The organism is Nocardia jejuensis NBRC 103114 (assembly GCF_001613145.1).
GTDB classification, from domain to species: domain Bacteria; phylum Actinomycetota; class Actinomycetes; order Mycobacteriales; family Mycobacteriaceae; genus Nocardia; species Nocardia jejuensis.
The window spans coordinates 1-55711 of the sequence record NZ_BDBU01000056.1 but is presented as its reverse complement, the minus strand read 5'-3'; the positions used below and the strand labels follow the sequence as shown (position 1 = coordinate 55711).

General features: G+C 68.3%; 56 protein-coding genes (1 of these 56 cut by a window edge). 27 read left to right on the top strand and 29 right to left on the bottom strand.

Annotated elements, in window-relative coordinates:
• Nucleotides 1–50: the 5' portion of an HAD family hydrolase gene (locus tag NJ1_RS34035; RefSeq protein WP_067703199.1), read on the bottom strand. Its footprint begins 889 nt before the window's first position; the window shows 50 of its 939 coding nt (coding positions 1–50); it begins with the start codon at nt 48–50; its stop codon lies off the left edge, out of view.
• A 180-nt stretch (nt 51–230) separates the two neighbouring features.
• On the opposite strand from NJ1_RS34035, the gene NJ1_RS34030 reads away from it, so the two are divergent.
• The 5 genes from NJ1_RS34030 to NJ1_RS34010 all read left to right on the top strand — a co-directional run bounded on the left by NJ1_RS34030 (nt 231) and on the right by NJ1_RS34010 (nt 5731).
• Nucleotides 231–491 (top strand): glutaredoxin family protein, encoded by a 261-nt coding sequence (locus tag NJ1_RS34030; protein WP_067703196.1) that lies wholly within the window; start codon nt 231–233, stop codon nt 489–491.
• A 273-nt stretch (nt 492–764) separates the two neighbouring features.
• Nucleotides 765–1637: a redox-sensing transcriptional repressor Rex gene (locus NJ1_RS34025; RefSeq protein WP_067703158.1), complete on the top strand. Its 873-nt coding sequence runs from the start codon at nt 765–767 to the stop codon at nt 1635–1637.
• Entirely contained in the window at nt 1634–3022 is a 1389-nt protein-coding gene (locus tag NJ1_RS34020; protein ID WP_067703155.1) for a glutamyl-tRNA reductase, read from the top strand. The genes NJ1_RS34025 and NJ1_RS34020 overlap by 4 nt, the downstream gene beginning before the upstream one ends.
• Before the next feature lie 29 nt (nt 3023–3051).
• Nucleotides 3052–4095 (top strand): hydroxymethylbilane synthase, encoded by a 1044-nt coding sequence (gene hemC / locus NJ1_RS34015; protein WP_422615803.1) that lies wholly within the window; start codon nt 3052–3054, stop codon nt 4093–4095.
• A gap of 73 nt (nt 4096–4168) precedes the next feature.
• Nucleotides 4169–5731, top strand: coding sequence for a bifunctional uroporphyrinogen-III C-methyltransferase/uroporphyrinogen-III synthase (locus tag NJ1_RS34010; RefSeq protein ID WP_067703150.1), 1563 nt, complete (start codon nt 4169–4171; stop codon nt 5729–5731).
• Between the two features lie 197 nt (nt 5732–5928).
• On the opposite strand, the gene NJ1_RS34005 is transcribed toward NJ1_RS34010, so the two are convergent.
• Nucleotides 5929–6240 (bottom strand): hypothetical protein, encoded by a 312-nt coding sequence (locus tag NJ1_RS34005; RefSeq protein ID WP_067703193.1) that lies wholly within the window; start codon nt 6238–6240, stop codon nt 5929–5931.
• A gap of 308 nt (nt 6241–6548) precedes the next feature.
• Here NJ1_RS34005 and hemB point away from each other — a divergent pair, with 308 nt between their 5' ends.
• From hemB to NJ1_RS33985, 4 genes are all read left to right on the top strand, one after another.
• Complete coding sequence (gene hemB, locus NJ1_RS34000; protein WP_067703148.1) at nt 6549–7526, top strand: porphobilinogen synthase; 978 nt, start codon at nt 6549–6551, stop codon at nt 7524–7526.
• A 52-nt stretch (nt 7527–7578) separates the two neighbouring features.
• Complete coding sequence (locus tag NJ1_RS33995; RefSeq protein WP_084479134.1) at nt 7579–8106, top strand: hypothetical protein; 528 nt, start codon at nt 7579–7581, stop codon at nt 8104–8106.
• A 271-nt stretch (nt 8107–8377) separates the two neighbouring features.
• Nucleotides 8378–8971 carry a transport-regulating membrane protein Mce1N gene (mce1N, locus tag NJ1_RS33990; protein ID WP_245717701.1) on the top strand — a complete coding sequence of 198 codons (594 nt, stop codon included), beginning with the start codon at nt 8378–8380 and terminating at the stop codon, nt 8969–8971.
• The gene (locus NJ1_RS33985; protein WP_067703147.1) at nt 8968–9207 is read left to right on the top strand and encodes a hypothetical protein; all 240 of its coding nucleotides are present in this window, start codon (nt 8968–8970) and stop codon (nt 9205–9207) included. Before mce1N ends, NJ1_RS33985 begins: the two co-directional genes overlap by 4 nt.
• Before the next feature lie 473 nt (nt 9208–9680).
• Here the strand turns inward: NJ1_RS33985 and NJ1_RS40910 are convergent, their stop codons facing one another.
• Nucleotides 9681–10127: a hypothetical protein gene (locus NJ1_RS40910; protein WP_157574482.1), complete on the bottom strand. Its 447-nt coding sequence runs from the start codon at nt 10125–10127 to the stop codon at nt 9681–9683.
• Between the two features lie 521 nt (nt 10128–10648).
• Here NJ1_RS40910 and hemL point away from each other — a divergent pair.
• From hemL to ccsB, 6 genes are all read left to right on the top strand, one after another.
• Nucleotides 10649–11986 carry a glutamate-1-semialdehyde 2,1-aminomutase gene (hemL, locus tag NJ1_RS33975; RefSeq protein ID WP_067703142.1) on the top strand — a complete coding sequence of 446 codons (1338 nt, stop codon included), beginning with the start codon at nt 10649–10651 and terminating at the stop codon, nt 11984–11986.
• Between the two features lie 1451 nt (nt 11987–13437).
• The gene (locus tag NJ1_RS33970; protein ID WP_067703187.1) at nt 13438–14043 is read left to right on the top strand and encodes a histidine phosphatase family protein; all 606 of its coding nucleotides are present in this window, start codon (nt 13438–13440) and stop codon (nt 14041–14043) included.
• 88 nt (nt 14044–14131) lie between these two features.
• Nucleotides 14132–14788, top strand: a complete 657-nt coding sequence (locus NJ1_RS33965; RefSeq protein WP_067703139.1) for a TlpA disulfide reductase family protein — start codon at nt 14132–14134, stop codon at nt 14786–14788.
• Nucleotides 14789–14793: 5 nt separating this feature from the next.
• Complete coding sequence (locus NJ1_RS33960) at nt 14794–15615, top strand: cytochrome c biogenesis CcdA family protein (protein WP_084479142.1); 822 nt, start codon at nt 14794–14796, stop codon at nt 15613–15615.
• Nucleotides 15615–17300 carry a cytochrome c biogenesis protein ResB gene (resB, locus tag NJ1_RS33955; RefSeq protein ID WP_067703129.1) on the top strand — a complete coding sequence of 562 codons (1686 nt, stop codon included), beginning with the start codon at nt 15615–15617 and terminating at the stop codon, nt 17298–17300. Before NJ1_RS33960 ends, resB begins: the two co-directional genes overlap by 1 nt.
• A 2-nt stretch (nt 17301–17302) precedes the next feature.
• Complete coding sequence (gene ccsB, locus NJ1_RS33950) at nt 17303–18268, top strand: c-type cytochrome biogenesis protein CcsB (protein ID WP_067703125.1); 966 nt, start codon at nt 17303–17305, stop codon at nt 18266–18268.
• Between the two features lie 145 nt (nt 18269–18413).
• On the opposite strand, the gene NJ1_RS33945 is transcribed toward ccsB, so the two are convergent.
• The 3 genes from NJ1_RS33945 to NJ1_RS33940 all read right to left on the bottom strand — a co-directional run bounded on the left by NJ1_RS33945 (nt 18414) and on the right by NJ1_RS33940 (nt 19428).
• Complete coding sequence (locus NJ1_RS33945) at nt 18414–18761, bottom strand: DoxX family protein (protein ID WP_067703124.1); 348 nt, start codon at nt 18759–18761, stop codon at nt 18414–18416.
• 173 nt (nt 18762–18934) lie between these two features.
• Entirely contained in the window at nt 18935–19123 is a 189-nt protein-coding gene (locus NJ1_RS38535) for a hypothetical protein (protein ID WP_084479141.1), read from the bottom strand.
• Nucleotides 19124–19194: 71 nt separating this feature from the next.
• Nucleotides 19195–19428, bottom strand: coding sequence for a BldC family transcriptional regulator (locus NJ1_RS33940; RefSeq protein ID WP_422615802.1), 234 nt, complete (start codon nt 19426–19428; stop codon nt 19195–19197).
• A gap of 225 nt (nt 19429–19653) precedes the next feature.
• On the opposite strand from NJ1_RS33940, the gene NJ1_RS33935 reads away from it, so the two are divergent.
• Both NJ1_RS33935 and cds1 read left to right on the top strand, forming a co-directional pair.
• On the top strand, nt 19654–19980 hold the full coding sequence (locus NJ1_RS33935) for a DUF4229 domain-containing protein (protein ID WP_067703122.1): 327 nt from the start codon (nt 19654–19656) through the stop codon (nt 19978–19980).
• Nucleotides 19977–21062, top strand: a complete 1086-nt coding sequence (gene cds1, locus NJ1_RS33930; RefSeq protein ID WP_067703119.1) for an L-cysteine desulfhydrase Cds1 — start codon at nt 19977–19979, stop codon at nt 21060–21062. The genes NJ1_RS33935 and cds1 overlap by 4 nt, the downstream gene beginning before the upstream one ends.
• Nucleotides 21063–21130: 68 nt before the next feature.
• On the opposite strand, the gene NJ1_RS33925 is transcribed toward cds1, so the two are convergent.
• Nucleotides 21131–21985: a helix-turn-helix domain-containing protein gene (locus NJ1_RS33925; protein ID WP_067703117.1), complete on the bottom strand. Its 855-nt coding sequence runs from the start codon at nt 21983–21985 to the stop codon at nt 21131–21133.
• Between the two features lie 219 nt (nt 21986–22204).
• On the opposite strand from NJ1_RS33925, the gene NJ1_RS33920 reads away from it, so the two are divergent.
• The 3 genes from NJ1_RS33920 (at nt 22205) to NJ1_RS33910 (ending at nt 23479) form a co-directional block, all read left to right on the top strand.
• Entirely contained in the window at nt 22205–22426 is a 222-nt protein-coding gene (locus tag NJ1_RS33920) for an HTH domain-containing protein (protein WP_067703115.1), read from the top strand.
• Nucleotides 22426–23013 carry a Clp protease N-terminal domain-containing protein gene (locus tag NJ1_RS33915; RefSeq protein WP_067703113.1) on the top strand — a complete coding sequence of 196 codons (588 nt, stop codon included), beginning with the start codon at nt 22426–22428 and terminating at the stop codon, nt 23011–23013. The genes NJ1_RS33920 and NJ1_RS33915 overlap by 1 nt, the downstream gene beginning before the upstream one ends.
• A 79-nt stretch (nt 23014–23092) precedes the next feature.
• Nucleotides 23093–23479: a phage holin family protein gene (locus tag NJ1_RS33910; protein WP_067703183.1), complete on the top strand. Its 387-nt coding sequence runs from the start codon at nt 23093–23095 to the stop codon at nt 23477–23479.
• A gap of 80 nt (nt 23480–23559) precedes the next feature.
• Here NJ1_RS33910 and NJ1_RS33905 read toward each other — a convergent pair whose 3' ends face one another.
• Both NJ1_RS33905 and NJ1_RS33900 read right to left on the bottom strand, forming a co-directional pair.
• Nucleotides 23560–24429: a 1,4-dihydroxy-2-naphthoate polyprenyltransferase gene (locus tag NJ1_RS33905; protein WP_067703110.1), complete on the bottom strand. Its 870-nt coding sequence runs from the start codon at nt 24427–24429 to the stop codon at nt 23560–23562.
• Between the two features lie 39 nt (nt 24430–24468).
• The gene (locus NJ1_RS33900) at nt 24469–24924 is read right to left on the bottom strand and encodes an SRPBCC family protein (protein WP_067703180.1); all 456 of its coding nucleotides are present in this window, start codon (nt 24922–24924) and stop codon (nt 24469–24471) included.
• Nucleotides 24925–25136: 212 nt separating this feature from the next.
• Here NJ1_RS33900 and NJ1_RS33895 point away from each other — a divergent pair, with 212 nt between their 5' ends.
• Complete coding sequence (locus tag NJ1_RS33895; protein ID WP_245717700.1) at nt 25137–29141, top strand: AfsR/SARP family transcriptional regulator; 4005 nt, start codon at nt 25137–25139, stop codon at nt 29139–29141.
• A gap of 196 nt (nt 29142–29337) precedes the next feature.
• Here the strand turns inward: NJ1_RS33895 and NJ1_RS33890 are convergent, their stop codons facing one another.
• From NJ1_RS33890 to NJ1_RS33880, 3 genes are all read right to left on the bottom strand, one after another.
• Complete coding sequence (locus tag NJ1_RS33890; RefSeq protein ID WP_067703105.1) at nt 29338–30177, bottom strand: ABC transporter permease; 840 nt, start codon at nt 30175–30177, stop codon at nt 29338–29340.
• On the bottom strand, nt 30174–31181 hold the full coding sequence (locus NJ1_RS33885) for an ATP-binding cassette domain-containing protein (RefSeq protein ID WP_067703102.1): 1008 nt from the start codon (nt 31179–31181) through the stop codon (nt 30174–30176). The genes NJ1_RS33890 and NJ1_RS33885 overlap by 4 nt, the downstream gene beginning before the upstream one ends.
• 88 nt (nt 31182–31269) lie before the next feature.
• On the bottom strand, nt 31270–32025 hold the full coding sequence (locus NJ1_RS33880; protein ID WP_067703100.1) for a TetR/AcrR family transcriptional regulator: 756 nt from the start codon (nt 32023–32025) through the stop codon (nt 31270–31272).
• Between the two features lie 97 nt (nt 32026–32122).
• On the opposite strand from NJ1_RS33880, the gene NJ1_RS33875 reads away from it, so the two are divergent.
• Nucleotides 32123–33196: an alpha/beta hydrolase gene (locus tag NJ1_RS33875; protein ID WP_067703097.1), complete on the top strand. Its 1074-nt coding sequence runs from the start codon at nt 32123–32125 to the stop codon at nt 33194–33196.
• 12 nt (nt 33197–33208) lie between these two features.
• Here NJ1_RS33875 and menE read toward each other — a convergent pair whose 3' ends face one another.
• From menE to NJ1_RS33845, 6 genes are all read right to left on the bottom strand, one after another.
• Complete coding sequence (gene menE, locus NJ1_RS33870) at nt 33209–34345, bottom strand: o-succinylbenzoate--CoA ligase (RefSeq protein WP_067703094.1); 1137 nt, start codon at nt 34343–34345, stop codon at nt 33209–33211.
• Between the two features lie 105 nt (nt 34346–34450).
• Nucleotides 34451–34804, bottom strand: a complete 354-nt coding sequence (locus tag NJ1_RS33865) for a DUF3349 domain-containing protein (RefSeq protein WP_067703092.1) — start codon at nt 34802–34804, stop codon at nt 34451–34453.
• Between the two features lie 43 nt (nt 34805–34847).
• Nucleotides 34848–35117 carry a hypothetical protein gene (locus NJ1_RS33860; protein WP_067703089.1) on the bottom strand — a complete coding sequence of 90 codons (270 nt, stop codon included), beginning with the start codon at nt 35115–35117 and terminating at the stop codon, nt 34848–34850.
• 9 nt (nt 35118–35126) lie between these two features.
• Complete coding sequence (locus tag NJ1_RS33855; RefSeq protein ID WP_084479133.1) at nt 35127–36425, bottom strand: inorganic phosphate transporter; 1299 nt, start codon at nt 36423–36425, stop codon at nt 35127–35129.
• Nucleotides 36426–36543: 118 nt separating this feature from the next.
• A complete protein-coding gene (locus NJ1_RS33850) occupies nt 36544–36933 on the bottom strand; it encodes a VOC family protein (protein ID WP_067703086.1) in 390 nt (129 codons plus the stop codon).
• 189 nt (nt 36934–37122) lie between these two features.
• A complete protein-coding gene (locus tag NJ1_RS33845; protein ID WP_067703177.1) occupies nt 37123–38016 on the bottom strand; it encodes a 1,4-dihydroxy-2-naphthoyl-CoA synthase in 894 nt (297 codons plus the stop codon).
• A 297-nt stretch (nt 38017–38313) separates the two neighbouring features.
• Between NJ1_RS33845 and NJ1_RS33840 the strand changes: the two genes are divergently transcribed.
• A complete protein-coding gene (locus tag NJ1_RS33840; protein WP_067703083.1) occupies nt 38314–38760 on the top strand; it encodes a DUF6918 family protein in 447 nt (148 codons plus the stop codon).
• 100 nt (nt 38761–38860) lie between these two features.
• Here NJ1_RS33840 and NJ1_RS33835 read toward each other — a convergent pair whose 3' ends face one another.
• On the bottom strand, nt 38861–39688 hold the full coding sequence (locus NJ1_RS33835; RefSeq protein ID WP_067703080.1) for a siderophore-interacting protein: 828 nt from the start codon (nt 39686–39688) through the stop codon (nt 38861–38863).
• Between the two features lie 113 nt (nt 39689–39801).
• On the opposite strand from NJ1_RS33835, the gene menD reads away from it, so the two are divergent.
• Nucleotides 39802–41433 (top strand): 2-succinyl-5-enolpyruvyl-6-hydroxy-3-cyclohexene-1-carboxylic-acid synthase, encoded by a 1632-nt coding sequence (menD, locus tag NJ1_RS33830; protein ID WP_067703077.1) that lies wholly within the window; start codon nt 39802–39804, stop codon nt 41431–41433.
• Nucleotides 41434–41609: 176 nt separating this feature from the next.
• On the opposite strand, the gene NJ1_RS33825 is transcribed toward menD, so the two are convergent.
• Both NJ1_RS33825 and NJ1_RS33820 read right to left on the bottom strand, forming a co-directional pair.
• On the bottom strand, nt 41610–41852 hold the full coding sequence (locus NJ1_RS33825; protein WP_245717699.1) for an Rv3202a family protein: 243 nt from the start codon (nt 41850–41852) through the stop codon (nt 41610–41612).
• A gap of 133 nt (nt 41853–41985) precedes the next feature.
• Entirely contained in the window at nt 41986–42219 is a 234-nt protein-coding gene (locus NJ1_RS33820) for a DUF8836 family protein (RefSeq protein WP_067703073.1), read from the bottom strand.
• A gap of 188 nt (nt 42220–42407) precedes the next feature.
• Between NJ1_RS33820 and NJ1_RS33815 the strand changes: the two genes are divergently transcribed.
• Nucleotides 42408–43010, top strand: coding sequence for a TIGR03086 family metal-binding protein (locus NJ1_RS33815; protein ID WP_067703071.1), 603 nt, complete (start codon nt 42408–42410; stop codon nt 43008–43010).
• A gap of 88 nt (nt 43011–43098) precedes the next feature.
• Here the strand turns inward: NJ1_RS33815 and NJ1_RS33810 are convergent, their stop codons facing one another.
• The gene (locus tag NJ1_RS33810) at nt 43099–43719 is read right to left on the bottom strand and encodes a TetR/AcrR family transcriptional regulator (protein WP_067703064.1); all 621 of its coding nucleotides are present in this window, start codon (nt 43717–43719) and stop codon (nt 43099–43101) included.
• Between the two features lie 83 nt (nt 43720–43802).
• Between NJ1_RS33810 and NJ1_RS33805 the strand changes: the two genes are divergently transcribed.
• A complete protein-coding gene (locus NJ1_RS33805; protein ID WP_067703057.1) occupies nt 43803–44837 on the top strand; it encodes an aldo/keto reductase in 1035 nt (344 codons plus the stop codon).
• Nucleotides 44838–44879: 42 nt separating this feature from the next.
• On the opposite strand, the gene NJ1_RS33800 is transcribed toward NJ1_RS33805, so the two are convergent.
• The 4 genes from NJ1_RS33800 to NJ1_RS33785 all read right to left on the bottom strand — a co-directional run bounded on the left by NJ1_RS33800 (nt 44880) and on the right by NJ1_RS33785 (nt 52248).
• On the bottom strand, nt 44880–45908 hold the full coding sequence (locus NJ1_RS33800; RefSeq protein WP_067703055.1) for an alpha/beta hydrolase: 1029 nt from the start codon (nt 45906–45908) through the stop codon (nt 44880–44882).
• A gap of 173 nt (nt 45909–46081) precedes the next feature.
• Entirely contained in the window at nt 46082–50698 is a 4617-nt protein-coding gene (locus NJ1_RS39520; RefSeq protein WP_157574480.1) for a bifunctional nitrate reductase/sulfite reductase flavoprotein subunit alpha, read from the bottom strand.
• Between the two features lie 341 nt (nt 50699–51039).
• On the bottom strand, nt 51040–51753 hold the full coding sequence (locus NJ1_RS33790; protein WP_084479138.1) for a demethylmenaquinone methyltransferase: 714 nt from the start codon (nt 51751–51753) through the stop codon (nt 51040–51042).
• Between the two features lie 9 nt (nt 51754–51762).
• Nucleotides 51763–52248, bottom strand: coding sequence for a DUF3592 domain-containing protein (locus tag NJ1_RS33785; protein WP_245717697.1), 486 nt, complete (start codon nt 52246–52248; stop codon nt 51763–51765).
• Between the two features lie 39 nt (nt 52249–52287).
• Between NJ1_RS33785 and NJ1_RS33780 the strand changes: the two genes are divergently transcribed.
• The gene (locus NJ1_RS33780) at nt 52288–52791 is read left to right on the top strand and encodes a DUF2505 domain-containing protein (protein ID WP_067703049.1); all 504 of its coding nucleotides are present in this window, start codon (nt 52288–52290) and stop codon (nt 52789–52791) included.
• Between the two features lie 107 nt (nt 52792–52898).
• Here the strand turns inward: NJ1_RS33780 and NJ1_RS33775 are convergent, their stop codons facing one another.
• The 3 genes from NJ1_RS33775 to NJ1_RS33765 form a co-directional block, all read right to left on the bottom strand.
• A complete protein-coding gene (locus NJ1_RS33775) occupies nt 52899–53333 on the bottom strand; it encodes a VOC family protein (RefSeq protein WP_067703047.1) in 435 nt (144 codons plus the stop codon).
• A 74-nt stretch (nt 53334–53407) separates the two neighbouring features.
• The gene (locus NJ1_RS33770; protein ID WP_067703046.1) at nt 53408–53827 is read right to left on the bottom strand and encodes a helix-turn-helix transcriptional regulator; all 420 of its coding nucleotides are present in this window, start codon (nt 53825–53827) and stop codon (nt 53408–53410) included.
• Nucleotides 53824–55098 (bottom strand): geranylgeranyl reductase family protein, encoded by a 1275-nt coding sequence (locus NJ1_RS33765; RefSeq protein WP_067703044.1) that lies wholly within the window; start codon nt 55096–55098, stop codon nt 53824–53826. Before NJ1_RS33765 ends, NJ1_RS33770 begins: the two co-directional genes overlap by 4 nt.
• Between the last annotated feature and the right edge of the window lie 613 nt (nt 55099–55711).

Genomic DNA, 55711 nt, shown 5'->3' with positions numbered 1-55711 from the left:
TCGGTCGGACCGAAGGGACTGCGCGTGATCCGGGTGAACTGGTCCTGCAGACCCTCAGCCCAGCGAGCCGGGAATTCACCGAATCGGCTCGCGATCAATCCCGTCTTCGCCTCTTTCGAACGTTCCGGCACCGGTACCTCCGCCTGTTAGCGCGAACAAGTCCACAGTAACGCCCGCCGGTGACCGGGACGTAGACGCTGAACGACATAACGGAGAGTTGAATGGTGATCATGAGTGATCGAACCCATACGGTGACCCTGCTGACCCGCAATGGCTGCGGACTCTGCGCGACCGCGCTCGAGCAATTACGACCGATCTGCGCGGATTTCGGGATCGAGCCCTCGACCACCGATGTGGACGAGGCCGCGGCGACCGATCCGGGCCTGCGCGCGGAATACGGCGACCGGCTTCCGGTGGTCCTGCTGGACGGCCGTGAGCACAGCTATTTCGACGTCGACGAGGCGCGTTTACGGGCAGACCTGGCCCGTTGATTACGGCGCGTTGCGTAGCGGGTTCCGGCCGATGAGGGTTGAATGTTCGGCGGGGCCGGAGCCCACCACAAAGTGACTGAATTCACCGACTTTGTGCATGGGTTCACAAGCGGTTACGGTGGTGGCACGCAACGCGCCTTCTCGGGCAGCGGAAGCGACCCCCTGAAGCCTGCTCGACCTCGCCTGTAGGACCGCCTGCGACGGTCTCCCGGCGGCGAGTCGAGAAAAAGAACCCGGACACTCACCCCCGGCCGGACGAGGAGCGCAAGCGACGTGACAGAGCAGCACGAGGCGCCGCACAGTGGCGTCTCCGGCAGGGCTCTGCAGAAGGACATCCCGCAGGCGACCGTGGCCCGACTGGCCACCTACCTCCGGGTCCTCGCCGTACTCGCCGACGATGGTGTTGCCATCGTATCGAGTGAAGAACTGGCTGTCGCGGCGGGTGTCGGTTCCGCCAAGTTGCGCAAGGATCTGTCCTTCCTCGGACCCAACGGGGTGCGCGGCGTCGGCTACGACGTGGTCAAGCTCCGGGACCGCATCGAGGATGTGCTCGGCCTGTCCGAGGGACATCGGGTGGTGCTGGTCGGCGCGGGCAATCTGGGCCGCGCCCTGGTCGGCTACGGCGGTTTCCGGCGGCGCGGGTTCGCCATGGTCGGCATGTTCGACAACGATCCGGCGCTCGTGGGCACCGTGATCGTGGCGGGTGCGAACCGTCTGGTGATCCGGGACGTGGCCGAATTGACCGAGGCGGTGGCGGCATTGGAGCCGACCATCGCGGTCATCACCACGCCCGACTCGGCCGCGCAGAGCGTGTGCGACCTGCTGGTCGCCGCCGGTGTGCAGTGCGTGCTCAGTTTCTCGCCCGTCGCGCTCGAGGCGCCGCCGCACGTCGAGGTGCGGCGCGTGGACCTCGCGGTGGAAATGCAGTTGCTCTCGTTCGAACGGGCTCGCAGCGCCGAACAGGCCGCGATGGAGCCGGTGGCCGCGGTCGCGGCCGGCGAGACGATGACGGTGGTGTCGACGCCGATCCGGCGGGTCGCCCCCATGAAGACTTCGCATGCGGCGGTGCAACCCCCGTCGCGTACAGCGGGGCGCCCTTCGGGCGGCGTAGAGACAACCAGCAAGGGAGCGGTGGTCCAGCCATGAGTGTGCTTCTCGTCGGGATCTCGCATCGGAGTGCACCGGTGCCGGTGCTCGAGAAGATCGCGATCACCGAGCACGACCGGCCCAAGCTGACCGAACTCATGCTGGCTTCGGCGCACGTGTCCGAAGCGATGATCGTCTCGACCTGCAATCGCGTGGAGATCTACGCCGTGGTGGACGCCTTCCACCCCGCCCTCGGCGAGATCAGCGAACTGCTGACCAAGCATTCGGGGCTGCCGCTGCCCGAACTCACCAAGCACGCCTACGTGCGCTACGCCGAGGCCGCCGCCGAGCATCTGTTCGCGGTCGCGTCCGGTTTGGACTCGATGGTGATCGGCGAGCAGCAGGTGCTGAGTCAGATCCGCGCCGCCTACGCGGCCGCCGACGGTCAGCAGGCCGCCGGGCGGACCCTGCACGAGCTGGCCCAGCATTCGCTGCGGGTCGGCAAGCGGGTGCACTCGGAGACCGGGATCGACCGCGCGGGCGCGTCGGTGGTGTCGGTGGCGCTGGATCGGGCGCGGCAGGTGCTGGGTCCGCTGCAGGGCCGCACCGCGCTGGTGCTCGGCGCGGGCGCCATGGGCGGGCTCGCGGTGGCGCAGCTGGCCCGGGCCGGAGTCTCGCGCATCCTGCTGGTGAACCGGACCCTGGAGCGCGCGCAGCGCCTGGCCGACACCGCGACCACCATGCACGGCGTGGAGGCCGAGGCGGTCGAGATCTCGCAGCTCGTGGAGGCCATGGCCACCGCGGAGATCGTGGTGACCTGTACCGGCGCGGTCGGCACCGTGGTGAGCATCGCCGATGTGCACCGTGCGCTGAACGCCGACCGCGTATCCGATCAGCTGGTCATCTGCGATCTGGGCCTGCCCCGCGATGTGGACCACGCGGTCGCCGGGCTGCCCGGCGTGACCGTCATCGACATGGAGACGCTGCAGCGCGATCCGTCGGCAGGCGCGGCCGCCGACGACACCGCCGCCGCGCGCACCATCGTGGCCGACGAACTCACCAAATACCTTGCCGGACAGCGCATGGCCGAGGTCACCCCGACCGTCGCCGCGCTGCGCCAGATGGCCGCCGACGTGGTCGAGGGCGAGCTACTACGCCTGGATTCGCGACTACCCGGGCTGGACACCGGTCAGCGCGAGGAGGTCGCCCGCACCGTGCGCCGCGTCGTGGACAAGCTGCTGCACGCGCCGACCGTGCGGGTCAAGCAGCTGGCGTCCACGCCCGGCGGTGACAGCTACGCCGAGGCGCTCCGCGAGCTGTTCGAACTCAAACCTGGTGCGGCACAAGCGGTTGCCGCAACGATGGAGATCGCCGCGCGCAGTGGCGAGATGGCCGACGATTTCACCGCCGCCCACCCGGGGGACGAACAGGGGCTGACCGCATGAGCGGAGCGATGGTGCAGGAAACCGAGACAGTGTCTTCAGAGCGGTCCTCGACAGAGCGGGACGACGTGCGCGGAACCGCCGCGGCGCCGTGGCGGATCGGCACCCGTGGCAGCCTGCTGGCTCTCACCCAGGCCGGGCACGTGCGCGACGAACTGATCGCGGCCGGGCAGCAGGCGGAACTGGTGATCGTGAAGACCGCCGGCGACAAGTCCTCCGAGCCGGTGCAGAAGATCGGCGTCGGCGTGTTCACGGCCGCGCTGCGCGACGAATTGGCCGCGGAGACAGTCGATATCGCCGTGCACTCGTACAAGGATCTGCCGACCGCGCGGGACCCGCGATTCGAGATCGCCGCCATCCCGCCGCGACAGGATCCGCGCGACGCGCTGGTGGCCCGCGACGGCCTGGTGCTGGGCGAACTGCCGCCGGGCTCCGTCATCGGCACCTCCGCGCCGCGGCGTTCCTCGCAGCTGCGGGCGCTGGGCCTGGGTGTCACGATCGTGCCGTTGCGCGGCAATCTCGACACCCGGCTCTCGAAGGTCGCCACCGGTGAACTCGACGCCGTCGTGGTGGCCCGGGCCGGACTGGCCCGCATCGATCGCCTCGACGCGGTCACCGAGGCCCTGGAACCGGTGCAGATGCTGCCCGCCCCCGCGCAGGGTGCGCTGGCGGTCGAATGCCGCAGCGCCGATACCGAACTCGTGACCATCCTGTCCGCGCTCGACGACGCCGGCACCCGTGCCGCGATCACCGCCGAGCGCGCCATGCTCGCCGAACTGGAGGCCGGTTGCACGGCCCCGATCGGGGCGCTGGCGGAGGTCGTCGAATCACTCGACGACGACGGGCGGGTGTTCGAGGAGTTGTCGTTGCGCGGGTGCGCGGCGGCGATCGACGGCTCGGATGTCATCCGGGCATCGGTGGTGGGCCCGGTCGCGGATGCCGCGGACCTCGGGCGCGCACTGGCGCGTGAGCTCTTGGAGCTGGGGGCGCGCGAATTGCTCAGTGTCACAGAGGAAGACACCGCAGAGCACACAAACGACAGCAACAATCCCAGCCCAATGGAGACCAACCAATGAGCGAGCGAAGCGAGCGAACATTCAGCACAGCGCCCATGGGCATGGTTGGGACGAGCGTCAGCGAGGAGCAGCCGTGAGTCGAGTGACGAAAAAGCAGCCGGGTCGGATCCTTTTCGTGGGTTCCGGTCCCGGAGATCCGGCGTTGCTCACGGTCCGGGCCCGCGAGGTCCTCGGCCGGGCGACGCTCACCTTCACCGATCCCGATGTCGACAAGGGCGTGCTCGCCCTGATCGGCTCCGCGGTGCCCGAGGCCGTCGAAGGGGAGAACCCCGTCGACGTGCGTCCGGCCCTGGGTGATCCGGCCGAGGTGGCCAAGACCCTGATCGCGGAGGCCCGCAACGGGTCCGACGTGGTGCGACTGGTGTCCGGCGACCCGATGACCACCGATTCGGTCATTCAGGAAGTCAACGCGGTCACCCGCTCGCACATGATGTTCGAGGTGCTGCCGGGCCTGTCCGCCGGAACCACGGTCCCCGCCTACGCGGGCATCGAGGTCGGCTCCAGCTACACCGTGGTGGACGTGCGCGGCGAGGTGGACTGGGCGGCCGTCGCGGGCGCACCGGGTCCGCTGGTGCTGCACGCCACCTCGGGACATCTGGCCGAGACCGCCAGCGCGCTGGTGGAGCACGGTCTGGCGCCGCAGACGCCGGTCGCGGTGACCGTGCGCGGCACCACGCGTCAGCAGCGCACCATCGACGCCACGCTGGCGACGCTGAACAATGCCGCGTCCGAACTGGTCGGGCCGCTCGTGGTCACGGTCGGCAAGGAAGTGGACAAGCGCTCGAAGACCTCCTGGTGGGAGTCGCGCGCGCTGTACGGCTGGACCGTCCTGGTGCCGCGCACCAAGGAGCAGGCGGGCGAGATGAGCGAGAAGCTCGTCAACCACGGCGCCATCCCCATGGAGGTGCCGACCATCGCCGTCGAGCCGCCGCGCAGCCCCGCGCAGATGGAGCGTGCGGTCAAGGGTCTGGTCGACGGCCGTTACCAGTGGGTGGTCTTCACCTCCACCAACGCGGTGCGCGCGGTGTGGGAGAAGTTCGCCGAATTCGGTTTGGACGCACGGGCTTTCTCCGGTGTGAAGATCGCCTGCGTGGGCGAGTCCACCGCGGAGAAGGTGCGTTCCTTCGGCATCAACCCCGAACTGGTGCCCAGCGGGGAGCAGTCCTCGGAGGGTCTGCTGGCCGACTTCCCGCCGTACGACGACGTGTTCGACCCGGTGAACCGGGTGCTGCTGCCGCGTGCCGACATCGCCACCGAGACCCTCGCCGAGGGCCTGCGCGATCGCGGCTGGGAGATCGACGACGTCACCGCGTACCGCACCGTGCGCGCTTCTCCGCCGCCGGCCGAGACCCGCGAGATGATCAAGACCGGCGGTTTCGACGCGGTGCTGTTCACCTCGTCCTCCACCGTCCGGAACCTGGTCGGTATCGCCGGTAAGCCGCACGCGCGCACCATCGTGGCCTGCATCGGTCCGAAGACCGCCGAGACCGCGATCGAGTTCGGCCTGCGCGTGGATGTGCAGCCCGAGACCGCTCAGGTCGGCCCGCTCGTCGAGGCGCTCGCCGAGCACGCCGCCCACCTGCGCGCCGAGGGCCTGCTGCCCCCGCCGCGCAAGAAGAGCCGTCGCAGCCGCTAGGTTCACCCGACGTGAGCCGCTGAGGCCCATGTCGTGAGCCGAGGCACATCGTCGCCACTCGCGCCCCGCACACGAAAAGTGCGGGGCGCGAGGCGTTTCCGCCCCCAGTGGCCCCTCCGCGCCGTGAGGCGGACGAACCGGCGCGCGCCCGTCCGGAGTGGGCCCTCCCGCCATCCCTCACGGGAGGACCCGCAGACTCAGCGCTGAGCCTGCATCATCCGGCGGACCATGCGGCAGGTCGCATCCGAGGGCCGGTGCACGCCGACGACATCGGAGATCTCACGAATCCGGTCGTTGGTGGTGTGCTCCGGGCCGAAAGCGCCCGAATCGAGCAGTGCGATGGCTAGTCGCATGGCCTTGAGCCGCCGATTGTGCGAGATGTACCAGGACCGCGGCCGCCCCGCCGGCAGCGGTTGCTTGGACAGCGGCGCCCAGGCGTGATCGATGACTTCGCCCTTCCTGGGCACACCGGCAGCCTTGTCGGCCAGGTTGGTTACAGCAGTGAGCACGACCAATTCCTCCCGTCGCGATCAGGTGCGGGCCGATCGAACACCCTCGATCGAGCGCCCCGCACCTTCGAACACATCTTCGATTCTACCCGCGACCACCGACAAAAACTCGTGCCAGCAAGGGCTTTCGCACGGCCTCGCGCCGACCGCCCGGAACCGATTCCGAACCCGGCCGCGCGAATGCGACCGCGACCTTCGGTCGATGTAACCGCGACCTTCGGTCGATGTAACCGCGACCTTCGGTCGGTGTGACCGCGACCTCCACAGGCGCTCGCGACCGGCCGAACGCACGGGCATATCATGCGAACATGACCGGAATGGACCGCCCACGGCGGTTGCGCCGCACCCCCGCCATGCGTCGGCTGGTGGCCGAAACCACGCTGGCGCCACGGCAATTGATCCTCCCCATGTTCGTCGCGGACGGACTGGACGAACCGCGCGAGATCTCCTCCATGCCAGGCGTTCACCAGCATTCGATGGATTCGCTGCGCAAGGCCGCCGTGGAGGCCGTCGCGGCAGGCGTCGGCGGTCTCATGCTGTTCGGCGTGCCGCGCGCGCAGGACAAGGATCCCGAGGGCAGCCAGGCCAGCGATCCGAACGGGATTCTCAATCGCGGGCTGCGCGCACTGGTCGAGGAGGTCGGCGATTCGACCGTCGTGATGGCCGATACCTGCCTGGACGAATTCACCAGCCACGGTCACTGCGGCGTGCTGGACCGGGACGGCGCCGTGGACAACGACGCGACCCTGCGGCGCTACGTCGAGATGGCCCTGGCGCAGGCCGATACCGGTGCGGATCTGCTCGGCACCAGCGGCATGATGGACGGCCAGGTCGGCGCGATCCGGGCCGGACTGGACGCGGCGGGCCGGACCGATACCGGAATCCTCGCCTATGCGGCGAAGTACGCGTCGGCGTTCTACGGGCCGTTCCGCGAGGCGGTGGGTTCCTCGCTGGAGGGCGATCGCCGCACCTACCAGCAGGATCCGGCCAATCGCCGCGAGGCGATCCGCGAGCTGGAGCTGGATCTGGCCGAGGGCGCGGACATCGTCATGGTGAAACCCGCCATGGCGTACCTGGACATTCTTCGCGAGGTCGCGGATCGATCGACGGTGCCGGTAGCGGCGTATCAGATCTCCGGCGAGTACGCGATGATCACCGCCGCCGCCCGGAACGGCTGGATCGACCGCCGCGGCGCGATCCTGGAATCGCTGCTGGGCATCCGGCGCGCCGGTGCGGACATGGTGCTGACCTACTGGGCCACCGAAGCCGCGCACTGGCTCTCGTGAGCGACGCGATTTTCGGGCAGTATCTCGGTGTGCGCAGACGTCCGGTAGCCGAGTGATCCCCGTCGTGAATCCGATGGTTCCCCCGCCGATTCCGCCGCGACCGGCGCCCGAGGACGTGCGCACCGCCGCGCAACTCTGGTTTGCCGCACTGGTTGTCGGCATCGTGCAGTTGGGCGCGACGCTGGTGGCGCAGCTCGGGCAGCGGCACGAGTTGGCGCAGCAGCTGTTCGACGATCTGCACGAGAAGCAGCCGCAGGTGACGATGGCGCAGGCCCAGACCTGGACGACGATCGTGTTCGCGCTGGTCGCGGTGTTCTGGCTGGTGCTGACCGGCGCGGGGGTGGCGGTGGTGTACCAGCTGTTCCGCGGAAAGAGCTGGGCGCGATCGCTGCTCACCGGATTCGCGGTGTTCCTGATGCTCGGCGCGGCCGGGGCGATGTTCGGCGCCGGCACCGACGCCGGGACCGCCGCGTTGATCGCCGGCGGTGCCGGGATCGTGCAGGCCGTACTCGCCGGTGGGGCCGTATTCCTTTGCTACAGAAAGGAATCCGAGGCCTACTTCCGGCCCGGTCCGCAATGAGTACTGCGAAGTTTGTTAACGGCGTACTACCGGGTATGGTGAGGGTCACAGAGAGTTCGGGAACCGGAAGTCGCTCGTCATGCGTTGAGTCATGGTGCGTTGCGCTCCGGGGGAGCGGAGGCATTGATGCGAGTGGTTATCCAGCAACCGCACAGCCTTCGGCGAGATTGTCTGGTGCTGAGTCTGCTGGTCGTTTTCGGACTGCTCACCCTCGCCGTGCTGTTGATTCCAGGACTCGTCGGCTGAACCACATCACCCGGACGCGCGACCTATGAGCTCGCCCGACAGCGTGGGTTCGCCGGACAGCGCCGATTCGCCCGAGCGCGCGAATTCACCCGACGGTGCGAATTCGCCCGACAGCGTGAGCGACGCATCGAGTTCCGAGGCCGTGCTCTTCTCCGAACCCGGCGCGCATTGGCGCACGGTGGCCTACGGGCCGATCCTGTGCGCGATCCTGCTCGGCGTCGAATTCCTGCGTGGCGGCGCGGTGCACTGGTTCGGGCTGCTGTTCTGCGCGCTGATGCTCGCGGGCTTCGTCTGGCTGCAGGTGGTGGCCGGAAAGCGCCACATCAGTGTCGAACTCACCGCCGACACGCTGCGCGAAGGCACCGAGGTGCTTCCGTTGCGCGACATCGCCGAGGTCTTGCCCGCCGATGACGAGGAATCCTGGGACTATGAGGACTGGGAGTCGGCGCGGGCGCTGGGTGAACTCACCGGGGTACCGCGACGGCGCAAGGGCATCGGCCTGAAATTGAAGGCCGGTGGGCTCGTACAGGCATGGGCGCGAGATCATTTCACACTGCGTGAGGAATTGACCGCCGCCGTCGCGCGGCTGAACGGTGATCAGGAGAAGGAGGCGCGGTGACGCGTTGGCTCGCCGTGCTCGCCGAATTCGTGCTCGTGCCGGTCATCGTGGGCGGCGCGGTGTGGTGCTGGCACAACGGACTTCATCCCGGGTGGTATCGACCGGCGGGGGAGACCCCGGGGTTCGACGGGGTGCGGTACTCCGGGCCGTGGTTGTCGCTGGCCGCGGTGCTGGTGACCATCGCGGGCCTCGTGCTCATCGACGTGGTGGCGCGCACGGTGCGTTTCGCACGCTGAGATTCGCCGCGGGGTGACACGGCGAATGCTTCGGCGGTGGCCTCGGCGACTGCTCGCGTGCGGTGTCGACACACCGTGACCAGGGGTGCGAAGTTTCCGTTCGCCGATTGGTTCGCGGATTGCTGGGAATGATGAAGACATGAAGGTCTACTCGGCACTGTCCTGGCTCGACCTACTACCGCCGCAGCTGAACTGCCTGTTCTCGACCGGGTGGGCAGCGTTCTGCCTGGGCGTTCCCCTGGCTTGATCGGCTGCGGAAAACCGGGTCGCACGGTCTGTCCGGTCGTTGCGTAGCCGCTGTCATGCGGCGCGTCGCGTCGGCGGTCGGCCGGTCGTGCGGCGCACTCCGTCGGCCGCTGTTTTCGCTGTCGTGCGGAGTGCACCTGCTGTGAACGCGGTTGTCGCACGCATCGTGGAACAGATGCGTGCGACAACGGTCAATCCCGGCTTGGGAATCAGCTCACGAAATCAGCTCAGCCCCAGTTCTGGTAAACATCCAGCACTCGCCCGTTGCGGGTGCCCGGAGCGTTGAAGTACAGGCTCACCGAGCCGTCGGGATGCTCGGCCGCCTCCGACATCACCTGTCGCAGCGACGCGTGCACCCCACCCCGCTCGTCCTTGTAGATCTCGGTGTCCGGTCGTAATCCCGCACCCATGCGGCTCAGCGGAACCACCATGCTCACCAGCGCGGGAACCGGTCCGGCCGCGATAGCGGCGGTCTCGTCGTGCGACAGCGCCACCCCGACCCGTCCCTGATCCAGCTGCACCACCGGCGCTCCCGCCGCCGCGCTCCCCGCCCCCACGCTCGACGCAGCCCCCACCACCGCGACCACCGCCAGCAATCCAACCCCGAACCGTGCGACCCGCATCCCGTCCCGCCCTTCCTCGGTTACCGCCTTCTGCGCCTGGAGATTACGCACCGGCAACCCTCCAGCGACCGATCTCCCCCAATCCACCCCCGGCGTGTTGCCCCTCACCGCCCCAACCTTTTCGAGCAAGCCGCGTCCTCGCGGCGAGCAACTCCGAGCAGCAACTCCGAGCAGCAACTCCGAGCAGCAACTCCGAGCAGCAACTCCGAGCAGCGACTCCGAGCAGCGACTCCGAGCAGCGACTCCGAGCAGCGACTCCGAGCAGCGACTCCGAGCAGCGACTCCGAGCAGCGACTCCGAGCAGCGACTCCGAGCAGCGACTCCGAGCAGCGACTCCGAGCAGCGACTCCGAGCAGCGACTCCGAGCAGCGACTCCGAGCAGCGACTCCGGGCAGCGACTCCGGGCAGCGACTCCGGGCAGCGACTCCGGGCGATGCGTGGATGTGGGTGGATCGGGTAGGGGGTGCGGGGAGGGGGCGGGGGTGCGAGGATGAGCGGTTGGGGTGTGGGGTGGCGCACTCCACTACACCCTGTCGTCGACGAGGGTGGGGGCGGCTGAGAGACTGGGTGCCGTGAGTTCTTCTCCGCGTGTGAGCCAGGCATCGGTGCCGGTCTCGGCCCAACTCTTCGAACGCGCCGCGGCGGTCATTCCGGGCGGCGTGAATTCGCCCGTGCGGGCGTTCAACTCGGTGGGCGGGACGCCGCGGTTCATCGCCTCGGCCAGCGGTTACACGCTGACGGACGCCGATGGCAACGATTACGTCGACCTCGTGTGTTCGTGGGGCCCGATGATTCTCGGCCACGCGCATCCGGCGGTCGTGGAGGCCGTGCAGCGCGCCGCCGTCGGCGGTCTGTCCTTCGGTGCGCCGACCGAGGCGGAGATCGACCTCGCCGAGGCCATCGCGGCACGGGTGGAACCGGTGCAGCGGGTACGACTGGTGAACTCGGGCACCGAGGCCACCATGAGCGCGGTCCGGCTGGCGCGCGGCTTCACCGGTCGCTCCAAGATCATCAAGTTCAGCGGCTGCTACCACGGTCACGTGGACGCGCTGCTCGCCGACGCGGGCTCCGGCGTCGCGACCCTCGGTCTCCCGACCTCGCCCGGCGTCACGGGCGCGCAGGCCGCCGACACCATCGTGCTGCCGTACAACGACCTCGACGCGGTGGCCGCCGCGTTCGCAGCCAATCCCGGTGCGATCGCGTGCGTCATCACCGAGGCCGCCGCGGGCAATATGGGCGCCGTCGCTCCCGGCCCCGATTTCAACGCGGGCCTGCGCAGGCTCACCACCGAACACGGCGCGCTGCTCATCATGGACGAGGTCATGACCGGCTTCCGGGTGAGCGCGGCCGGTTGGTACGGCATCGAGGGCGTCGCGGGCGACCTCTACACCTTCGGCAAGGTCATGAGCGGCGGCCTGCCCGCCGCCGCGTTCGGTGGTCGCGCCGACATCATGAATCATCTGGCGCCGATCGGGCCGGTCTATCAGGCGGGCACGCTCTCGGGTAATCCGGTCGCGGTCGCCGCCGGTCTGGCCACGCTTCGGCATGCCGACGCGCAGGTGTACGCGGCCCTGGATCGCAATTCCGCACAGCTGGGCAAGCTGTTCACCGAGGCGCTCACCGCCGAGGGGCTCGCGCATCAGGTGCAATTCGCAGGCAATATGGTGAGCGTGTTCTTCGCCGAGAACCCGGTCACCGACTACGCCGCCGCCAAGGCGAGCGAAACGTGGCGCTTCCCAGCCTTTTTCCACGCGCTCCTGGATGGTGGTGTGTACGCGCCCCCGAGCGCGTTCGAGGCATGGTTCGTCTCGGCAGCTCTCGACGAGAACGCATTCGATCGCATCGCCGCCGCCCTCCCAGCCGCCGCGCGCGCCGCGGCTGCCGCCACCCCCGAAGGATCCGCCGCGTGAGTTCCACCCGACCCGAGTCCGGACTGCCCACCCCATCCCCCCACGAGGCCCCCGTCACCACCGAGGACGCCATCCGCCTCCTGGACGCCATCCGTCAAGCCGAGGTCGAACTGGCCGAAACCGGCGACAATATCGCCGTAGCCCCGGCCGAACCCGCTGCCCCGGCCGAACCCGCCGCTCGGGCTGACACTGCTACTCAGGCTGAATCCGCTCCTGAGTCCGAGTCTGCAACCAGCGTCGAGTCCGTGACCAGCGCCGAGTCTGTGGCCGACACCGAGTCTGCAACCAGCGTCGAGTCCATGACCAGCGCCGAGTCCGTGACCAACGCCGAGTCTGCGGCCAGCGTCGAGTCCGTGACCAACACCGAGTCCGCGGCCAGCGCCGAGCCCGCAGCAAAGCGATCCGCGAAGAAGGCTGCGGCCTCGAAGCGACCGGCCGCGAAGGTCGCTGTCCCGCAGGCCGTCTCGAAGTCCGCTGATGCGTCCGCCGCTGCGGGTGTGGTCGACCCCGCCCCTGCTGCCGGTGTGGTCGAGTCCGCCGCAGCCGCCAATGCGGCCGAGTCCGGAACCGCCCCCGGTGTGGCCGAATCGGCTGCCGCCGGTATCGCTGAGTCCGCCGCCGCTGGTGCGGCCGAGTCCGATGCTGTTACCGCGCAAACGGTCCAGCCGCCCGCTGGCGATGCGGATCCGGCCCGCCCGGTCGACGCTCAGGGTTCGGCCCCCGCTGTTTCCGATGAAGCCGCGCTCGAGGTCGACGATATCGAAATTGGTTCTGTCGCAGTAGATTCCGTTGCCGTAGCGAGTGCCCCCGTCGCCTTCGAGGCGACCGATCGGACGGTCGGTGAAACCATGGACGAGGCGAACGCGAAGAGCGCTGCGGACCAGACCGTGGCGGCTGTCGAGATCGGGTCGGCTGCGCCGGATCCGGTCACGGCTGCCACCGAGATCGTGACCGCCGCCGCGGCGGACATCGACCCGCGGATCGATGATCCGATCACCGATGAGTTCGAGATCATCGTGACCGAGGTGCGCGACGACGCGGTCGAGACCGCCGCTGCCTCGCGGATCGACGAGCCGACGACCGACGAATTCGAGGCCATAAAGGTCGAGCCGACGGCCGTCGCCACGGCGGCCGACGCGCGCGGCGCAACCGAACCCGCCGCGAACGGCTCGATCGAACCCGCGTCGACCGCCGCCGAATCTGTTCCGGCCGGTGCCGAACAGGGTGCGGACGACGCCACCGAATCCGGTGCGAACGGCGCCGAACCGGATGCGAACGACGCCACCGAGACCGGTGCGAACGCTGACGTGAACGATCCCGCAGCGGGTGCGGTCGCGGCCGCCGCCGAGTCCGACCCCGCCGTGTCCGACAGCTCCGAGTCCTCCCTCGCCGCAAGCGGTTTCGTGCTCCCCGGCGATGTCGCCGGCGATGTCGAGACCATCGTGCACGTCATGCGGCACGGCGAGGTGCACAACCCCAAGGGCATCCTGTACGGCCGCCTGCCCGGCTTCCACCTGTCGGTGACCGGTCGCTCGCAGGCGCAGGTCGTCGGCCGTTCGCTGGCGGATCACGACATCGCGCTGGTGGTGGCCTCGCCGCTGCAGCGCGCGCAGGAGACCGCCGAGCCGATCGCCGGACCGCACGGGCTGATCATCCGCACCGACGACAACCTCATCGAGGCGGGCAACACCTTCGAGGGCCTGCGGGTGTCCGTCGGTGACGGCGCGCTGCGCAAGCCCCGGCACTGGTTGAAGCTGCGCGATCCCTTCACCCCGTCCTGGGGTGAGCCGTACCTGCAGATCGCGCACCGCATGCTGGCCGCGGTCAACAAGGCGCGCGTCGAGGCGGCGGGTCGCGAAGCCGTCCTGGTCTCGCACCAACTGCCGGTCTGGACGCTGCGCCGCTTCCTGCAGGGCCAGCGACTCTGGCACGATCCGCGCAGCCGCCAGTGCTCGCTCGCATCCCTGACTTCCCTTGTGTACCAGGGCGATACCCTGATCGACATCGTGTATTCCGAGCCGGCGGGCGCGACCGATCCCACGGTGCACGGGGCATGAGCGGGTTCAGGCCCGGGGGCGGCGGCTCGCGTACGCAAGCCGCCCGCGCCACCATGCGGTGTCGCTCGTCACGCGGGGGCGACGCGGCATGAGCGCGTCCGCTGTGTCCTTGCGCAGGAACGGGTTCGGCGCGCGGAACCCGTTCCGGCGGATCGCGTCGATCCTGTCGGCGAGCCTCTGCCTGGTGGCGGTGCTGGCCGGCTGCTCGACCGCGGGCAAGGACGCGGTGGCGCAGGGCGGGACCTTCGATTTCGTCTCGCCCGGCGGTAAGACCGATATCTTCTACAACCCGCCGTCCTCGCGCGGCACCATCGGCAAGCTGTCCGGCCCGGATCTGCTGACGGACGGCAAGAGCACCGCTGTCTCCGATTTCGAGGGCAAGGTCGTCGTCCTCAATCTCTGGGGCCAGTGGTGTGGTCCGTGTCGCGCGGAAGCGCCTGCGCTGGAACAGGTTTACGAGTCCACCCGGGATCTGGGGGTGGCGTTCCTCGGTGTCAACGTGCGGGACAACCAGAAGGACAAGGCGCAGGATTTCGTGACCGACAACAAGGTCGGTTACCCCTCGATCTACGACCCGTCGATGCGCAGTCTGCTCGCGCTCGGCGGGAAATTCCCGACCAGCGTCATCCCCACCACCATCGTGCTGGATCGCCGGCATCGGGTGGCCGCGGTGTTCCTGCGGTCCCTGCTCGCCGATGATCTGCGCCCGGTGGTCGAGGCGATCGCGAAGGAAGAGCAGCAGTGAACGACGTGACTGTGCTTGCGAGCGTGGGGGAGTCGTTCCAGCAGACCGCCGCTACCGGCCCGCTGCTGCTCGCGCTCGGCGCGTGCCTGCTGGCGGGTCTGGTGTCGTTCGCGTCGCCGTGTGTGGTGCCGCTGGTGCCGGGTTATCTGTCGTATCTGGCCGGTGTGGTGGGGGCGCAAGCCCCGCCCGTGACGGTCGAATCGGCGAAGAGTCCGGTGGCGATGGCCGAACGGCGAACCGCGCGTTTGCGTGTCGCGGGTGCGGCCGGATTGTTCGTGGCCGGTTTCACCGTGGTGTTCGTGCTCGCGTCCGCGACGGTGTTCGGCGCGATCCAGGCGCTGAACGTGAATCGTGAACTGCTGCAACGGGTCGGCGGTGTGGTGACCATCGTGATGGGCCTCGCGTTCATCGGCCTGATCCCCGCGCTGCAGCGCGACACCCGCATGGAACCGCGCCGTCTGAGCGGACTCGTCGGCGCACCCCTGCTCGGCGCGGTGTTCGCGCTCGGCTGGACGCCGTGTCTGGGCCCGACGCTCTCGGGCGTGATGGCGGTGTCCGCGGGCACCGAGGGCACCACCGCGGTGCGCGGCGTGGCCTTGATCGTGGCGTACTGCCTCGGTCTGGGACTGCCGTTCGTGATCCTGGCGTTCGGGTCGGCGACCGCACTGCGCGGTGTCGGCTGGCTGCGCCGCAATTCCCGCACCATTCAGGTGATCGGCGGCATCCTGCTCGTGGCCGTCGGCATCGCCCTGGTGACCGGAGCGTGGGACCAGTTCGTTTCCTGGGTCCGCGACGCCTTCGTCTCGAATGTGACCCTGCCGATCTGATGACCGTGACCACGCAATCACCCGCCCCCGCTCCCGCCCTGCCGCCGCGTCAGTCGCCGCCGCGGCGCGCTCTCGCCGTGCTGCGCAACACCTGGCGCGGGCTGACCAGCATGCGCACCGCGCTGATGCTGCTGTTCCTGCTGGCTCTGGCCGCCATCCCCGGCGCGCTGCTGCCGCAGCGCAGTCTGAATCAGGGCAAGGTCGACCAGTACATCGCGGATCGGCCGACGCTGGGTCCGTGGATGGACCGCTTCGAACTGTTCGACGTGTTCTCCAGTTTCTGGTTCACCGCCGTATATGTCCTGCTTTTCGTGTCGCTGGTCGGTTGCATCATGCCGCGCGTGCTCGACCACTATCGGGCATTACGGACACCGCCGGTGAAGGCTCCGCGCAACCTTTCGCGGCTGCCGCACCACTTCTCGGGCTTCGATTCGGCAACCCCCGACGAGGTGATCGCGCACGCCCGCAAGGAGCTTCGCGGCTGGCGCACCGTGGTGCAGCCGGGCGCCCGCGAGGATGAGATCACGCTGTCCGCGGAGAAGGGCTACACCCGCGAGGCCGGCAATCTGGTCTTCCATCTGGCATTGGTCGGGCTGCTCGCGGCGATCGCGATCGGCAAGCTTTTCGGGTACGAGGGCAATGTGGTCGTGCTCGCCGACAACGGGCCCGGCTTCTGCACCACCTCCCCGGCGGCGTTCGACTCGTTCCGCGCGGGCAATGTCAACGACGGCACCGGACTGACGCCACTGTGCGTGCGGGTCAAGGACTTCAAGGCCGATTACCTGCCCACCGGTCAGGCCGAGATGTTCACCTCGAACATCGAGTACCAGTCGGGCGCCGACCTGGATTCGGGGACCTGGCGGGATTCGCGGCTGCAGGTGAACCACCCGCTGCGGGTCGCCGGTGATCGAATCTATCTGCAGGGCCACGGTTTCGCGCCCAAGTTCACGGTGACCTTCCCGAACGGGCAGACCCGCACCGAGGCCATCCAGTGGAAGCCGGACGACGCGACCACCTTCCTGTCCTCGGGCGTGCTGCGCATCGATCCGCCGGGCGGCATGTATCCGAGCGAGGACGAGCGGCGCAAGCATCAGGTCGCGATCCAGGGCCTCTTCGCGCCGACCGCGCTGCTGCACGGTTCGCTGCTGACCTCCCGGTATCCGGCCATGACCGATCCGATGGTCGCGGTGGACGTCTACCGCGGCGACACCGGCCTGGACACCGGTCGCGCGCAATCGCTGTTCTCGCTGGATCCGGAGATGATCAAGCAGGGCCGGTTGAGCAAGGAGCAGCGGGTCAACCTGAAGCCGGGCGAGTCCGCGACCCTGTCGGACGGCACCAAGGTGACCTTCGACGGCGCGGAGGAGTTCGTGAACCTGCAGGTCTCGCACGATCCGGCACAGCAGTGGGTGCTGGTGTTCGCGGTGACCATGATGGCGGGCCTGTTGGTCTCGCTGTTGGTGAAGCGGCGGCGCGTCTGGCTGCGGGTGTATCCGCAGACTCCGGACACCGGATCCGGCGACCAACGACGTACTGTAGTAGAAATGGCCGGACTGGCCCGCACCGATCAGGCCGGTTGGGGCGGCGAGTTCGACCGATTGCGGGAACGACTGCTGGACAACGACGCCGACGGGCCTGCGGCACCGCCCTCGGCCGGCGCGCGCACCACGAGCACGGGAGAGTGACCATGCCGATCGACGAAACCCTTGTCGGGTACAGCAACCTCGCGTTCAAGTCGGCGTGGGTGGTCTACGTGCTGGTGCTCGCGATGCTGATCGTGCAGTACTCCTCGGCGCAGTCCAAGAAGACCGCGGAGCGTGAACTGGTCGCGGTCGGCGGCGGCGATCGCCCGGCCGGTCCCGGCAAGATCGAGACCAAGGCGCCGCGTCCGATCGCGGAGCGCTTCGGCAATATGGCGTTCTCGGTGCTTTTCGTCGGCATCGCGCTGCATCTGGCGTCGATCTTCTTGCGCGGCTTCGGTGTTCACCGATTCCCGCTCGGCAATATGTACGAGTTCATCACCATGGCGACCGCCGCGGCGATGGTGACCGGCCTGGTGTTCATGTACGACCGCCGCTACCGCTCGATGTGGGTCTTCCTGATCGCGCCGGTGCTGGTGCTCATGTACCTGGCCGGGCAGGTCCTGTACGCCGAGGCGGCCCCGGTCGTCCCCGCCCTGAAGTCCTACTGGCTCCCCATCCACGTCACCGTGGTCAGTGTCGGCAGCGGCATCTTCCTGCTCTCGGGAGTGGCGAGCCTGCTGTTCCTGCTGCGCCTGCGCCAGCCCGAAGGTCAGGAGTCCTCGAACCTGCTCGGCGCGCTGGCCCGTCGCCTTCCCGACGCCCGCACCCTGGACCGCCTGGCCTACAAGACGACCATCGTCGCCTTCCCGATCTTCGGCACCGGCGTCATCCTCGGCGCCATCTGGGCCGAATCCGCGTGGGGTCGCTTCTGGGGCTGGGACCCGAAGGAAACCATGTCCTTCATCGCCTGGGTCCTCTACGCCGCCTACCTGCACGCCCGGGCGACATCCGGCTGGCGCGACACCAAGGCCGCCTGGATCAACGTGGCCGGCTTCGTGGCCATGCTCTTCAACCTCTTCATCATCAATATCGTCGTCTCCGGCCTCCACTCCTACGCCGGCCTCAACTAGCGGCCGGGCCGTTCGTTTCGGCCCGAATCGATAGCCCGAAAATAACCAGACCGGATGGTTTTAATAGCCGTGAGGTCTGAGTCGACGCCGCGAGAGGAGCCGCAAGGTAAAGGCTTGCGGCTCCTCGTGGGTGGTTTCGGGTGAATTACTTGGCCAATTGCAGGGCCAGGGTGGCGGCTGCGGGGGCCAGATACAGGATCGGGAAGACGGCGGTCCCGTACGAGTGGGCCCGGATGGCCGTGGCCGAGGCCAGCGCGAAGTAGAGGATCAATCCGACCGCGGCCGCGATACCGATGGCCGGAACGGCGATGCCGACGATCAGTCCCAGTGCGCCGGCCGATTTGGCCAGGGCGAGCCAGTTCCACCAGCCCTGCGGGACCCCGTACTGGTTCAGCGGGTCGACCACGAACTGCTTCTGGGCGAAGAGCGAATAGCCCGAGAAGCCGATCCAGGCGGCGCTGACAACGGCGAGGATCAGGTAGGCGGTGTTCATGTCGTATCTCGTTTCCGTAGCTGTGTGCGTTGTTGCCTGATCGACGACACAGCCACCGCAGATGTGACATCCGCAGGTCAGAGGTCCGGAAACGAAAATCCCCCGAACCCGGGCAGGCCGGATTCGGGGGACAGTCACATATTTGCTTTTAGCGTCGGCAAACTTTGATCGAGCTAGCTGGAATCGCCGTCGCGAGGCTCTCTGGAGAGTCTGCTCAGGAAATCCGGGTCGTCGTCGGGGCCCAATATGCGGTTTCGCCGGGTGGGTGCTGGGCCGGTGCCGGCAGGTCGCTGGGGTCCGAAGGCCTTCCAGCACAGCATCGCGACCGCTACGACCGCGATGAGCGCCAACAGGTACGTCACGTAGCTCACCTCCTGGGAACGAGGGTAATCCGTGTGCGTACCCGTAGCACCATGGATACGGGAAATAGGAGTTACAGGCGGGTCGCCTCGGTGGTGAGGGACCTGAGCAATTGCATGACTTCGGATTCGCGGAACCGGCGGTGACCGCCGGGAGTCCGCAGTGAGCCGAGTCGTCCTGCGTGTGCCCATCGGGTCACGGTTTTCGGATCAACATGGAACAGGGCTGCCACCTGGCCGGGGGTGAGCAGGGTGTCGGGGCCGGTGACGGAACCCATTACGCGGCTCGCCGCGGTGAACGCAGTCATTCGCAAACCTTTCCGTTTCGACAGATCCCTCATCAGTAGCGACATCGTTGCACTGGAACCCCCGAGTGTTCGAACAGTCTCATTTTGGTAAAGAGGAAGTAATAGACAAAACGGATATCCGTTATGTGTTTACGGTCACGTTCGTCGGCGCTGTAGCGAACTTTCAGCGACATTCGGACAGGGGGTCCGGAGGGCCTGGAAACGCCGTCACCTACTCTGGTTCGCGTGAGTGACGCAACCCCGACCGGCGGTGCGGGCCCGGCTGTTTCCGCCAAGGGCAGCCTGGCACGCAATCTGGCCCTGTACACCCTGGCCCGACTCGGCCTGGTCATCGCAATCACCGCGATCATCATGGGCGCCGCGGCCGTGGTGAAGGTGGCCGTGCCGCTCATCGTCGCGTTGCTCTTCGCCCTGCTCATCGCCATGCCGCTGTCGCTGGTGCTGTTCAAGAAGCTGCGGACGCAGGTGAACAAGGACATCGCCGCGGTCGACGCCAAGCGCCGCTCGGACCGCGACCAGCTGATGAAGCGGCTGCAGGGCGGCGACGCGTGAAGCGCTGTGTGCGCTCCGCACCACGCGAGTGGGTCGACAATGCCGTGCGGCTGATCGATGCCGACACCCAGCGCAGCGCGGACACCCATCTGCTGCGCTTCCCGCTGCCCGCGGAGTGGAGTGTGCAGCTGTATCTGAAGGATGAATCCACCCACATCACCGGCAGTCTCAAGCATCGTCTGGCCAGGTCGCTGTTCCTGTACGCGATCTGCAACGGCTGGGTCCGCGAGGGCACCACGGTGGTCGAGGCGTCCTCGGGCTCGACCGCGGTCAGCGAGGCGTACTTCGCGAAGTTGCTGGGCCTGGATTTCGTCGCCGTGATGCCCGCCAAGACCTCACCGGAGAAGATCGCGCTGATCGAGGCTCAGGGCGGTCGATGTCATCTGGTCCAGAACCCGTCCGAGATGTACACCGAGGCGGCCCGGCTGGCGGCCGAGTCGGGTGGGCACTACATGGACCAGTTCACCAACGCCGAACGCGCGACCGACTGGCGTGGCAACAACAACATCGCCGAATCCATCTTCGAGCAGCTGAGGCTCGAGTCGCACCCGATTCCGGAGTGGATCGTGGTGGGCGCGGGCACGGGCGGCACGAGTGCGACGATCGGCCGGTACATCCGGTATCGACGGCACGAGACCAGGCTGGCCGTGGTGGACCCGGAGAATTCGGCCTTCTACGGCGGCTACGAGCTGGCCGATGTCGGCTACCGGACGGGATTGCCCTCGCGCATCGAGGGCATCGGCCGTCCGCGCGTGGAACCCTCGTTCATCGGTCAGGTCGTGGACGCCATGATCGAGGTGCCGGACGCGGCCTCGGTGGCCGCGGCCCGTCATGCGAGCCTGGCGCTCGGCAAGCGGGTGGGCGGATCCACGGGCACCAACCTGTGGGGTGCTTTTGCCCTGATCGCGGACATGCTCGCGGAGGGGCGCACGGGCAGTGTGGTCACCCTGCTGTGCGACGGCGGAGACCGTTATGCCGGAACCTATTTCAACGACGAGTGGGTTGCCGGTCAGGGGCTGAGCTTGGACGAGCCCACCGCGGTCATCGAGGAATTCATCGCTACCGGTACTTGGTCCGGCTAGTTTTCCCCAGGCACGACGGGTCGGGTGAGAACCGTTGTTCACCCATCGTCTAGTTTGCTGTCCGTTTGCTAAATCGGCGGTGTCGGTGTCGACTTCTGTTCCGAAGCAAGCACTTCCGTGCTCGGGGTCCGGTTGGACACGCTCGAAAAAGTGTTAATGGGCCTTGACGAAATCGGTCTCTCGCGGGCAACTGGACGAGTGACCGCCGTTGGTTGATCGACGCTCGTGCCGAGCGCGAGCATCCACGACCGCAGGCTCGAGGAGGTGCGCCACATGGTGATCCGCAACTCCGTGATGGCCAGGGTCTTCGGGTCGCGCACCAGCTTCGTGCGGTCCGGGCGCTCGTCGGTCACCGAGTCCCCGCGCCACAGCAGCCCGAATTCCGGGTTCGCCCGGCAGTTCTCGACGATTTCCCGCACGCGTTCGTCGAAGCCGTAGCGCGCGACGAGCAATCGGAAGAAGGTGATGGACTGCCGTGTCTCGCCCTGCCAGTCGACCAGCACGGTCCGCGACACCGGGTTGAGCATCAGCCACTCGATGTAGTTGCAGCCCGGGTCCAGCTGTGGGAACGCCTCCCGGTGTGCGGCATTGACCGCGATGATGTCCATGGTTCCGGACACGAAGGCCGCGATCTTGGGGTTGAGCAGCTCGAGATACTCGAGGTCGGCGGGGGCGGGATGATCCGCCTCGATGCGCGGGAGCGGTCCCTCGGCGAGGATGAGCGCGTACTCGAACTCCGCCGCCTGCAATGCGAGTGCGGTGCTGAGGGATTCGATGACCCGGCGCGAGGGGTTCGCCCCGCTCTCGATCTTCGTCAGGTAGGCGACGGAGAGATTGGCGAGCCAGGCCAGTTGGGGCCGAGTCAGGTTGGCGGTGGTGCGGCGTTCGCGGATGTATTCGCCGAACGTGGGGACTCCACTCATCTGTGCTGGGTGACCTTACTTCTCTCGCCGGGGCATGCGGTATCCCGGATTGCCTCAATAGTTTGAAACAACAACAAATCAGGCGTCCAGTTGGGGCGGGTGCGCGCAATTGCGTACCGATCGGTATGCCGTTTGGTGGAATTTCACCCGCGGCGAACCGGGGCCGGGGCGTGTCAATTTTTGTTGACGAGCGTCGAATGTCAACGTAAATTGACGCTCATGAGTGAAGCAACGACTCTGGCGGCCGCCGCCGGCAGCCCCGACCCCCGGGTCGGGCTCCGCGCGGTGCTCGCACTGCGCCGGTTGCTCGAGCGACTCGAGGCGATCCAGGTCGCCAATGCCCGCAAACAGGGCTGGTCCTGGCAGGCCATCGCGGAATCGCTCGAGGTCAGCAGGCAGGCGGTCCACCAGAAGTACAACCGGAAGGGCGGTATCCGCTGATGATGGAGCGATTCGACAAAGCGGCCAAGGTCGCCGTCGTGATGACCCAGGAGGAGGCGCGCGAACTCCGCGCCCCCGCCATCGACGTCGAACACGTGCTGCTGGGGCTGCTCGGCTGCCCCGACGCCGGACTGGTCCGGGTACTCGCCGACCACGGACTGACCGCGAACCGAGTCCGGGACGCCCTGAGCGACAACCGAATCGGCGACCCCCTCGGCGAAGAGGACGCTGCCGCACTGCGTTCCATCGGCATCGACCTCGAGGCCGTGCGCGAGAGTCTGGAGGCCACCTTCGGGCAGGATGCGCTCGAACGCGCGCTGCCCGCCGATGAACCCCGGCGGGGACGGTTCCGGAGCACGAAAGGCATGAATTTCGGGCACATTCCGTTCACCCGAGACGCGAAGAAGGTGCTCGAACTGTCCCTGCGCGAGGCGATCACCCGCGGTGACAAACGGATCGAGGCCGGGCACGTGCTCCTCGGTGTTCTGCGCGCACCGAACCAGGTCACGCGCGGCCTGATCGGGGACGACGCGGCGGAGCGGGAACTGCGTGACGCCGTCGGGAAATACCTCGATCGCGCGGCCTGACGGCCGGGCCGGGGGAGGGGCGCGGTGGCCGAGCGCGTGATGGACGCCCTCGAGGGTGATCTGGATCTACGATCTAGCCATGACGCTCCTGCTACGTCTTCTGATCAACGGTGTGGCCATCTGGCTCGCGTCCGTGTGGGTCGGTGGAATCAGCATCCACGGTCCCGACGAACCCGCCACCACCACCGACAAGCTCATCGTGATCGCGGTGATCACCGTGATCTTCACGATCGTGAACGCGCTGGTGAAGCCCCTGGTGAAGCTGTTGTCGCTGCCACTGGTGGTGCTGACGCTGGGTCTGTTCCTGCTGGTGATCAACGCGCTCATGCTGTGGCTGACCTCGAAGATCACCGAGCACACCGACTACCAGCTGCATGTGAACGGTTTCTGGGCCGCGGTCTGGGGCGCCATCATCATCACGCTGGTGAACTGGGTGCTGGGCGTCCTGGTCCCCGACGAGGACTGAGCTGTCGCCACCGGCGAGCGGTCCGCCGCCGCCGAGGGCCGGTCCGGACGGTGTGGGGGTACTGCCCCCACACCCCGGCGTCAGCCCAGCCCCAGCGCCAGTCCCGTGGCGATCGACCAGACCAGCAGCGCCAGGCCCGTACCGGCCAGCGCCGGAATCAGTCCCGGCCCGTTCTTGCCGGTGCGCACCGGTTCGTTGGCCTTGAAGGCCAGCGGCAGCGCGATCAACCCGGCCAGCGCGAAGGGCGTGCGGGCGACCAGTGCCAGCGTCGCCACGAACGGCACCGCGATCAGCACCAGATGCAGTGTGCGGCTGCGGGTGTCGCCCAGTCGCACGGCCAGCGTGGTCTTGCCCGATTCGGTATCGGTCGGGATATCGCGCAGATTATTGGTGACCAGCACCGCGCTGGAGAACGAGCCGACCGCGATCGCGCAGGCCAGTCCGGCCCACTCCACCCGTCCGGCCTGAACGAACTCGGTGCCGAGCACGGCCACCAGGCCGAAGAACACGAAGACCGCGATCTCGCCGAAACCGCTGTAGCCGTAGGGGTTCCGGCCGCCGGTGTAGAACCAGGCGCCGGCCAGGCAGGCCGCGCCGACCAGCAGCAGCCACCAGGCGCTGGTGAAGACCAGTACCAGGCCGATCGCCGCGCCCACGGTCAGGCACCCGATGGCCGCGTTGCGCACGGCGGCGGGTGTGGCCAGCTTCGAACCGACCAGCCGCAGCGGGCCGACGCGCTCGTCATCGGTGCCGCGAATGCCGTCGGAGTAGTCGTTGGCGAAGTTCACGCCGATGATCAGGGCCAGCGAAAGCAGCAGGCACAGCACCGCTTTCCACCACACCGCCCCGTCGATCGAGGCGGCGGCGCCGGTCCCCGCCAGGACCGGGGCGATCGCATTCGGCAGAGTGCGCGGCCGAGCGCCCTCGATCCACTGTGCTGCTGTAGCCATGCTCCGCAGCCTAGTGCGCACCTCGCCGAGCGGTCGCGCTCAGGATTCGGCGGCGGCCTTCAATCGCGCCAGGCCCTTCTCGAAGTCCGGTCCGACCAGGCGGTCCATCGGGACGAGCTTGCCGAACAGGGCCATCGGGCCGGTTTGCCTACCGGTCATGCGCCAGGTCACGACGGTGCTGTCGCCCTGTGGGGCGAACTCGAAGCGGATCTGGTTTCTGGCCTTGAACGGCTTCTCGAAATGCAGTTCGAGACCGATGGCGTCGTCGGTGATCGCGGTGATCTCCATATCGCCGCGTCCGGCTTTGCGGTTGCCGCTCCAGGCGTACCGGGCGCCGATGCCGCGGTCGGCGCCGCTGTAGGTGCGTTCCATGGCCGGGTCGATGTCTTCCCAGGGCGACCACTTCGGCCACTCGTGGAAGTCGTCGATGAGGGCTTGGAGCCGGGCGAGGTCGGCCTTGATGACCGTTTCCCGGTGAATGTCGAATTCGGCCATGGCCTGAGCGTAAGCGACCGTCGCCGCGGATCGGGCGAATCGCGTCGGTCTGTTGCGGCCCGCGCCGGACACGCCGTGCCGCCCCGCTCCGGTGGTGTTCGCGGCGCCGAAAACGTCTCGAGGAGGAGTCGATGGATGGGGTAGGCCGGGTCGGGCACAGCGCCACCGTGAATCGGGCATTCGCCCCGGTGCTCACCTACGATTGGCGAGGAATGAATTCGCACAGAGGCAGTACCGACATGGTCGGAGACGCCCGGCTCGCGCCCACGCGCGACACGATCCTCGTCGCCCTGCTGGGTGAGGTGGCGCTGCGTCGCGCCCTCCCGGCGGATTCGAGCACCGCCGGGGCGCGTGCGGGTGCCGTCACCGCGGCGCCCGGGAATGCGAACTCGGCCATCGGCGGTGGCACCGACGCCCACTCCGGCGCGGATCGCACGCGCGCCGCGCTGACTCCGGTGCCCGGGACGCGGGCGCGATTGCTGGTGTCGGCTCTGGCCATTCACCCTGGTCGCAGCCGAAGCGCCCAGGCGTTGATCGACGATGTCTGGGGCGAGGATCCGCCGCGCGCGCCGATGAACGCGCTGCACACCCAGGTATCGCGACTAAGGTCCGCCCTGCCGGACGGCGTGCTCGAGATCGGCCCGGCGGGGTACCGGTTGCTGTTGCGCGCCGATCAGGTCGACCTGACACTCGCGCAGGAGTGGGAGAGGCGGGCGCGTCAGGCGTACGAGGCCGGGGACGGGGCGACCGCGCTGGCGCTCGTGGGCGCCGCGCGGGAACTGTGGCGCGGTGAACCCGCCGCGGACCTCCCGCCCGGACCGGTCGCGGACGAATTGTCCGCTCTCGCCGCCGAGCAGCGGCGCACGCTCGACACTCTCGAACTGTCCGTGCGGGAAGCGGTGGGAGACTTCGGCGGAGCCATCGAGCTGGCTCGCCGCGCGGTCGCCGCCGATCCCTTCGCCGAACCGGCGCACGGAACGCTGATGCGCCTGCTCGCCGCCACGGGCCGCACCACTGAGGCACTGGATGTCTTCGCTTCGCTGCGTACCCGCTTGGTCGAACAGCTCGGTGCGGATCCGGGGCCCGCGATGGTGGCTTTGAACACCGCGATACTGCGCGGTGAACCGCTGCCGGGGGCGCCCGTGAAGGCGCGGTTCGATCGACGGGGAGAGCCGGGTTCGTCGGCGGGTGGACCCGGCAGTCCTGCGGAGTCGTGGTCGGCCGAACCGGGCCGATCCCCGGGGTCGCGGTCGGCGAGCGCCCGGTCGGGGTCGGACGGTGCCGAGGATCCGCGGTCGGCGGGGACACGATCGTGGTCGGCGGAGCCCGGCGAGGTTGCGGATTCACGGTCCGGGAATTCCCATTCGCGGTCGGCTGGTGCTGATCATGATTCGGATTCGCTGTCGGCGGGCCCACGCCGGGGCGCGGAGACCGATGCCGAGAGTGCGCGTCGCCGGGCCTCGAATTATATTGCCGCCCAGGGCATTTCCGGTGACGGATATCCGATTGTCGCGCCCGGGGGCAGGGATGGGTTCGCGCGGACCGACGAGTCGGCTCGCGGCCGGGACGAGTCGCAGCGCCCGGAGGATGATTCCCGGCTGGGAGCTCCGGCCGCACACGCGGGGTACGTTCCGGGGCACTCGTTGCGGATGGCATCGACCGCTCAGCACGCGTCCGAGGGATATGCGGACTCCGGCGAGATCGCCACGGCCGCAGTGGGTTTGCGGGTCGCGCCCAACCCACTGCTGGGCCGGGCGGCCGATCTCGACGCGCTGGAGGCGCTGCTGCGCTCATCGCGGGTCACCACCGTTCTGGGTCCCGGCGGAACCGGAAAGACCCGCGTCGCCAACGAATTGGGAGCGCGGGTCGCACACGAGATGTCGGTGACGCTGGTCGAATTGGCCTCGGTGCGACCCGATCCGGACGGCATTGCCGCTACCCGTGCCGAAGTGGAGGCCGCGATCGCCGCGACCCTGGGGGTCAGCGAGATGAGTCGCGACACCAATGCCTGGCGACCCACGGGCCCCCGCGCACCCGGTCTGCGATTGCGGGACGCGCTGTCCTCCCGGCCCATGCTGCTGATTCTGGACAACTGCGAGCACCTCATCGACGCCGTCGCGGAGGTGGTGGCCGACCTGGTCGGCTTCACCGATCAGCTCACCGTGCTCACCACGAGCCGCGCGCCCCTGGAGATCACCGCGGAGGTCGTCTATCCGTTGCCGCCGTTGACGATCGACGGCGCGGGATCGCCCGCCACCGATCTGTTCGCCGCCCGCGCCCGTGCGGTACGGCCGTCGGTGCGGCTGGACCAGGAGGTGGTGGTGCGATTGTGCCGCACCCTCGACGGACTGCCACTGGCCATCGAACTCGCCGCGGCGCGGGTGCGCACCATGAGCGTGGAGGAGATCGAATCGCGGCTGGATCGCCGATTCACCCTGTTGCGCAGCGGAGATCGGAGTTCACCGCAGCGGCACCGCACCCTGCACGCGGTCATCGACTGGAGCTGGAATCTGCTCGATGAGCAGCAGCGCATCGCACTGCGCCGATTGTGCCGGTTCCCGGCGGGATTCACCTTGGAGGCGGCCGAGGCCGTCGTCGCCGGGCCCGACATGCTGGATGCCGCAACGGCTGTCGACGGGCTGGTGGGCCAGTCGCTGCTGACGGTGCTGGCCGACGACGCCGCCGAGGACGACAGCACCCGTTACCGGATGCTGGAGACGGTGCGCGAATTCGGTGAGGAGCAGTTGGCGCTCACCGGCGAGGCCGATCTGGTGATGGGCCGGATGTCGTTGTGGGCCAGGGCTTTCGTCATCGATGTCGCGCGGCGGTACCCGACCGAGGCGCAACTGCAGGTGGTGTTCTCCATAGCGGCCGAGGTCGACAACCTGCTCGCGGTCCTGCGCTACGCCCTCGACAACGACGACCTGATCACCGTGAACGCGGTCTACCCGACGCTCGGCGGACTGTGGGTGATGCGCGGCGCGCACATGGAGTTCCTGAGCTGGGCTCCGCGGCTGGGGGCGCTGCCGGTTTGGCTGGGGCCGCAGGAGCCCGAGCTGGCCGACCTGCAGATGTTCGGTCAGCTGATGCTGGGTCTGCACATGATGTACATGAGTAGCGGGCTTCGCGGCGCGGCCGCCGTGCGTTTCCGGATCCGGCAATTGCTGTCCTCCGGCGTGCCGCTCACCCCCACCTTCCGATATCTCGGTGAGCTGGCCACCATTCCGACACAGGCCGGCGGCCACGGGATGCGACTGGCGCGGGCCCTGGCGGACGGAGTCGCCTCGGCGGATCAGAGCATCCGGGTCACGGCCTACCTGGCGCGCGCCAACCTGCGCGAGAACGCGGGTGACGTACACGGGTCCATTCGCGATGCCGCCCGGGCGCTGGAATCCGGTGCGGCACAGGACACCTGGGGCACCGCCATGGTCTGCCAGCATCTCGGCGGCATGTACGGGCAGTCCGCGCGATACGCCGAGTCGGTCGGCTACTACCGGCGGGCCGCGGACCTGATGAACCGGTTGCGCGCCTACGAGGAGGGCATCGAGATGCGCAGCTATCTCGCCCTGTCGCTGGCGGGCATCGGCGAACTCGAGCAGGCGCGCCGGGAGCTGGAACCGAACATGGGGGTCGTCGGCCTCGTTCCGTCGGCCGACTATTCGATGACCGAGCCCAACCCCCGTCGCGCCATGGTGGTGGGCGCGCTCGCGGAAATCGAACTCGCGGAAGGCGATATCGACGGCGGCCTGCGCCGCTTCGGGCAGATGCTCACCCTCTTGGACTGGCCGCGCGCCATGGGCGCGCCCGGTCCCGGCGACCTCGTCCTGGTCTCCGCGGTGATCGATGCCTTTGTCTTGCATTCTCGCGCAAGCGAAGCCGAAGTCCTGGTCGCCCAGCTGATCGAACACGCCCTGCCGCGCCTGATGCAGTACTGGGATCTCCCGCAGATCGGTTCCGTGGGCTGCGCCGTCGCCTCCCAGCGCCTGGCCACCGGCCAGGACATCGACCAGGCCCTGGAACTGCTGGCACTCGCCCCGAGAACCCATGCCCGCCAGGACTATCCGTCCATGCGCATGGACCTCCACATCGACCTGCACCGATCCACCGTCGGCGACGACCGGATGGACGCCGTTCTGCGATCCGGTACCCAGCGCGGTCGCCGCAAGGCCGCCGAGCGAATCATGGCACTGCTCGCGCAGATATCGGGCCACGACTGATCCCGGTCATCGGCGCCGAGTGATGATGCGCCGCGATGATCGATCGTCGGTGCGCGATCGGTGAGTCGCGCGCCACGGTTGATCACCCGCCCCGCGACAGCGAAGGCCCCCCGCACGCGAGAACGCCCGCTCACCGTGAATCGGTGAGCGGGCGTCCGGTATTCGGGTGCCGCGGAGTGCTCCGCGGCGATAGTGCTCAGGCGCGGCGCATGTAGGCCCGCACCGCGAGTGGCGCGAAGATCGCGATGACGGCGAGCGAGCCGACGATCGAGTACAGCAGGTTGGAGCTGTACACGTTGCCGTTCATCAGTTCACGGGCGGTCTCGACCATGTAGTAGATCGGGTTGGCCTTGTTGATGCCCTGCAGCCAGCCCGGCATGGTGGACACCGGTGCGAACGCGCCGGACATGAAGGTCAGCGGGAACATGATCATCATGGACATGCCTTGCACGGCGGGTGCGCTCTTGCCGGTGATGCCGATCAGCGCCCAGATCCAGCTGACCGCGAACGAGCAGAACACGACCACCAGGCCGGCCACCAGGACCGCCAGTGCGCCGCCGGCCGGGCGGTAACCCAGGATCAGACCCATGGTGATGGTCAGGACGGTGGCAAGGCCGTAGCGCACCATATCGGCGATCAGGGCTCCGGCCAGTGCCGAGATGCGGGCGATGGGAAGGGATTTGAAGCGGTCGAACACGCCCTTGTCCATGTCCTCGCGCAGCTGCGTGCCGGTGACCACGGAGGTCAGCACCACGGTCTGCACCAGGATGCCGGGGATCAGGATGGGCAGGTAGTCGTGCACGTTGCCGCCGATGGATCCGCCGAAGATGTAGGCGAACAGGGCGGTGAACAGGATCGGCTGCACGGTGACGTCGAACAGCTGCTCGGGATTGTGCTTGATCTTCAGGATGCCGCGGTACGCCATGGTGAGCGAGTTCGCGACGGTCTGCTTGAACGGAATGTGGTTGCTGACTTCGGGAATGGGCGCCGTGGCGACGGCCGCGTGCTTCCCGGGAGCGGTGAGTGTGGTGGTCATGCCGCGCTCTCTTCGGTGTCGGTGTCGTCCTCGGCGGCGTGCCCGGTGAGTGCGAAGAACACTTCGTCGAGGCTCGGCTTGGCGACGTTGATCTCGTCGACCCGGATGTCGTTCTCGCGCAACCGGATCAGGATGTCGGTGGTGATGGAGGGGTCGGGCAGCGGTGCGGTGATCCGCCCGGCCTCGGGACTGATGGTCGCGTCGACGATCTTGCCTTCGGCGCGGGAGAGGAACTCGCTCACCAGGATTCGCGCCTCGTCGATGCGATCCCGGTCCGTCAGGGTCAGCTGCAGGGCCGAGAGGCCCACGGATGCCTTGAGTTCGTTCGAGGTGCCGTCGGCGATGACCTTGCCGCGGTCGATGACCGCGATCCGGTCGGCCAGCTGGTCGGCCTCGTCCAGGTACTGCGTGGTGAGCATGACGGTGGATCCCTCGCGGACCAGTCGCCGGATGGTGTCCCACATCTGCGAGCGGGTGCGCGGGTCCAGGCCGGTGGTGGGCTCGTCCAGGAACAGCAGCGGCGGCCGGGCGATCAGGCTGGCGGCCAGATCGAGGCGGCGGCGCATGCCTCCGGAGAAGTTCTCCAGTGGCTTGGCGGCGGCCTCGGTCAGTCCGAACTCCTCGAGCAGCTCCGCCGACTTACGGCGGGCATCGCTCTTGGAGAGCCCGAGCAGCCGGGAGAAGATGACGAGATTCTCGGTGGCCGTGAGCTTTTCGTCGACCGAGGCGTACTGCCCCGTGACGCCGATCAGCGAGCGCACCGCGGTCGGTTCGGTCAGGACGTCGCGGCCGAAGATGCGGGCGCTGCCGCCGTCCGGTCGCAGCAGGGTGGCGAGCATGCGGATGGTCGTGGTCTTGCCGGCGCCGTTGGGGCCGAGCACGCCGTAGACAGCCCCCCGCGGAACCGCGAGGCTGACGCCGTCGACGGCCCGCTGCTCCCCGAAGACCTTGACCAACCCCTCCGCCTCGATGGCGAGTGGTTCAGCAGGTGTGTAAGAAGTCATGGGAGAACTGTGCGTCCCGTGCCTTACACGGCCCTTGCACCGCTATTGCGCGGGTACGCAAGCGTCCCATCCGACCCCTTGCGGCCGGTCAATCGCCGGGTTCGCCGATCAGCACCTGCACTCCGTCGAGGATGCGATCGATCCCGAATCGGAACTGATCGATCTCCCCGGCCCCGAACGCCCCGTCGCCCATCGCCCTGGTCAGGGCCGGAAACCGATCGGAGTGCCGGGCGAGCAGCTCACCGGTGAGCGCACCCCATTCGCGCTCGTGCTCGACGTCGAAGTCGGCGGACTGCTGGGCCAGAGTGCGGACATGCCCAATCAGCAGCAGGAACACCTGATGCCGCTGCGGCGCGGTGAGCCCGGTCGGTTCCAGCGCGGCCAGCGCGGTATCCAGCCAGGTCAGCTGGGCCGGTCCCATGGCCTGGCGGCGCATGGCCGTGGCGGCCAGCAGCCAAGGATGCGCCTGGTAGCTCGCCCACAACTGCCGTGACCATTCGACGAGTCGCGGTCGCCACTGCGCACTCGCTCGCGAGAGGTCCGGACCTTCGCCCGAGACGGCCTCCACCATCAACCCGACCAGCTCGGTCTTGCCGGGTACGTACCGATACAGGGCCATGCCGGAGACGCCGAACGCCGCCGCGACCTTGTTCATCGAGACGGCGTCCAAGCCCTCGGCATCGGCGAGTGCCACGGCGGTCTCCGCGATGCGCGCGGGGGTGAGGCTGGGTTTGGGGCCACGGGTGGGCTGCTCCTGTTCGCCCCACAGCAGGGCGAGACTCGCGCGCAGGTCGCGGGGTTTTCCGGTGTCCGCCCGAGTCGTCGTGCCTTCGGCCTTCGCCATGGTTCCTCACCGTCCGCTGTCGACAGGTTGACAAGTTCTGAAACTGTTTATACCTTAAATCCATTGTTTACGTCACAAACAGTTTAGGAATGAAGCAATGATCGTCACTCTCGCCGCACTCGCTCTGGTCACTCCCGTCGCCGGTGCGCTGGGCCACCGCCGGCTGCGTCGCACCTCCGCCGCGAAGCGGCTGCGCATCACCACACCGAACGGCATCGACGAATCCGGCTTCGTGCGCATCGGCGGTGTCGAGCAGTGGGTCCAGATTCGCGGCGAGGACCTGAGCAACCCGGTCGTGGTCGAGATACACGGCGGCCCAGGTGCTTCCAATCTGGCCTTCACTCCGTACACCCGAGAGTGGGAGCGGCACTTCACGATCGTGCGCTGGGATATGCGCGGCACCGGCAAGACCTTCGGGCGCGGCGGACCGGATCGGCAGGGGGAGATGAGTCTGGAACAGCTGCAACGGGATTCGCTCGAGCTCGTCCAGCAGGTGCGCGAGCGGATCGGCGTGGGGCAGGTGGTGCTGGTCGCGAATTCCTTCGGGTCCCTGATCGGACTGCGGCTGGCTCGCAGTCATCCCGAACTCTTCTCCGCGTACGTGGGCACCGATCAGAACATCAACGCGGGCGGGCGCGAGAACGCGGCCTATCACGCCCTCGTGAACACGCTGTCGGAGAAGGGAAAACGCAAGGAACTCGCCGAGATCACCGCCATGGGCGCGGACCGGACCGGTTGGACGGCAGCGCAACTCGCGAAATTCAACAAGCTGGTCTTCAGCACCGACCCGTTGATCATGCACACCCTGAAAACGGTGGTGCTGCCCTCGCTGTGGTTCTCACCGCTGCACTCCCTGCGGGAACTGCGGGACGGCATGCGGGGCCAGAGCTACTGCGAGCAGATCGGACCGCCCTCGACCCACATCGACGAATGGGCCGAGGGCACCGAGTTCCGGATTCCGTTCTTCGTTTTCCAGGGCGCGCGGGACGCCTTGACCCCGGTGGAGCCCGCCCGGCGGTTCTTCGACGACGTCACCGCCCCGGTGAAGGGGTTCGGCCTGATCGAGGACGCCGGTCACCTCGCGTCGTTCCGGCACCCCGAGCGATTCCTGGAACTGATGCTCGCCGAGGTGCGCCCGGTCGTCACCGGTCAGCGCACCGCCGACGAGTGACGGGCGCCGAAATCAGCGCGGGGAGGCGGCGAGCAGGTGGGCGCGGAGTTTGGCGCGGTCGGGTTTGCCGGGGCCGCGCAGTGGGAGTTCGTCCAGGACGGCCAGTTCGCGGGGGGCGGCGATGGCGTCGAGTTCGGCGACCACGTGTTCACGCAGTTCGTCGAGGGTGGGGGGAGTGGCGCCGCGGGCCGGGACGATGGCGGTGACCACGCGCTGGCCCAGGCGTTCGTCGGGCAGGCCGAGCACCACGACCTCCGAGACCCCGGGATGGGTGATCAGCACGGCCTCGACCACCTGCGGGATGACGAGCAGGCCGCCGGTCATGATGGCGTCGTCGAGGCGGCCCGTGACGCGCAGCACGCCGTCCTCGAAGTGCCCGGCGTCCTCGGTGCGGAACCAGCCGGGTTCCGCGAAGGCGGGATGGTCGGGCATATTGCGGTAGCCCTTGGCGACGGTCGCGCCGCCCAGCAGCACCCGCCCGTCCTCGATCCGAACCTCGGTGCCGGTCAGCGGAATACCCTCGTACACGCAGCCGCCGCAGGTCTCGCTCATGCCGTAGGTGCGGAACACGGTGATCCCGGCCGCGCGGGCGCGCTGCAGCACCGGCTGCGGGGTGGCCGCGCCGCCGACCAGGACCGCGTCCAGGGTGGCCAGGGCGGCGGTGGCGGCCGGTTCGTCCAGGGCCTTGATGAGTTGGGTCGGCACCAGCGAGGTGTAGCGGCGCTGCCCGGTCATCCCGGCCACCGCGCCCGCGAGCGCCTCGGGCAGGAAGCCGTCCGAGACGTCGAGCACGGCCGGTTCGGTGCCCGAGAGAATGCTGCGCAACAGCACCTGGATGCCCGCGATGTGATGGGTCGGCAACGCCAGCAGCCACTGGCCGGGACCGCCCAGTCGCTCGTGGGTGGCGTCACCGCTGGCCTGCAGGGCCGCGGCGGACAGCATCGCGCCCTTGGGCTGGCCGGTGGTGCCGGAGGTGGTGACCACCAGGGCCACCTCGTCGTCGATCTCTTCGCCGGGCCGCAGCGAACTGCTCAGCCGTTGCGCTTCGCGCCGGTCCGCGGTCGGAACCGGAAGCCAGGCCGGGCCGTTGCCCTCCAAGGCTTCTCGAAGGTGCGGCAATACGTCGCCTACCGATGCGCCGGTCGGCATGGGGAGAATTCGGAGGCTATTGCTCACGTTCGCGATCGTGTCATGTCGGGGGACGGCGGCGCACCCACGGGGTCCGCATCCGCCCTGCAACGGTGGTCAAGTCGGTCAGTCGGACGTCGGTGTCGCCAGCGGCCATCCGCCGGCTGCCAGCCGGGAAGCCACCCGAGCGATATCGTCCTCGCCAGGCTGTTCCTTGGCAACTCGGGCGATCGCCGCCTCGATGTCGGTGCGCTCGATATCGTCGGTGGCGACCCGCTCACGCACCAGCTCCTGCACCACCAGATGCACCTCGTAATCGGTGAGGCGGCGGTGCAGAACCGCGAGCAGCGCCACGTAGTCGGACTGCGGAATGCCCTGCGGATATCCGGCTTTGAGCCAGGCCAGCACCTTCTGCAGCACATTGACGGGCTCTTGCGGCGCGGCCGCGGATTCGGTGTTCGGCTGTTCGGGGGTGCTCACGAGCGTCCTTTCGTTCCGGCGGCGCGACGGAGATCAAGCATTGTCACGCGCCGAGCAGATGGATTCCCAATCGGGTGGCGAGGAAGTTGCGTGCGATGAACAGCACACCGACCACCACCGCGATCATGACCACCGCGAAGCACAGCGCGGACACGGCCCGCGCGACCTGGCGGGTGGAGCCGGTCGCGCCGTCGTCCACGACCGCGCGGTAGCGGATGCCGACGGCGAACACCGTCGGCAGACCCGCGCCGAAGACCAGGGCGGCCAGGGTGACCTGCCATAGATCGGACAGGTTGGACAGGAATGTGTGCATCGCCGCCTCCTAGCCGAGTCCGTTGTCGCGCCGAGCCGCGGTGGTGTCCTCGCGGTGCGCCGGGTGCGTGTCCTCGCGCTGGATCTGCGGAGTCCGCCCGGTCCGGCCCGAGGTGGTGCCGCCGGGCGTGGACAGCGCCGCGGGCGCGCCCGGAGTCGCGGGCGCGGCGGCGGCCTTCCACTCGGAGTTGACGTTGTGCGAGTTCACCGCGGTGCGCTTGGAGCGCCGCCAGATCGCACCGGCCGCCACGATCAGCAGCACGAACACCACCAGCACGCCGGCGGTCCCGCCGATGCCGTGCAGCAGCGCCCAGCACAGCGCGCCCACGATGCCCGCGAGCGGCAGCGTCAGCGCCCAGGCCACCGCCATGCGGCCCATGACCGCCCAGCGCACCTCCGCGCCGGGCCTGCCCAGGCCCGAGCCGAGGATGGAACCGGTCACGGTCTGCGTGGTGGACAGCGGCAGGCCGAAGTGCGCCGAGGTGAGAATGATCGCGGCACTGGTGGATTCGGCCGCGAAGCCCTGCGGCGGCGCGATGTCGACCAGACCCTTGCCCAGGGTGCGGATGATCCGCCACCCGCCCAGGCAGGTGCCCGCGGCGATGGCGATCGCGCAGGACACGATCACCCACAGCGGCAGCGGATCACTCGCGCTGGCCGATCCGTGCGCGATCAGCGCCAGGAAGATGATGCCCATGGTCTTCTGCGCGTCGTTGGTGCCGTGCGCGAGGGAGACCAGCGAGGCGGAACCGATCTGCCCCCACCGGAATCCGCGATCCACGGTCCGCTCGTTGCTGCCCCGGGTGATCCGGTACACCACCCACGATCCGATGGCGGCGACCAGCGCGGCGACCACGGGCGCGAGCAGAGCGGGGATGACGATCTTGGCCAGCACGCCCTTGCTGCCGGCGGTCCAGATCACGCCCTCCCAGCCGAGCGCGGCGATGGTCGCGCCGATCAGCCCGCCGAACAGGGCGTGAGAGGAACTCGACGGCAAACCCAACAACCAGGTGAACAGGTTCCACAGGATGCCGCCGACGAGGCCCGCGAACACGATGTCCAGCAGGGCTTCTCCGCTCACCTCGGAGAGGTCGACGATGCCCTCGGCCACCGTTGCCGCGACCGCCACGCTCAGGAAGGCGCCGACGAGATTCAGCGCTCCGGACAGGAGTACGGCGGTACGTGGTGGGAGGGCACCTGTTGCGATCGAGGTCGCCATCGCGTTCGCGGTGTCGTGGAATCCGTTGGTGAAGTCGAACGCCAGAGCCGTGAAGACAACGATCAGCAGAACGAGCAGTTCGGCAGACACACCGTTCAGTTTGCGCTATATCGTTCACGGCGTGTTAACCGGTGCCCCCGGGCGTGTTTCACGGCTACCTGCGTGCTAAGGCGGGTGCCGGGGGCCGCCCGTCCAGCGCAGGTGCAGCTCAGTCGCCTCGAATATCCCGGCGGAGCGGGTGGTCCGGGGGAATCTCGACGAACACGATCGGCACGCCGTCCGGGTCGCGCACCCACATTTCGATGAGCCCCCACGGTTGCCGCGCCGGCGCCCGATCGATCACGACACCCCCGAGCGCGAGTTCCGCCGCGGCATCGGCGCAGTCGCGCACCTGCAACCAGATGGCCCCCGCGAACCCCTGCGGATCCCCGTCGGTCCGGCCGTGTCCGGCGACCTCCACGAGCGACTGCCCGGCGAAGAAGACGGTTCCCCCCGGATACTCCCGTGCGATCGCCAGTCCCAGCGAGTCCCGATAGAACGCCAGCGTCCGCTCGTAGTCGACCGGCCGCAGAATGACCCGACTGCCCAGTATCTCCATATGTGCCAGCTTCCCAGCCGTGCGTTAGCTACGCGAGGAAACGCCGACGCGCACGCCGCCGTGTTCGATGTTCGGGTGGAACTCGACCTCTCGACCTCTCGGTCTCTCGGCTGCTCGGCCGGGAGACCCGAAGTCCCGAGGACCGGGGCGGCACACGAGCCCGGAGGGTTCGCGGCCACACCGGAGAGTTCAGAAGTACCAGGGGTAGGGCTTCCAGTCGGGTTCGCGCTTCTGCAGGAACGAGTCGCGCCCCTCGACCGCTTCGTCGGTCATGTACGCCAGCCGTGTGGCCTCACCGGCGAACAATTGCTGACCGACCAGTCCGTCATCGGACAGATTGAACGCGTACTTGAGCATGCGGATCGCCTGCGGGGATTTGCCGAGGATCTCACCGGTCCACTCCAGTGCCACGTTCTCGAGGTCGTCGTGATCGACGACCTCGTTGACCGCGCCCATCGTCTTCATTTCCTCGGCGGTGTAGGGCCGTCCGAGGAAGAAGATCTCGCGGGCGCGTTTCTGCCCGACCATTTTGGCCAGGTAGGCGCTGCCGTAGCCGCCGTCGAAGCTGCCCACGTCGGCGTCGGTCTGTTTGAATTTGGCGTGCTCGCGGCTGGCTAGGGTGAGGTCGCAGGTGACGTGCAGGCTGTGTCCGCCGCCGGCGGCCCAGCCGTTGACCAGGGCGATGACGACCTTGGGCATGAACCGGATCAGGCGCTGGACCTCGAGGATGTGCAGTCGCCCCGAGCGGGCGGGGTCCACGGTGTCGGCGGTCTCGCCGTCGGCGTACTGGTACCCGTTGCGGCCGCGGATGCGCTGATCACCGCCGGAGCAGAAGGCCCAGCCGCCGTCCTTGGGACTGGGTCCGTTGCCGGTGAGCAGGACCGCCCCGACGTCGGAGCTCATCCGGGCGTGGTCGAGGGTGCGGTAGAGCTCGTCCACGGTGTGGGGCCGGAAGGCGTTGCGCACCTCGGGCCGATCGAAGGCGATCCGCACGGTGCCCTGATCGATGTGCCGGTGGTACGTGATGTCGGTGAGGTTCTCGAACCCGGGTACGGGCTCCCACAGCTTCGCATTGAAGGTCACGGCCTCGAACATACTGTTCGGATCCGGGCGCCCGTGACTCCCTCCGCTGATCCGCTCGGCGATTTGCGGGTGCCGGCGAATTGCGGGCAGCGGAATTCGGACATTTGACCACATCGGTGCGGCGCTCGGTGACTGGCCGGTAGGTGAAAGTGAAACGCTGCCAACCGATTGCGGAGGGCTTACAGTGCTGTAACTGCCACGGCAGTCGGTAGCGCGTTGGCATCGCGTGTGCGGGGACACCGGTGCGTATAGTTGCACGCGCTCGCTCATCGAAAAACTATCCGGAGGAACCTGAAAGTGGTTGCAGCACTGTCTGAATCCCTGCTCGACGACGCCAAGCGTCCGGCCTTCCTGGCTGACGCGAAAGAGGTTCTGGATGCCGAGGTGTCCGACAAGGGCGGCGCGTCCGGCCTCGCCGTGAAGGGCGGCTACGCCGCGATCAAGAAGGTCAGCCCGACCATCGTGGGTGACGCGCTCGAGTCGTTCATCCCGAAGTTCGTGTCGCAGCTGGACCCGTTCTGGGCCGAATACAAGGCTTCGGGCGCGGGTTCGTTCGGCGATCTGCTGGTCTCGAAGCAGGACGAAGTTGCCGAAGCACTGCTCGCGGTGACCGACGAGCGCGCCGAGGCGTCGTCTCGTCCGGCGCTGACGAAGGTGTACGGCTCGCTCCGTTCCTCGGCGAAGAAGCATGTCGCCGAGGCGCTTCCGCGCGTTGGTGCTCTGATCCAGCGTCACGCTGGTTAATCAAATGACCGGTTCGCGGCCCACGTGCGGGGCCGCGAACTCGGTTGTCGTACCTGGGGTATCGAGACCCCGAGGTATTCGGACCCTGAGGTAGCGAGACTCAGCCCGCGGCCTTGCCGACTCGCCAGTATCCGGTGAAAGTGATGTCCGCCTTGGGGATTTCCCGTTCCTGAGCCAGATGCCGGCGCACGCCCGAGGCCAATTTCTGTTCGCCCGCGATGAACGCGTACACGCCCGCGGACGGAATGTCCGCCGTGCGCACCGCATTCGCGACCGCGGTACCGGTTTCGGCATGCGCGTCCTCGCGCACGACCCAGTTCACCTGCACCCCTTCGGGTTCGTTCAATTCCTGCGCGTCGTCGGCGTGCGGAATCTCGATGAACGCCGCACCCTTCAGCTCGCGTGGCGCCGAACGCAGCGAACCCGCGATCGCGGGCAGCGCGCTCTCGTCGCCCACCAGCAGCGAGAAGGCGCAGTGGTCCGGGGCCTGGTACATGATGCCCTCGTCGAGCAGGCCGATCCTGTCGCCGGGAGTCGCGTTGTTGGCCCACGTCGAGGCCGGGCTGTCGTCCCCGTGCGAGACGAAGTCGATGTCGATCTCCGCCGAGCTGCCGAACTCCCCGAAACCGGCGGCGCGGTAGTCGCGCACCGTGTAGTTGCGCACTACCGGACGAGTCTCCTTGCCCATCATCAGATATTGCGCGTACCAGCCGAGGCTGCTCGCGGAGGTGGGCAGGCGCAGGTTGCCGTCCTTGCCCGGCATGAACAGCCGGAACCACTGGTCGAAACCCATCGAGGTGTAACCGGCCAGGCCCTCCCCGCCGATGGTGACACGAACGAAGTTCGGGCTCAGCCGCTTGCTGGCCAGAACCTCCGCCGTGAGAATCTCCCGATGTTCGGGCTTGACATATTTGGTGCGCTTCGCCATATGCCTTAGGTTAGCAAACCCTAAGTTGGTCTGATAGGTGTGAGCTGGCCACACTCGCGGGTGTGAGCGGGGCGACGCAGCGTAATGATCGACTGTCTGAGAGGCTGGAGGATGTGAATCCTTCGACAGCACAGGCGCAGGTCGTCGTCGACGAACTCGCGCGCGGCGGAGTCCGGGACGTGGTCCTGTGCCCTGGATCGCGAAATGCTCCGCTGGCATTCGCATTACAGGCCGCCGACGCCGCCGGACGGATTCGCCTGCACATGCGCATCGACGAGCGCAGCGCCGGATTCCTGGCCATCGGCCTCGCCATCGCGGGTGGTCGCCCGGTTCCCGTGGTCATGACCTCCGGTACCGCGGTCGCGAATCTCGGGCCCGCCGTGCTCGAAGCCAACTACGCGCGGATGCCGTTGATCGTGCTGAGCGCGAACCGGCCCTACGAGATGCTCGGCACCGGCGCCAATCAGACCGTGGAACAACTGGGCCTGTTCGGCAGCCAGGTGCGCGCCACCATCAGCCTCGGTCTCGCCGAGGAGGAACCCGGGCACTGCTACGACAAGCAGAACAGCGTCTGGCGTTCGGCCGTGTGCCGGGTGCTGGCCGCCGCGCGCGGCACCCGTTCCGGCAATGCCGGGCCGGTGCACTTCGACATTCCGCTGCGCGAACCGCTGGTGCCGGACATGGCCGCCGGGGAAACGCTCCCGGCCGGGCGTCCCGACGAACGGCCCTGGACCGCAACGCAATACGCGACACTGGACGTTCCGCTCGATATCGACCTCACCCTCGACACCGTGGTCATCTCCGGCCACGGCGCCGGACTGCGGCCCGAACTCGCGTCGCTGCCGACCGTCGCCGAACCCACCGCGCCCCTGCACGGCCCGGCGCTGCATCCGCTGGCGTTGCCGCTGCTGAAGCCGAAGCAGGCCATCATCACCGGCCGGCCGACCCTGCACCGCCCGGTGTCCAAATTGCTCGCCGATCCCGAGGTCACCGTGTACGCGCTGACCACCGGCCCGCGCTGGCCCGACGTGTCCGGCAACGTGGTCGGCACGGGCACCCGCGCGGTCACCGCGGGCGTGCCCCGGCCGGAATGGCTGGAACTGTGCGCGGATCTGAACGAGAAGGCGAACGCCGTGGTGCGCGCGGAGCTCGCCGGGCATCCCAAGCCGACCGGCCTGCACGTGGCGGCCGTGGTCACCGCGGCGCTGCGCGACGGTGATCAACTGCTGCTCGGCGCGTCCAATCCGGTGCGCGACGCCGCGCTGGTCTGGCATCCGCGCCCGGGTGTGCGGGTGCTGTCCAATCGCGGGGTGGCCGGAATCGACGGGACCGTCTCGGCGGCAGTCGGTGCGGCACTGAGCCATTCGGGCCGCACGATCGCGCTGATGGGTGACCTGACCTTCCTGCACGACGCCTCCGGCCTGCTCATCGGACCCGGCGAACCGCGGCCCGAGGACCTCACCATCGTGGTGGCCAACGACGACGGCGGCGGCATCTTCGAACTGCTGGAACAGGGTGACCCGCAGTACGCGGGGGTCTTCGAACGCGTCTTCGGCACCCCGCACGGGATGGATCTGGCCGCGCTGTGCGCCGCCTACCGCGTCCCGCATCGCCAGGTCGACACCACCGAACTCGAGGCGGCGCTGACCGGGCGTGCGCACGGCATCCGCGTGCTCGAGGTGGTGACCGAGCGGTCCAGCCTGCGGGAACTGCACGCCACCGTGCGCGCGGCCATCGCGCACTGACGGGCGCTTCGGCATATCCGGCGACCCGGGCGCTTTCCGGTGCCGCGCCTCGGGTGCGCACGGTCGCCACACCGACGATGCGTCGGTCCGGCTCGGCCGACCCGGTCCGGCCTGCGACCCGGTTCGGCCTGCGGCCTGGCTCGGCCTGCGGCCCGAGTCGGTTCAGACGACAGGCATCAGTCCTCGCCGGCCGCGCCGTCGTCGTAGTCGTCCAGCGGAACCGGGATGGCCTGTTCGACCAGATCGCCCTCGTCCGCGGACCAGCCGCTCTCGCCCTCGGGGACGCGCACGACCGGCGACTCGGCCGTGATGTCGTCGTCGGCCTGGCTGTCGGGGTAGGCCGGAATGGATTGCTCGACGTAATCGGCCTCGGGCACTGCGCCCAGGGTGCGATCGGCGTCCATGGTGCGGTCTGTCATCGGATGCTCCTCTCCGCCGCGCTGCGGGACAGCGCCGCGAGTGGACGGCGCCGCTATGGCGCCGTGCTGCTACCGGTGTTGCCGGACATCTCCGAGGATGCCCCCGTGCACACCGGGATGGCAACCGCCGCGGTCATTCGCCGTCCAACGGCCCGGGATCGGCGGGGTGCTCGACCAGGGCCAATACCCGGCCCGCCAGGAAGCGCGCCGTGCGCACCGTCGTTCCGGTGCGCGTCACCTCCATGACCTCGACCACGCCGCGCGCGATGCGCACCTCGACTCGCCGGCCCGCTCGGGTCGCCGCCACTTCGTAATTGCGAGATCCGTCGCCGGTATCGACGACGATCTCCACTCGATCACCCTTCATCTTCCAATTCTCCTCGCTACCAGCGCTTTTCGCCGCACTTGCGGGCTAACGACCGGGTCACGAAGCGGCGCTGTGAGTGCATCCGCACGCAGTGGCGCGCGATTCGGGGCGATTATTCCGGTGAGACTGGGTAGTCCTAGTTCATGAGCAGGCCTCTGCCCAGGGGCTCCGCGCATCGGGAGGAACCCATGAACAGCCCGGCCTTCGATCTGGAACCGGCCGCATCCGCACTAGAGGCCCTGGTCAGTGGAATTTCCGACGATCAGCTCGATACGGTGACACCCTGCGGTGAGACCACCGTGCACCTGTTGCTCGCCCACGTCATCGGCTTCACCGAGGCGTTTCGCAAGGCCGCGACCAAGGAGATGATCGGCCGCGCCCAGCTGCCGAACGCCCTCGCGCCCGATCTGGGTCTGGGCGAGTGGCGCACCGTGATTCCCGCCCAGCTCGAGGCTCTGGTCACCGCGTGGCGCGAGCCCGCCGCCTGGGAGGGGGAGACCCAGGTCGGCGGTGTGGAGCTGTCCGCTTCGCAGAGCGCGGTATTCGCCCTGGACGAGCTGATCATCCACGGCTGGGACCTGGCCCGGGCCACCTCCCAGTCCTTCGTCCCCGATTCGAACGACCTCAACATTCTGCTGAGCATGCTGCGCGACACCCCTGTGGAAGGCACGCCCGGTCTCTTCGGCCCGGTCGTCCCGGTCCCCGACAACGCGCCCCTGTTCGACCGAGTTCTCGGCCTCACCGGGCGCGACCCCGACTGGAGCGCGCACCGCGAAGGCTCGCTCGCCTGATCTACTCGCCGCTGCACCGAAAAACGGTGCGGGCGAAGAACGGTGCGGGCGAACCGAAACGACGTTCCCGTGGGGAGTTCGCGCCGAATCACGGCTCGGCGGTGACGAATACACCTGATCGGGCGGCGAGGGCGGCGGCTTCGGCCGCGGCGGTGACGGCCGTGGCGTCTATCGGATCGCCGCTGGCGAGCAGGCGGTAGTACAGCGGCGCGGAGACGGCGGCCAGGACCGCGCGCGGGTCTGTGCCGGAGGGGATTTCGCCGCGAGCGACGGCGGTCTCGACGCACGGTGACCATTCGGTGAGCCGGGTGTCGTAGAAGCGATGCAGGGCCTGGGCGGTGGAGTCGTCGGTGGTCGCCGCGGCGATGACGGCCCGGAAGAGCCGGCCCTGGCGCGGATCGGTGAGCGTCGCGGCGACCAGGCGGGCATTGGCGAGCAGATCCCCGGGCAGCGAGCCGGTATCCGCGTGGGGGAGTGAGGTTTCCGCCATGTCGACGAGCAGATCCGCGACCAGCCCCGCGGGCGTGCGCCAGCGGCGGTAGACGGTGGTCTTGCCGACCTCGGCGCGGGCGGCGACCTCGGCCAGATCCAGGTCGGCGAACCCGCGTTCGGCCAGGAGGTCACCGGCGGCCTTCAACACGGCATCGCGGACGCGGGCAGTGCGCCCACCAGGGCGAATCGACCCCGGTGCATCGATATCTCGGTCCATAACGGTCCTCCGGTTCCATTTGCGACAACGGGAGTGTATCGTCTGTCGTGTTAATGAAACAGCAGTTCCGTTAGGAGAAGATCATGGAGTACCGTCGGCTCGGCGCGTCAGGTCTGCAGGTTCCGGCTCTGAGCTTCGGCGCGGGCACTTTCGGTGGTCGCGGCGAACTCTTCGGCGCCTGGGGTGACACCGACGCGCAGGCGGCCCGCCGACTCGTGGACATCAGTCTGGAGGCCGGCGTCACCATGTTCGACACCGCCGACGTCTACTCGGACGGTGCGTCGGAAGAGGTTCTCGGCGAGTCGATCCGTGGTCGCCGAGATCGGGTGCTCATCTCCACCAAAGCGAGCCTGCCCACCGGCCCCGGGGCCGCCGATTTCGGTTCGGGCCGCGCCCGGCTCATCACCGCCGTGGAGAGTTCGCTGCGTCGCCTCGGTACCGAACACATCGATCTGTTCCAGTTGCACGCCTTCGACGCCGGCACCCCGGTCGAGGAAGTCCTTGCCGCACTGGACGATCTGATTCGCGCGGGCAAGATCCGCTATGTCGGCGCGTCCAACTTCGCGGGCTGGCAGCTCATGAAATCCCTTGCGGCAGCGGACCGGCACGGTCTGCCCCGCTATGTCGCACACCAGGTCTACTACTCGCTGGCCGGACGCGACTACGAGTGGGAACTCATGCCGCTGGGTCTGGATCAGGGCGTCGGCGCGGTGGTGTGGAGCCCGCTGGGCTGGGGACGGTTGACCGGGAAGATCCGCCGGGGACAACCGCTTCCGGAGGGCAGTCGCCTGCACAAGACCGCCGGGGCCGGGCCGCCGGTGAACGACGAACTGCTCTACGAGATCGTGGACGTACTCGACGATATCGCCGCCGAGACGGGTCGCACCGTGCCGCAGATCGCGCTCAACTGGCTGCTGCGCCGCCCCACCGTCTCGACCGTCATCGTGGGCGCGCGGAACGAGGAGCAGCTGCGGCAGAATCTCGGCGCCCTCGGCTGGAGTCTGGACGCGGATCAGATCGCGCGCCTGGACAAGGCGAGCGCGGTGACGCCGCCGTACCCCTACTACCCGTACTACCGGCTCGCGGATTTCGCGCGGCTCAATCCGCCGGCCGTCTGAGAATCGCCGCGGACTGCCGTGTGAGACTCGGGATCGCCAGGGCTAAGGGGCCGAATACAAGCCCTGTGCCAGCACCGGCCAGGACGCCTTGAAATCGTCCTGCCAGTAGCCCCAGGTGTGGGTGCCGCTGGTGCGGTAGACGAAGGTCGCGGGAATGTTCAGTTCCTCGAGCCGGTGCTGGAACGCCCGGGTGGACGCATCGACGCCCGCCTCGATGACCGCGCCGAGGGCGACGGTGCCCGCTGTCTCGAGCGCGTCGGTCTCCATCCGGCCGCGTGCGCCGGGCAGATCGTAGATTCCCGGTATGCCGTTGCCGGTGGCGATGAAAAGATGTGTACCGCGCAGTTTTTCGGCATTGAGGGTCGGATCGTTCGCCGCCCACAGCGGATCGTCGTCCGAGCCCCACATATTCGCGACATCGCCGCGGCCGTAGGTTTCGGTGACCAGTTTCACCGATCTCCGGCCGAGCGGAGTGGTGGTCTGCATGAGTCCGCTGTACACGGCCGCACTGCGGAAAAGACCCGGATCGAAGATGACGGAATTCAGTACCGGCAGGCCCGCCATGGAAAGTCCCGCAATGGCATTCACACCATTCGTGCCCAGCGCGGCATCGATCAACGGCGGCAGTTCCCGGCCGATATAGGTAGACCATTTGTTCACGCCGAGAACGGGATCCGGAGCGATCCAATCGGTGTACCAGGTCCAGGCTCCGCCGATGATCTGCACGACATTGACATTCTTGTCGGACAGGAAATCCAGAGCGTCGGTGCGCAATTGCCAGGACGCGTCGTCCACGCCGCCGCCGGCGCCATTGAGCAGGTAGAGGGTGGGCCTGGCCTCGGAGATGTCGGCGGGGCGCAGCACGTCCACCGGGAAACTCCGATTCATCGCCGCGGAATGGACGGTGAGGCGCAGGGTGCGGTCGCCGGTGGACTCGATATTTTCGATGAAGGAGCCGTCCGGTGCTGTCGCGGTGGGCACGGCGACCTCGAGCGCGGCCGGACTGTCGGCGACGGCGGAAATAGTGCCGGCACCGATCGACGCGGCCGCGGCGAGCGCCGCGAGAGCCATTCGTGCGGTGCTGCGACGGTTCACGCTGCGGTCCCCCGGGTATTTCGCGCGCCGTCCCCATGACGACTCTCCCGGCCGAACGTCCCACCCGGATGAAATACAAATATCAGCATTTCAGATAACCGGGCAGCCCCTGATTCTCTGGGGGCGGCCGCCCGGTCCCCGGCTCGGGTTCAGTAGACGTCGCGCACGTAGCGTTTCTCGGCCACCAGTTGCTTCTTGAACGCCAGCGCGGCCTCCTCGCTCAGCTTGCCGTGCACCCGGGCGATCCGAAGCAGCGCGTCGTCCACGTCCTTGGCCATCCGCGCCGCGTCACCGCACACGTACAGGTGACCGCCCTCGCGCAGCCACGACCACAGCTCCGCGCCGTGCTCGATCATCCGGTGCTGCACGTAGATCCGCTCGCGCTGATCCCGGGAGAACGCCAGATCCAGCCGGGTCAGGAAGCCGGACCGGAACATGTCCTCCAGTTCGGCGCGGTAGTAGAAGTTCTCGTCGGCGTGCTGATCACCGAAGAACAGCCAATTGCGGCCCCGGCAGCCCAGCGCGCGGCGCTCCTGCAGGAAACCCCGGAACGGCGCGATTCCGGTGCCCGGGCCGACCATGATCATCGGCGCGTTCGGATCCAGCGGCGGCCGGAAATGCGGCGCCCGCTGCAGGAAGATCGGCACATCGGCCCCGGCCCGATCGGCCAGGAAGGTGGAGCAGACCCCGCCGCGCCGCGCCGCCGACCCGATCGCCCGGGGATCGCCGTACCGAACCACGCCGACGGTCAACCGCACCTCGTGCGGGTCGACCAGCGGGCTGGAGGAAATCGAATACTGCCGGGGCTGCAGCTTTTTCAGCGTTCCCAGCCACTCCACCAGATCGGCCTGCACCGGGAAGTCCCGCAGCACGTCCACCAGCTGCCGATCCCACAGATACCCGTCGAGCTCGTTGCGATTGTCCCGCCGCAACAGCTTCGCCAGCCGCGGACTGGCGTTGCGCTCGCCCACGAACGAGAGCAGATCCCCGCTCACCTTCGTGATGTCGTACTGCGTGGTCAGCGCCTCCGTCAGCGACACCTCACGCTCGTCCGACTCGACGGCCCGATGACCGTCCAGTCCCGTCACCTCCAGCCACTCCGACACCAGCGCGGCACAATTGGCGGGCCGGATCCCCAGCGAATCCCCGACCTCGTAGCTCGCCTCCAGTCCCCGCAGATCGAACCCGAACTGCCGCACCTCTTTTCCCGCGCCCTCACGCGAAAGCAGCTCGTTGCGAGCCAACTTCGCCGGTAGCGGAGCATTCCGAGTGAACGGCGCCGCGCTCCGCGTCGCCACGGACAACCGCGCCCCACCGCCCGAACCGTGCCCACCGCCTGAAGCTGCCCCGCCGCCCGATCCCGGCCTACCGCCCGAGCTTTGTCCGCCGACCGAACCTGGCCGAGCGACCGAACCCGGTCCGCCGATTGAACCCGACCCACCGACCGAACTCGACTCACCGACCGGGCCCGATACGAGGTCGGCTCCGGAGGAGGGGCCGGTGGAAAGTCCAGTGCCCGGGCCGGTGTCCGGGTGAGCGGTGCCGGTTCCCGGGTGAGTGGCGCCGGGACCTGTGGTCAGGGCCGTCGTGATCGCGTCGAGCCACTGTTCCGAGAGCGGTTCGTGGTCGGGTTCGCTGTCGACTCGGGGGTGCAGGCGGGTCGCGCCGCGCTCGGCCAGCAGCGAGTCGAGTTTGCGGCCGTGGCCGCAGAAGTCGTCGTACGAGGAGTCGCCCAGGGCGAAGACGGCGTATCGGAGCGTGTTCAGGCGAATCACGCTGTCGCTGAGGCGATCCCAGAAGTCGGAGCCGTTGTCGGGCGGTCCGCCGTCACCGAAGGTGCTGGTCACGACCAGCACGTCGCCGGTCAGATCGGTCAATTCGGCGGTATCCATATCGAGCAGTCGCGGCGTGAATCCGCTGTCGGACAGCCGGGTCGCGACCTCGGCCGCGAGCTCCTCGGCGGTACCGGTCTGCGAGGCCCACAGCACGGTCACCGTCCGCACGGCGGCCGCGTCGGCAGCGTCCGGGAGTCCGGGAGAGTCCGATCCGCTGATGAGGGCGCCGTGCTGATCGCCGACCGGCGCGGCGCGCGAGTACATCCCGGCCAGCAGGCCGTTGACCCACAACCTGCTCGCCCCCGAAATCGGCGCCGTCTCAGGCAATTCCGGCTGCCCGGTCACCGGCAGTGAGTGCAGCGCCGCGAGATACCCACCCAGATAGATGCGTTCGGTCTCGCTGAGGGTCGGCGGCGTCCCGCCGTCGAGGCCGAGCATGGCAGCCAGCGGATGCGGTCCGCCCGGCATACCGCCGGACCCCGCCGCCCCGCCGGAGACTGCCGCCGTGCCGAACCCGGCACCTGAGCCGAACCCGGCACCCGCGCCGGACCCTGCCATCACGCCTGATCCGGCTTCGGCGCCGGAACCTTCTGTCGCACCCGCGCGCCCCGCGGCGGACCCGGCCGCGGATCCTCCGGCTATCGCGCCGAGCCCGGCCATCGCGCCGAGCCCGGCCATCGTGCCGGGCACTGTCTCCGAATGCGAGACATCCGCCGAACCGTGTGCGGCCGTGCGGCTTTCGGTGCTGGTCAGGACGGCCACCTTCCGTAGGCGCACCGCGCACACCTTGAACTCGGGCTGCAGGGAGGCCGGGTCCACGGCGTCGTTGGTGACGGCGTTGATGGTCAGGTATTCGCCCTGCTCGTCGTTCCAGTGGAAGGGGGCGAAGCAGTTGCCGGGGAGCACCCGATCGCTGACGCGTACGGGTAGCACCGCGCGGCCCCGGCGGGAGGCGATCTCGAGCTGGTCGCCCTCGCGCACCTCGAGTCTCGCGGCGTCGTCCGGGTGCACCTCGACGAACGGCTGCCCGTTCAACTTGGTGAGTTTGGCGATCTTCCCGGTCTTGGTCATGGTGTGCCACTGATGTTGCAGGCGACCGGTGTTGAGCACGAACGGGTGATCCGCGTCCGGCATCTCGTGGGGGAGCAGGTGCGGGCGCGGCCAGAACACGGCGCGGCGGCTGGGGGTGGCGAAGGCCAGGCGCGGGGTGTGTCCGTGCTCATCGGTGAACAGGTGCTGGCTGACGCCGTCGTTCACATAGCGAATCGGGTTGCGGCGCTGCGCCGGATCGGGGCACGGCCACTGCATCGGGCCCTCGCTCAGCGCCTGGTAGCTGATCCCGCGCAGGTCGTATCCGGTGCCGGGATTGCCGAATCGCTTGATCTCCTCGAAGATCTCGGCGCTGGAGGAATAGCCGAAACCGGGGAACCCCATGGCCGTCGCCACCTGGGCGATGAGCTGCCAATCCGGTCGCGCGTCACCGATCGGATCCACCGAGCGTCGCAGCAGCGTCATGGTGCGCTCCGAATTCACCTGGACCGCATCGGCTTCGGCCCACAGCGTGCCCGGCAGCAGCAGATCGGCGTAGGCGTTGGTGGCGGTCTCGGTGTACACGTCCTGCGCGATGACCAGCTCGGCGGCTTCCAACCCGGCGATCACGGTCTTCCGATTCGCCATGGAGGCAACGGGATTGCTGCACACGATCCAGCACGCCTTGATCTTCCCGTCGGCCAGTTCGTTGAACATCTCGACGGTTCCGGGTCCGGCCTCGGTGCGCAGGGTGCCGGGCTCCAGCTCCCATTCCCGCTCGACGAACTCCCGGTCGGCCGCGTTCAGCAGGCTGCGCTGCCCCGGCAGTCCCGGTCCCATGTAACCCATTTCGCGCCCGCCCATGGCGTTGGGCTGTCCGGTGAGCGAGAAGGGCCCGCTGCCGGTGCGGCTGATCGCGCCGGTGGCCAGGTGCAGATTGCAGATCGCATTGGTGGCCCAGGTGCCGTGGGTGGACTGGTTCACGCCCATCGTCCAGAGCGACATCCATTCGCGTGCTTCGCCGATCCACTGTGCGGCGGTGCGAATGTCGGCCTCGGGGATACCGGTGATCTCGGCGACCAGGTCGGGCGGGTACCCGTCCAGGAATTCGGGCATGTCCGCCCAGCCCTCGGTGTGCTCGGCGATGAACTCGTCGTCGATGGCACCGTTCTCGACCAACAGGTGCAGCAGTCCGTTCAGCAGCGCGAGGTCCGTGCCGGGCCGGATCTGCAGGAAAAGGTCCGCGCGCGTGGCGGTATCGGTGCGGCGCGGATCCACCACGATGAGTTTCGCGCCCGCCTTGAGCCGATCGGCCATGCGCAGGAACAGGATCGGATGGCAGTCGGCCATGTTCGCGCCGATCACGAAGAACAGATCGGCGTGGTCGAGGTCCTCGTACGATCCGGGCGGCCCGTCCGCGCCGAGGGACTGCTTGTAGCCGGTGGCGGCGCTGGCCATGCAGAGCCGGGAATTCGCCTCCATGTGCACCGTGCGCAGGTGCCCCTTGGCGAGTTTGGTGGCCACGTACTGCGCTTCGATCGACATCTGCCCGGACACGTACAGGGCGATGGAGTCGGGTCCGTGGGCATCGAGGATCGCGCGCAGCCGGTCCGCGGCCTCGCGCACGGCGTCCTCGACCGGCACCGGTACCGGCGCCTGCCCGCGTTCGGGCCGCCGATACGCGGAGTCCATCCGCCCGGGCGCGCGCATGAGCTCGGCGTGCGTGGCGCCCTTGGTGCACAGTCGCCCGGCGTTCACCGGATGCAGCTTGTCGCCGCTGACCTTGGCGATCACTCGCTGCCCGCGCTCGCCGGTGCCGGTCTGCACGGTGATGCCGCAGCCCACCCCGCAGTACGAGCACGCGGTTCGGGTGCTCGAGCCGGGAGTGGTCGTATCCGCCATGACACGATCCTGGCGATTCGGGATTGCGCCCGATTTACCGAACGTTAGCGGCAGATGACGATTCCCCTCACCGCTCGAATTCGCCAGTGTGAGGCCAGGTCAGCGCCACCGCGAGCCGGGACGCCGGACTGTGAGTCGAGACACAGCGCGACCGGAACCCGGCTCGAACCGGGCCTGCGCGCCCCCGAACCAGATCGAGAGCGGTGCGAAACCGCCCACCACGAACCCGCGCGCTACGAACCCGCTCGCGCGCTACGAACCCGCTCGCCCGCTACGAACCCGCTCGCCCGGTGCGAACTCGCTCGCCCGGTGCGAACTCGCTCGGCTCGGTGTGAACCCGCTCAGCCGAGCTTGAATCCGCGGTGCAGTGCGACGACGCCGCCGGTGAGGTTGCGCCACTTCACCGCCGACCAGCCCGCGTCCGCGATTTTCAACGCGAGCTGCGTCTGCGTCGGCCAGGCGCGGATCGATTCGGCCAGGTAGACGTACGCGTCGGGATTGCTGGAGACGGCGGTCGCGACCTGCGGCAGCGTCTTCATCAGGTATTCCATGTAGACGGTGCGGAACGGCGCGAGGGTCGGGGTCGAGAACTCGGCCACCACCAGCCGGCCACCCGGCTTGGTGACGCGCAGCATCTCGCGCAGCGCCAGATCGGTGTCGGCGACATTGCGCAGACCGTAGGAGATGGTCACCGCGTCGAACGACCCGTCCGCGAACGGCAGCGCCATGGCATCGCCCGCGACCATCGGCACGTTCCGGAATCGGCCCGCCGCGAGCATGCCCTGCGAGAAGTCGGCGGCCACGCACCATGCGCCGGACTTGCCGAGCTCCACGGTGGACACACCGGTGCCCGCGGCTAGATCCAGGACCCGCTCGCCGGGGCGCAGTGCCAGCGCCTTACGGGTCGCGCGCCGCCAGAAGTAGTCCTGGCCGCCGGAAAGCACGGTATTGGTGATGTCGTACCGCTTCGCGACCCCGTCGAACATCGACGCGACCTCGTGCGGCTGCTTGTCCAGCGAGGCTCGAAACGATTCTCGCCGCTCAGATTTCGCCACCACCGCACCCTAGCGGGCGACACGCGTGCGCGACCATCGCGCCCGCGCCGCGCCCCACCAGCGCGCCGGGGGAGAACCGAGCAGCCAGAGCGCGGGCACGGCCAGCGCCCACGACACCACGATCACCGACAGTGCGGGAATGATCGCGACACGCGCATCGCGACCCGCGACACGAACCAGATCGGGATCGCTGCGCAAGTATTCGACATTGATGCGTTCGCCGGCGGTGAGTTTGGTCGGGTACAGCACCCCGACCTTCGGGTTGTGGGTCTCGCCATCGGGCGTCACGAAGATGACCGCCGACCGCAACCGGCCCGCGGACAGGACTTCCGCGCTGGTCACGCCCATATCCGAACTGATCATCCGGTCGTCTTTCCAGGCGGCCAGCACCAGCAGGACCGCGAGCACGCTCACCGCGGACGCGGCGATCACGACGCCGACCCGGGTTCGCCGGAAGCGATCCGCGCTGCTTGCAGACTGGCTAGTTTCCGACACTTCACCAGGCTATTCCATGACCGGACTACCCTTGCCGCCATGTCCCGTAAATTCAGCTTCACCGTGCAGTACAGCGTTCCGGTCGAAGAGCTTCACCGGGCACTGACCAATGACGAGATGTGGCAGGCACGTTTCAAGGACGCGACGACCGCCACGCTGGACCTCTCCCACCCGGACGGGCCCGGCACCATTCGCATTCATATGACCGAAAAAGCATCCGAAGACAAGATCCCCGGCCTCGTGAAGAAGGTCCTCAAGAGCGACCTGGTGCTCGAGCGCACCGACACCTGGGGACCGCTCGAGGGTGGCGCCGCCAAGGGCACCTTCGACGGCGCATCCGGCGGCATCACCACCGAGATGGCGGGCGATTTCGAATTGCGTTCGGCCGCCTCGGGTTCCGAGATCGTCGTCACCGGCATCGTGACCGTGAAGGTCCCGCTCGTCGGCGGCGCGATCGAGCCGCTGGTGGAGAACCTGCTGCAGAAGGTGATGAACAGCGAGCAGAAGTCCGTCGAGGCTTGGTTCGCCGCTCAGAACGCCTGATCGACACACCGAATCGGTTCACGTTCCAGCTGTTTCGCGCACCACCGAGGTCACGCTCGATGGGCCCGGTCCGGGACCTCACCTCCCGGACCGGGCCGCACGGGCCGCTACTGCCCGGCCGACGGGTCGAATTCCCGCGGCTCCACCAGCACCAGCCAGTTCCCGGAGTTGTCGCGAACGATGGCTTCCACGCCGTAGGGCCGCTCGGCCGGCGGCTGCACGAATTCCACGCCCTTGGCCGTGAGTTCCTCGAAGGTCTTCTGGCAGTTGTCCGTTCGCAGTCCGAGTGAGCCCTGCGTGCCACTGCCCAGCGAGCGGCGGATCGCCTCGGCCAGATTCTCGTCCAGCGGGGGACCCGGGATCATCAGGGTCACCTCCAGTTCGGGATGCTGCGGCGCAGCCACGGTCACCCAGCGGAAACCGTTGTCGCCCATGGTCACATCCGCGGTCTCCACGAAACCCAGCTTCTCGGTGTACCACTCCTTCGCGGCGGACTGATCGGTCACGTACACGGTCACCAGCGAGACATTCGTAATCGTCATGCCACCAGGCTATGACCCCGGCTCGCGCCCGGGCTTCTCCGAAATTGCGCAACTCCGGAACGGGGTCTCACCGGTCAGTCCGGCAGTTTGCGATCGGACAGCCCGTGCATGAAGACGTAGCAGCCCGGAATGTGCGGGGCGCCCTCCGCCACGAACTTGGCCTGATATTCCGACGGCGACATCCCCACCAGTTCGGTGAACTTGCTGCTGAAGGACCCCAGGCTGCTGTACCCGACCAGCATGCACACCTCGGTCACGGTCACATTGGTGGCGCGCAGCAGATCCTGTGCCCGTTCGATCCGCCGCTCCGCCAGGTAGAGCGCCGGAGTCTTGCCGTAGGTCGCGGCGAAGCAGCGCAGGAAGTGATACTTCGACACCCCCGCGGCCGCCGCCAGACTGTCCAGGTCCAGCGGCTGCGCGTAGTGCAGGTCGGCCAGGTCCCGGGCCCGCCGCAGATGCGGCAGCAGGTCCTCGGGAACCGGCCGGGGGCTCACGCGAACGGGGCCAGTCGGTCCAGGCGCATGGACGCGCGGCCCGCGCCCCGCCACAGTTTCGCGGTGAGGTCCAGATCCTCGTCGGTCACCAGATTGCCCATTACGCGAACCGCCGTGCGCTGCAACAACTTCGAGCGCATGACCGGCGGTCCGCCGAGCGGCACCGCGCGCGGGTTGGTGGCCAGCGCCGCCAGTCGCCGCGCCATCGAGAAGGTCCGGCCGTAGCGGGCGCGCAGCAGTTCCGGCCATACCCGGCTCAGATCCGGTTCGTCCAGCAGTTCGGACAGCATGTGCCCGCCCTCGAGACCGTAGTCGATGCCCTCGCCGTTGAGCGGGTTCACGCAGCCCGCGGCGTCGCCGACCAGGGCCCAGTTGCGGCCGGCCACATTCGAGACCGCGCCGCCCATGGGCAGCAGGGCCGAGGCCACCGCACGCGCCTCACCCTCGAAGCCCCACTCTTCGCGGCGCTGCGAAACATAGTGCTGCAGAAGCGGTTTCAGTGAGATGTTGGAGGGGCGCTTCTCGGTGGCCAGCGAACCGACCCCGATGTTCACCTCACCGTTGCCGAGCGGGAACACCCAGCCGTATCCCGGAATCAGGGTGCCGTCGGCCTCCCGCAATTCCAGATGCGAGGTGATCCACGGGTCGTCGCTGCGCTCGGACTTGATGTACGCCCGCGCCGCCACCCCGTACGCGTACTCGCGATGCCAGGTGCGCCCCAGCAGTTTTCCGACCGGAGATCGCACGCCGTCCGCGACGATCAGGGTGTTGCAGGACACCGCCCGCAGCCCGCTCTCGGTCTTGACGGTCACCCCGGTGACCCGATCGCCGTCGCGGGCGACCTCCACCACGCGGGTGCCGTCCACCATGCGCGCCCCCGACTTCACCGCGGTCTCGCGCAGCTTGTCGTCGAGTTCGGTACGCGGAACGGCACTTCCGTACGCCGGGAACGCCCCGTCCGGCCACGGCAGCAGCGCCTCGCGCCCGAACCCGGCCATCCGCAGTCCCCGGTTGATCGTGTGCAGCCGCACCCAATCGCCCAGTCCCAGATGCTCGAGCTCCGCGGTCGCCCGCGGCGTCAGCCCGTCCCCGCAGGTCTTGTCCCGCGGAAACACCGCCGCATCGGTCAGCAGCACATCGCGCCCGGCTCGCGCCGCCCACGCGGCCGCCGCCGACCCCGCCGGCCCGGCCCCCACCACCAGCACATCGGCATGCGCCGGCAGCAATTGCGAGTCCGGCCCCTGCTCGGCCACACCGTCCGCTGCATCCATGCCGTCAATACTCGCAGCCCATCCCAGACAATGTCGACGCGGATCACCGCCGACATAAATCACTCGAACCGAGCCCCACCCACAACCCACCCGGACTCGAAGCGGAAACCCGACGCCCCACCACAACTCCGAACCGACCGACCCCGCCCCTCGCGCCAGCCGCTGCCGTCACCGAGCGATCACGGCCAGGTTCGTTGCTGGTCGCCTCGAACCTTGCTCTCGCCAAATGATGGACGCTCGTTTCATTGTCGTCTCGCTCAACCTTCGTCTCGCCGTCGGTGTCGCCGAGTGGTCACGACCCGTTTCGTGACGGCTGGCTCGAACCCGCGCCTCTGCCAGCAGCGTCGCCGAGCGATCGTGGTTCTCGGTCCGTTGCCGCCTAGGTCGAATCCACGCTCTTGCTGTCGTGTCGCCGAGTGACCGCGACCCGTTTCGACGTCGTCTCGCTCGAATCCCCTTCTACCAGCGGCATTACCAGGTGTTCGTGGCCCGGCTCGCTTCTGGACTGAGTGGAGCGGGGGAGCGAAGCGGAGGAGCGGAGGGAGGGAAGAAGCGAGCTTGCAGGGCCACGAACCGCCCGCAGCGAAGCGGAGGGCAGAAAATGGGGCCCGGC

What these genes read in the sequence shown, in the direction of transcription:
- ccsB (WP_067703125.1), top strand. Translation starts at nt 17,303, where the DNA reads ATGCCGATCGACGAAACCCTTGTCGGGTACAGCAACCTCGCGTTCAAG.
- NJ1_RS33825 (WP_245717699.1), bottom strand. Translation starts at nt 41,852, where the DNA reads ATGACAGACCGCACCATGGACGCCGATCGCACCCTGGGCGCAGTGCCC.
- NJ1_RS33800 (WP_067703055.1), bottom strand. Translation starts at nt 45,908, where the DNA reads ATGGCTCTCGCGGCGCTCGCCGCGGCCGCGTCGATCGGTGCCGGCACT.
- NJ1_RS33835 (WP_067703080.1), bottom strand. Translation starts at nt 39,688, where the DNA reads ATGGCGAAGCGCACCAAATATGTCAAGCCCGAACATCGGGAGATTCTC.
- NJ1_RS33940 (WP_422615802.1), bottom strand. Translation starts at nt 19,428, where the DNA reads ATGACTGCGTTCACCGCGGCGAGCCGCGTAATGGGTTCCGTCACCGGC.
- NJ1_RS33885 (WP_067703102.1), bottom strand. Translation starts at nt 31,181, where the DNA reads ATGACTTCTTACACACCTGCTGAACCACTCGCCATCGAGGCGGAGGGG.
- NJ1_RS33805 (WP_067703057.1), top strand. Translation starts at nt 43,803, where the DNA reads ATGGAGTACCGTCGGCTCGGCGCGTCAGGTCTGCAGGTTCCGGCTCTG.
- NJ1_RS34030 (WP_067703196.1), top strand. Translation starts at nt 231, where the DNA reads ATGAGTGATCGAACCCATACGGTGACCCTGCTGACCCGCAATGGCTGC.
- NJ1_RS33915 (WP_067703113.1), top strand. Translation starts at nt 22,426, where the DNA reads ATGATGGAGCGATTCGACAAAGCGGCCAAGGTCGCCGTCGTGATGACC.
- NJ1_RS33905 (WP_067703110.1), bottom strand. Translation starts at nt 24,429, where the DNA reads ATGGCTACAGCAGCACAGTGGATCGAGGGCGCTCGGCCGCGCACTCTG.
- NJ1_RS33875 (WP_067703097.1), top strand. Translation starts at nt 32,123, where the DNA reads ATGATCGTCACTCTCGCCGCACTCGCTCTGGTCACTCCCGTCGCCGGT.
- NJ1_RS33970 (WP_067703187.1), top strand. Translation starts at nt 13,438, where the DNA reads ATGCGGCACGGCGAGGTGCACAACCCCAAGGGCATCCTGTACGGCCGC.
- mce1N (WP_245717701.1), top strand. Translation starts at nt 8,378, where the DNA reads ATGAGCTCGCCCGACAGCGTGGGTTCGCCGGACAGCGCCGATTCGCCC.
- NJ1_RS33815 (WP_067703071.1), top strand. Translation starts at nt 42,408, where the DNA reads ATGAACAGCCCGGCCTTCGATCTGGAACCGGCCGCATCCGCACTAGAG.
- hemB (WP_067703148.1), top strand. Translation starts at nt 6,549, where the DNA reads ATGACCGGAATGGACCGCCCACGGCGGTTGCGCCGCACCCCCGCCATG.
- NJ1_RS33860 (WP_067703089.1), bottom strand. Translation starts at nt 35,117, where the DNA reads ATGCACACATTCCTGTCCAACCTGTCCGATCTATGGCAGGTCACCCTG.
- menE (WP_067703094.1), bottom strand. Translation starts at nt 34,345, where the DNA reads ATGCCGACCGGCGCATCGGTAGGCGACGTATTGCCGCACCTTCGAGAA.
- NJ1_RS33775 (WP_067703047.1), bottom strand. Translation starts at nt 53,333, where the DNA reads ATGACGATTACGAATGTCTCGCTGGTGACCGTGTACGTGACCGATCAG.
- NJ1_RS33925 (WP_067703117.1), bottom strand. Translation starts at nt 21,985, where the DNA reads ATGAGTGGAGTCCCCACGTTCGGCGAATACATCCGCGAACGCCGCACC.
- NJ1_RS33820 (WP_067703073.1), bottom strand. Translation starts at nt 42,219, where the DNA reads ATGAAGGGTGATCGAGTGGAGATCGTCGTCGATACCGGCGACGGATCT.
- NJ1_RS33920 (WP_067703115.1), top strand. Translation starts at nt 22,205, where the DNA reads ATGAGTGAAGCAACGACTCTGGCGGCCGCCGCCGGCAGCCCCGACCCC.
- NJ1_RS33895 (WP_245717700.1), top strand. Translation starts at nt 25,137, where the DNA reads ATGAATTCGCACAGAGGCAGTACCGACATGGTCGGAGACGCCCGGCTC.
- NJ1_RS34020 (WP_067703155.1), top strand. Translation starts at nt 1,634, where the DNA reads ATGAGTGTGCTTCTCGTCGGGATCTCGCATCGGAGTGCACCGGTGCCG.
- resB (WP_067703129.1), top strand. Translation starts at nt 15,615, where the DNA reads ATGACCGTGACCACGCAATCACCCGCCCCCGCTCCCGCCCTGCCGCCG.
- NJ1_RS33880 (WP_067703100.1), bottom strand. Translation starts at nt 32,025, where the DNA reads ATGGCGAAGGCCGAAGGCACGACGACTCGGGCGGACACCGGAAAACCC.
- NJ1_RS33890 (WP_067703105.1), bottom strand. Translation starts at nt 30,177, where the DNA reads ATGACCACCACACTCACCGCTCCCGGGAAGCACGCGGCCGTCGCCACG.
- NJ1_RS39520 (WP_157574480.1), bottom strand. Translation starts at nt 50,698, where the DNA reads ATGGCGGATACGACCACTCCCGGCTCGAGCACCCGAACCGCGTGCTCG.
- NJ1_RS33900 (WP_067703180.1), bottom strand. Translation starts at nt 24,924, where the DNA reads ATGGCCGAATTCGACATTCACCGGGAAACGGTCATCAAGGCCGACCTC.
- NJ1_RS33945 (WP_067703124.1), bottom strand. Translation starts at nt 18,761, where the DNA reads ATGAACACCGCCTACCTGATCCTCGCCGTTGTCAGCGCCGCCTGGATC.
- NJ1_RS33810 (WP_067703064.1), bottom strand. Translation starts at nt 43,719, where the DNA reads ATGGACCGAGATATCGATGCACCGGGGTCGATTCGCCCTGGTGGGCGC.
- NJ1_RS33965 (WP_067703139.1), top strand. Translation starts at nt 14,132, where the DNA reads ATGAGCGCGTCCGCTGTGTCCTTGCGCAGGAACGGGTTCGGCGCGCGG.
- NJ1_RS33910 (WP_067703183.1), top strand. Translation starts at nt 23,093, where the DNA reads ATGACGCTCCTGCTACGTCTTCTGATCAACGGTGTGGCCATCTGGCTC.
- NJ1_RS33765 (WP_067703044.1), bottom strand. Translation starts at nt 55,098, where the DNA reads ATGGATGCAGCGGACGGTGTGGCCGAGCAGGGGCCGGACTCGCAATTG.
- NJ1_RS33850 (WP_067703086.1), bottom strand. Translation starts at nt 36,933, where the DNA reads ATGGAGATACTGGGCAGTCGGGTCATTCTGCGGCCGGTCGACTACGAG.
- NJ1_RS33780 (WP_067703049.1), top strand. Translation starts at nt 52,288, where the DNA reads ATGTCCCGTAAATTCAGCTTCACCGTGCAGTACAGCGTTCCGGTCGAA.